The organism is Halobacillus sp. AWH4_228, assembly GCF_056158365.1.
This window is the reverse complement of the sequence record NZ_JBSWTE010000001.1, coordinates 171,282-217,500: the sequence shown is the minus strand read 5'-3', so window position 1 is coordinate 217,500 and position 46,219 is coordinate 171,282. Positions and strand designations below refer to the sequence as shown.

The window sequence follows — 46,219 nt, the reverse complement described above, 5'->3', positions numbered from 1 at the left end:
CTGATTTCACACTGCCAAGAAAAGCCTCTAATGAGGAAAGAGGTGCCCGTACCGCAAACCGACACAGGTAGGCGAGGAGAGTATCCTAAGGTGAGCGGGAGAACTCTCGTTAAGGAACTCGGCAAAATGACCCCGTAACTTCGGGAGAAGGGGTGCTCCTCTGCCGAGGAGCCGCAGTGAAAAGGCCCAAGCGACTGTTTACCAAAAACACAGGTCTCTGCGAAGCCGTAAGGCGAAGTATAGGGGCTGACACCTGCCCGGTGCTGGAAGGTTAAGGGGATGCGTTAGCTTATGCGAAGCGTTGAACCGAAGCCCCAGTAAACGGCGGCCGTAACTATAACGGTCCTAAGGTAGCGAAATTCCTTGTCGGGTAAGTTCCGACCCGCACGAAAGGTGCAACGACTTGGGCACTGTCTCAACGAGAGACCCGGTGAAATTATACTATGTGTGAAGATGCACATTACCCGCGACAGGACGGAAAGACCCCGTGGAGCTTTACTGCAGCCTGATATTGAATGTTGGTACAGCTTGTACAGGATAGGTAGGAGCCTTGGAAACCGGAGCGCCAGCTTCGGTGGAGGCGCTGGTGGGATACTACCCTTGCTGTACGGACATTCTAACCCAGGACCGTAATCCGGTCCGGAGACAGTGTCAGGTGGGCAGTTTGACTGGGGCGGTCGCCTCCTAAAGAGTAACGGAGGCGCCCAAAGGTTCCCTCAGAATGGTTGGAAATCATTCGCAGAGTGTAAAGGCACAAGGGAGCTTGACTGCGAGACCTACAAGTCGAGCAGGGACGAAAGTCGGGCTTAGTGATCCGGCGGTACCGTATGGAAGGGCCGTCGCTCAACGGATAAAAGCTACCCCGGGGATAACAGGCTTATCTCCCCCAAGAGTCCACATCGACGGGGAGGTTTGGCACCTCGATGTCGGCTCATCGCATCCTGGGGCTGTAGTCGGTCCCAAGGGTTGGGCTGTTCGCCCATTAAAGCGGTACGCGAGCTGGGTTCAGAACGTCGTGAGACAGTTCGGTCCCTATCCGTCGTGGGCGTTGGAAATTTGAAAGGAGCTGTCCTTAGTACGAGAGGACCGGGATGGACACACCGCTGGTGTACCAGTTGTTCCGCCAGGAGCATCGCTGGGTAGCTACGTGTGGTCGGGATAAGTGCTGAAAGCATCTAAGCATGAAGCCCCCCTTGAGATGAGATTTCCCTCTGCTTCGAGCAGATAAGATCCCTCAGAGACGATGAGGTTGATAGGTCCGAGGTGGAAGCGTGGTGACACGTGGAGCTGACGGATACTAATGGATCGATGACTTATCTATATATACTTCGTGAATGATGTTTCATCAATAGTTGTTTCCTTATCCAGTTTTGAGGGTTCACCTCAAACTTTATATCGATGTGGTGGTGAAGGCGAAGAGGTCACACCTGTTCCCATGCCGAACACAGCAGTTAAGCTCTTCAGCGCCGATGGTAGTCGGGTTTACCCCCGTGAGAGTAGGACGCTGCCACGTCACACAAAACCTTCAGGATTGTCCTGGAGGTTTTTTTCTATCTTTTTTTGCATGTACATAGACCTTGAAAGTATAAGATTCATAGTTTTGGACATACTAAGGCTGTAGCATTTAAATCGCACGGAAAGAGGGGGATAGCGATGAGTAGGAAAGATCGATGCAGCATTTGTGAGAGGAAAACCGACCAGGGATTATATTTATTGAAAATTTATATCTGCGAAGCCTGTGAATCAGAAATAAAAGACACACCGGCGGATGATCCGAAGTATGTGCATTTTGTGAAGAAAATGGCAGAGGCACAGAAGTCCATGATTCCCTCCTGACGAATGGTGACTTGTACCAACAATGATCTTGAAGTGGTTTGTCTTTACCAGTAGAAAAAGATCGCGGATTCTCAAGCCGTGCGGCCGGTGGATACCAAGGCTTCACTTACCAGACGGGCATCGCTGATGCTTGGAACATTATCAAATGATCATTTGAAAAGGAAGATTTTCTGTTAAACAGAAGGTCTTCTTTTTTTCTGTTTCAAATTTATAGAGGAAAGGGACAGACTTGCTCTTTAAACCCTGCAGGGGTCGGCAAATCTTCGGTGGATTGCCTGAGGAGGCGATCTCCGGTAGTGTGGAGGAAGAAGAAAGGATGGAGTGCGCGTGAATTTAAAATCGACGCCTCTTTATGAGGCGCTGCAGAAAAATAGAGAGAAAGAACCGATTTCTTTTCATGTTCCAGGTCATAAATACGGGCAGATATATAAGGGAGAGGATACCGGCTTTCTTGGACTGGATGCGACAGAAATCAGTGGATTGGACGATCTGCATGCTCCGGAGGGCGTCATACGCCAGGCGCAGGACCACGCGGCTCGTTTTTTTGGAAGTGAAGAGACGTTTTTCCTCGTGAATGGTACGACGGTTGGAAATATGGCGCTCCTCTTAACAGTCTGCGGGCCGGGTGATGAAATCATCGTGCAGCGGAACTGTCATAAATCTGTTCTGAATGGTATAGAACTGGCGGGAGCAAAACCGGTATTCATTGCCCCTGAATATGAGGAGGATACGGGCCGCTACAGCCGGGTCACACCATCGTCTATCCAAAAAGCGCTCGACCAATATCCGGACAGCCGTGCTGTTTTTTTAACCTATCCCGATTATTTCGGCCGGACGTATCCTTTAAGAGAGATCGCTTCCGTTGTCCACAGCCGGGATATTCCTCTGCTGATTGATGAAGCTCATGGTGTTCATTTTCATTTAGGACCTCCATTCCCGGAGCCGGCCTTAAAAGCGGGGGCCGACGCCGTCGTCCAGTCGGCCCATAAAATGGCCCCGGCGATGACGATGGCTTCTTACCTGCATATAAAGGGGTGCCGCGTCTCTTCTGCCCGTCTGCGCCACTACCTGCAGATGCTTCAATCAAGCAGTCCTTCCTATCCATTGATGGCGAGTCTTGATCTGGCAAGGGATTACTTACAGCAGTGGTCTACAGAGGATCGGAAAACGCTTGTTTCTTTCATTAAGGATGTGCGGGCGGTATTTGAAGGTTATCCGGAGCATTGGCGTGTTCTTCCCGTCACTCCTTGGGACGATACAATGAAGATCATTCTTGAGCCTGAGACGAACACAGGCTTTGCTGTAGCTGATGTATTGGAAAAGCAGGGACTGGTCCCCGAGATGGCTTCAACGGACCAGGTGCTGCTCGTGTTAGGGCTGGAGCCTTATTTTTCCTTGGCTAACTTAAAGAAACAACTGGCTTTCGTCGATAACAAATTAAAAAAGACGGAAAACCATGCTACAATAAAGCAAGATCAAATATCGTTTCCACCTATTCAAACATTGGAATGGAGTTATTCGGAGATGAGGGACAAACCGGTCGTTCTTATGGACTGGAACGAAGCGGAAGGACAGGCAGCCGCCGAAGCCATCATCCCTTATCCACCCGGAATCCCTTTGATACTCAAAGGGGAACGCCTTTCCAGTACACATATCCAGGCCGTCCACTCTTTGGTGGAGAAGGGCGCACGTTTTCAGAACTTAGATATGGCAACAGGGGTGCGAGTGTTTAAAGGAGAATGATTGTGAAGGGATTGTTTGTAACATTTGAAGGCGGCGATGGGGCTGGAAAGTCATCCATGCTGAAAGAAATCGCCGCTGAACTTCGGAGTGAGGGATACCCGGTCATGGAAACTAGGGAACCGGGTGGAATCCGTATTGCAGAAAAAATTAGAGAAGTCATCCTGAATCCGGACCATACAGAAATGGATGCACGGACAGAGGCACTGTTGTATGCAGCAGCCCGGAGGCAGCACCTTGTTGAAAAGGTTTTACCCGCTTTAGAGAAAGGGAGCATTGTATTGTGTGACCGTTTCGTCGATTCCAGTCTGGCCTACCAGGGTGCTGCCCGGGGGCTTGGTATGGAAGAGGTCTATCAAATCAATGAGTTTGCGATAGAAGACTGCATGCCGGACCTGACTCTGCTGTTTGATATAAACCCGGAAGAGGGTCTCGACAGGATTGCACAGAACAAAGGACGGGAACAGAACCGTCTCGATTTAGAACATCTTGCTTTTCACAAAAAAGTCCACGAGGCTTATGAGGAACTTGCCGCACGCAGTAAAGACCGTATTCAAATCATTGATGCCGGCCGGTCGTTCGACGAAGTGAAAAAGGACGCCTCAAGAATTCTACGTGCGTCCTTACCCTCATAATCCTTCCGCGATTTGTTATAATAGGAGAAAACACCCAAACAGGAGGGCTGTTCTCATGAAAATGATTATTGCGGTCGTCCAGGATAAGGACAGCAGCCGTTTAAATGATGCGTTATCCAAAAATGACTTTAAAACAACTAAACTTTCGACCACCGGTGGTTTTCTCAGGGAAGGAAATACGACATTCATGATCGGCTGTGAAGATGATCACGTCGATCGTGCCCTCGATATCATCAGGGAAAATTGCAGCCAGCGCGAACAGATGGTGGCACCGATTTCTCCAATGGGGGGGAATGCCGACTCGTACATTCCGAAACCTGTGAAGGTGGAAGTTGGAGGAGCGACGGTGTTCATCTTACCTGTCGATTCCTTTTTCCATTTTTAAGAGGCTCTTATGAAAATCAATCAGGATATAAGAGCAAATGTGGAAGGCCCTGTTAAAAACACAGGAAAGATACCTCAGGGAAACCGGACGTTCGGTACGATCATCCAGACCCAGACTCAGCAGCTGCAGCAGAATCAGCTGGACCGGCTTGTGGAGACGATTACGGCCCAGGGGGAACGCGTTGCGCGCTCCCGTTCCTTCAGGGATCTTGCTAAATATAAACGTCTCATCAAGGATTTCATTAAAGAATCCGTGCAGTACGGCACAAACCTCAAGCAGTCCCAGCAATGGAGTCCTCATGGACAGACGCGCAGGCTTACGCTCATTGAAACCATTGATGAGCAGCTTCTGGAACTTACGGAAATGGTGATGGATCAGGAGAAGCGTTCGGTCGACCTGCTTGGATTGATGGGTGAAATGAAAGGTCTGCTGATTAATCTTTACACATAAGGACGGTATGTACATGCAGACGTGGCAGGATATGAAACAATTACAGCCGTTAGCGGCTCAGATGCTGGTCAACAGCTTCAAGAAAGACCGCATCTCCCACGCCTATCTATTTCAGGGAGATCGCGGCACTGGAAAAAAAGAAATGAGTTTACTATTTGCGAAAAGTATTTTCTGTAAAAATAAAGACGGGGCGGAACCGTGTCAGAACTGCCGCGACTGCCACCGTATCGATTCGGGGAACCACCCCGATCTGCACTGGATAGAACCGGATGGACAGTCTATTAAAAAAGACCAGATCCTTCATCTGCAAAAGGAATTCACATACACAGGACTGGAGTCCAACCGTAAAGTCTATATCATTGTGGATGCAGAAAAAATGACCGTCAACGCGGCGAACCGCCTGTTGAAGTTCCTCGAGGAGCCGAGCCGGCAGACAACCGCGATGCTGTTAACGGAAAACGGCGCCACGATTCTGGATACTATCCGATCCAGATGCCAGCTGCTGGCTTTTCAACCACTCCAGGCGCATATCATGGAGAAAAAATTAATTGAAGAAGGCGTTTCCAACTCAAACGCCCGCCTGCTTGCGGCTTTGACGAATAACATGACGGAAGCACTGGAGATGAATGAGGATGAGTGGTTTGCGAATGCTAGAAAAATAGTGATACAATTAATTGAAGTGCTTCAAAACAAACCAAATGAAGGACTTTTGTTTATCAACCATCAATGGATGCCTCACTTTAAGGAACGCACCCAGCTGCAGCGCGGTCTTGACGTGCTCATACTCTGGTTTCAGGATATGATCCATCAACTTTTGGACCGGGAAGATTCGATCGTTTTCATTTCAGAGAAAGAGAAATTGAACCAGTCGGTCATGAGGTGGTCACGACAGTCGGCAGCCAGAGGTCTTTCCAGCATTCTTGAGGCAAAACGAAAGATAAATCAAAATGTCCATCCTAATTTAGTGATGGAACAACTTACCCTTCAACTACAGAGGTGATGATCGTATGATCGAAGTTGTAGGTGTCCGATTTAAACAAGCCGGTAAGGTCTACTACTTTGATCCAGGTGGACTGCGTATGACGACGGAAGACTACGTCATTGTGGAAACGGTCCGCGGGATTGAATTCGGAAAAGTTGTCATTGCTAATAAATCCATAGATGAAGAAGATGTGGTGTTACCTCTTAAGAAAGTGATCCGCATGGCGGATGACAAGGATAAACTCACCGTGGATGAAAACAAAGACAATGCTCAAAAAGCCTACCAGGTTTGTGTGAAAAAAATCCGTGAACATAAATTGGACATGAATCTTGTCGATGTTGAATATACATTTGATCGCAATAAAGTGATCTTTTATTTTACTGCCGATGGACGCGTCGATTTCCGGACACTCGTCAAGGATCTCGCGTCTGTTTTCAAAACGAGAATCGAGCTTAGACAGATCGGTGTCCGTGACGAAGCCAAGATGCTCGGCGGCATCGGTCCCTGCGGAAGAATGCTCTGCTGTTCTACGTTCCTCGGGGATTTCGAGCCAGTATCTATTAAAATGGCCAAAGACCAGAATCTGTCGCTCAACCCAGCCAAAATTTCAGGCCTCTGCGGCCGCTTGATGTGCTGTCTGAAGTACGAAAATGATGATTATGAAAATGCGAAAAAAGAGCTTCCGGATCTCGGTGAGAATATATCAACTTCTTATGGGAAAGGCAGAGTGGTCGGTCTCAACATGCTTGAACGCATGGTTCAGGTTGAATTCCGCGAGAAGGAACGTGTATTGGAGTATTCCCTTCAGGAACTGATTGATGAAGGCGTCCTTCAAACCGAAGCCTCAGAATAAAAGGGTGAAGTCGACCGTGAATAAGAAAGCCATTTTTGAACAAGTATCCCATTTCGAAAGCCAGATCGGCGAGTTGTATGAACAGCTTGGAGATCTGAAAAAGCAGCTGGCCTATCTATTGGAAGAGAACCAGCATTTATCGCTTGAGAATCATCATCTGCGGCAGCGGTTGGAAAAGGAAAATGAGAAACAGGAGACCCCTTCCTCACCCTCGTCGAAACAGGACAAAGGCACGGTCGTCGGAGAAGGCTATGATAATCTGGCCAGACTCTATGAAGAAGGCTTTCATATTTGTAATCTGCATTTCGGCAGCCCGAGAGACGAGGATTGCTTGTTCTGCCTATCATTTTTGAATAAAAAGAAATAAATCCAGGTCCAGGCCCTTTCCTTGCTCGTTCGAGGAAGGGCTCTCTTTATATCGGAAAGAAAGGAAACAGACGGATGGTACAATTGAAAGATGATGAACGAATCGATGATTTATTAGCCAAGGAAGAACGGAGGATTATCCAAAGCCCGAGCGCTTTTGCCTTTTCGCTCGATGCTGTTCTGCTTGCCGACTTTACTTACGTACCGAAAACAAGAGGAAAGATTCTCGACTTGTGTACGGGAAACGGGGTCATTCCGTTGTTTCTATCCACACGCTCTTCCGTACCCATAACTGGAGTGGAAATCCAGGAGCGTCTGCATGATATGGCGGTTCGGAATGTTGAATTGAATGAACTCGGTGATCAGCTTCAGATGATCCATGGGGATTTGAAGGAGATGCCGGCCTATTACGGTAATAACAAGTTCGATCTGGTCACCTGCAATCCTCCTTATTTTCCAACACCCAAAACAGAGGAACATAACTTGAATGAATACCTGGCTGTCGCCCGCCATGAGATTCACTGTACTCTTGAGGATGTAGTATCTGCATGCAGCCGGCTTGCAAAATCCGGTGGGAAAGTATCCATGGTGCATCGGCCGGACCGGCTTGTGGAGATTATCCAACGTTTCAAAGCCCATAAGCTGGAGCCGAAGCGGATGCGGCTTGTCTACCCGAAAGCAGGGAAGGAAGCGAACATCCTTTTGATTGAAGGGGTGCGGGACGGTCGTCCTGGATTGAAAATCCTTCCGCCATTCTATGCGCTTCAGGAAGATGGCGGTTACACCGATGAACTGAAGGATATTCTAAATGGACGGTAGTCATTATGTCTATATGCTTCGTTGTGGGGACGGGAGCCTTTATACCGGGTATACGAATAACCTCGAGCTCCGTCTGCAGAAGCATCGGGAAGGAAAAGGAGCTAAATATACCAGGGGCCGGGGACCGCTCGTACTGGAAGCGTGGCAGTGTTATGATCATAAAAGAGAAGCCCTCCAGGAGGAATACCGTTTAAAGCGGATGGCCAGAACGAAAAAAGAAATATGGATTGAACAGCGGAAGGAGGAAGCTGGTGAAAATTCAAAAGAGCTTTAATGAACATCCAACAGGTACCCTTTATATTGTACCTACACCAATCGGGAATCTGGAGGATATGACGTACCGGGCTGTATCCACCTTAAAGGGTGCTGATATGATTGCGGCAGAAGATACCCGGAATACAAGAAAGCTGCTGAATCATTTCGATATTCACACATCGTTGGTCAGCTATCATGAGCATAACAAATACACCAAGGGATCTCAGCTGGTCGAACAGCTGCAGGCAGGGCAGACCATTGCTCTTGTCAGCGATGCGGGGATGCCGGGGATTTCAGACCCGGGTACAGATCTTGTGGCTGAAGCGGTGGAGGAGGACGTTCCAGTCGTTGTTCTTCCAGGGGCGAATGCCGCCCTCCCAGCCTTGGCCGGGTCCGGTTTACCGACGGATGAATTTTACTTTTGTGGCTTTCTGCCACGTAAAAAGAAAGACAGGGCAGCTGTATTGGGACGTCTGAAACCTTATGGAGCGACGTTGATCTTTTATGAATCTCCTCATCGTCTGAAGGAAATGCTCGCGCATATGAATGAGGAGTTCGGAGCAAGAAGAGCATCGCTCGTGCGGGAATTGTCCAAGCGTTTTGAAGAATATATACGCGGGACCCTTCCTGAACTCGCCCAGTGGGCTGAGGACGAGGACCTGCGTGGGGAATTCTGCATCATTATAGAAGGCTCTTCAGAAGAGGAAAAGCAGGAGGAGGCATGGTGGGCGGGGATTTCCCTGATTGACCATGTGGACCACTACATCGAGAAAGAACAGATGAAAAGCAAGCAGGCGATTAAACAGACCGCCCTGGACAGAGAACTTCCAAAACGGGATGTTTATCAGGCTTATCACGTCATCCAGGATGAATAGATATAAGAAAATCCCTTACTGTCAGGCCTGTCCAGTAAGGGATTTGTTTTGGAGCATATGTCAGACTGATTATCTCTCTATTCGCTAACCAGTGATTGTCGTCGTCTTTTGTTTATCTCTTTTTTTATTTAAGGTTGTCCTGAAGTTCGTTAAGAAGCATTTGAGCGCCTTCTTTACTTAGAACAAGGTTGCCGTTGGCCAGTTTCATGTTGTCGTCTGAAACTTCACCAGTAATATGACAAGTCATATTCGGCTTATACTTCTTGAGAACGATGCGGTCATCGTCCACGTAAATTTCTAATGCGTCTTTTTCATTGATCCCCAGTGTGCGGCGAAGTTCGATCGGAATCACAACGCGACCAAGCTCGTCCACCTTACGTACAATACCTGTAGATTTCATTTTTCTATCTCCCCTCAATCAAAAGTTTGATCGTCATGTTTCGACATATGTCTCGACATAATAGTACCAACCATTCCCAGACGTGTCAATTACTAAAAAAGGTGCAGAGATTTCCATATCCCTATACGAGGTGAGGTATATAAAATGGGGGAGAGGAGTGATTTCCGCAGGCCTGATTTCCTCTTCTCCATTTATATCGGTTCCAAAAATGGATAGTTTATCCACTTCGGTTATATATGTCCTATTTTACCACGGTATTTACAGATGTGAAGCACTAATGTGTGCTTCTTTTGACAGTTTTACACAACTTTCGGTATATTTTAATGTTAGGAATGGAAATAAAAGAAATAAATCGATAGAATGATACCATGACCTTTCATGGCGTTAGGATGATTTTTTAAGGAGGGAACAGGATGCCAGAGGAAAAGAATACGTTCTATATTACAACACCAATCTATTACCCGAGTGGTAATCTGCATATTGGACATGCCTATACAACGGTGGCCGGCGATGCGATGGCCCGTTATAAGCGCCTGCGGGGGTACGATGTGATGTACCTGACAGGGACGGATGAGCACGGACAGAAGATTCAGCGGAAAGCCGAGGAAAAAGGGGTTTCGCCACAGGAGTACGTCGACGATATCGTCAGCGGAATCAAGCAGCTGTGGGATAAGCTGGATATTACGTATGATGATTTTATCCGTACGACACAGGACCGCCACAAAGTGGTCGTGGAGAAAATTTTCGACTATTTAATGAAAAAAGGGGATATCTACCTCGACGAATATGAAGGATGGTACTGTACATCGTGCGAGTCCTTCTTCACAGAACGCCAGCTTGATGAAGGGCACTGCCCGGACTGCGGCGGTGAAGTGGAGAAAGTTAAAGAGGAGTCCTACTTCTTCAAAATGAGCAACTACGTGGATCAGCTTCTTGACTTTTATGAGAAGAATCCAACGTTCATTCAGCCGGAAAGCCGGAAGAATGAAATGATCAACAACTTCATTAAACCAGGACTTGAAGATCTGGCGGTTTCCCGGACGACCTTCGATTGGGGAATCGGCGTGCCGGGTAATGAAAAACACGTCATTTACGTGTGGATTGATGCCTTGAGTAACTACATTACAGCCCTCGGTTATGGTACGGATGATGATACACGCTATCAGAAATACTGGCCGGCCGATGTCCAGCTGGTAGGGAAGGAAATTGTCCGTTTCCATACGATTTACTGGCCGATCATGCTGATGGCGCTGGATCTTCCGCTTCCGAAAAAAGTGTTCGCCCACGGATGGATTTTGATGAAGGACGGCAAGATGTCCAAATCAAAAGGGAATGTCGTCGACCCGGTTAAGCTCAGTGACCGCTATGGTCTTGACGCCCTGCGTTACTATCTGCTTCGCGAAGTACCGTTCGGATCTGATGGCGTCTTCACTCCGGAAGCGTTCGTAGAGCGGACCAATTATGACCTGGCCAATGATCTTGGCAACCTGTTGAACCGTACAGTGGCCATGATCAGCAAATACTTTGATGGACAGATCCCGGCGCTTACACTGGCTGAGGATACCTTTGATGAAAGCCTGGAAAGTCTTGCCCGTGAAACGCTTGACGGCGTCGAAGATTCGTTGGAAAATATGGAGTTCTCCGTTGCGCTTTCCACGTTGTGGAAGTTCATCAGCCGTACGAACAAGTACATTGATGAAACGCAGCCATGGGTGCTTGCGAAAGATGATACGAAACGGGAGCGTCTCGGAAATGTCATGGCGCACCTGGCCGAAGCCCTCCGTCATACTGCAGTGATGCTGCAGCCATTCCTGACGCAGACACCGGACCGGATTTTCCAACAGCTTGGCTTGAATGAAGAGCGTTTCAAGTCATGGGAAAGCCTTGCAGAGTTCGGATTGATTCCAGCAGGAACGACTGTTCAAAAAGACGAGCCGATTTTCCCGCGTCTTGACGCAGAGGAAGAGACGCAGATCATTAAAGATATGATGAAGCAGCCGGCTCCGAAGGAAGAAGAGAAAAAGGAAGCTCCAGCCGATCTTGCTGATGAAGTGACGATTGAGGACTTCGCCAAACTCGACTTCCGCGTAGCTGAAGTTTTGAAAGTCGACAAAGTGAAAAAAGCGGATAAACTGCTGAAAATCCAGCTCGATCTTGGCTTTGAGCAGCGTCAGGTTGTCTCAGGCATTGCCGAACACTATTCACCAGAGGAACTCGTTGGTAAGAAAGTGATCTGTATTGCCAACCTGAAGCCGGTGAAACTGCGCGGTGAATTGTCCCAGGGGATGATTCTTGCCGGTGAAGACAATGGAAAGCTTGCTCTAGCTTCTGTCGATCAGACCTTGAGCAATGGCACAAAAGTGAAATAACACAGGACTAAAAAGGGAAAGCTCTAATCAGCGCTTTCCCTTTTCCAATGAAAAAAGAAAGGCGGGACAACGATGCTTTTTGATACACACGTTCATTTGAATGCCGATCAATTTGAAGAAGACCTTGAGGAAACGATCCAAAGGGCACGCGAAGCTGGTGTGACGTATATGACTGTCGTCGGTTTTGACAGAAAGACGATTCCGAAGGCACTGGAAATTGCGGAATCGGATGAGAATATCTATGCGGCTGTGGGGTGGCACCCGGTCGATGCGGTCGATATGACTGATGAAGACCTGGCCTGGATTGAAGAGCTGACTTCTCATCCGAAAGTAGTGGCTCTCGGCGAAATGGGACTCGACTACCACTGGGATAAATCGCCGGCTGATGTGCAGAAGGACGTCTTCCGGAAGCAGATCAGGCTGGCGAAAAAAGTCAAGATGCCGATCATCATTCACAACCGGGAGGCAACGGAGGATATTGTGCAGATCCTGAAAGAGGAGAACGCAGCAGAAGTCGGTGGGATTATGCACTGTTACAGCGGACCAGTGGAAACTGCTCAGGAATGCATCGATATGAATTTCCTGATCTCCCTGGGCGGACCTGTGACATTTAAGAATGCCAAGCTTCCGAAAGAAGTCGCCAAAGCCGTTGATTTAAAGCATATGCTTGTGGAGACGGACTGTCCGTTTCTAGCTCCTCATCCAAATCGAGGCAAACGGAACGAACCGGCTTACGTAAAGCTTGTAGCCGAACAGGTCGCTGAATTGAAGGGGATCTCTTATGAAGAGGTCAGCCGTGTCACGACAGAGAATGCCTTGTCCTTCTTTGGTATTTCCCATTCGTAATGGAGGACTTTGGTCATAATATTACAGCTGTTTGAGAATTGTATGGGAATTGTAACATGCCTGTTATGTTATTCATCTGGGCATAAATGCATAATGGAGGAGTCAGTGATTGTCATCTGACTCCTCCATTTTATTTAAAGGGGAGTTAGTTGACATCATTTTGTCACTTGAATACAATGGAACGCGTGCTTAAGAGAGGGGGCCTTTAGGATGAATAGAAAAGAAATTGTAAAAAAAGCTGTCAGTCAAACGACTTTCTGGGCTGTATTATCTGTTATCCTGGCATCCGCCTTTTTAGTGACCGTTACCTATGAAGCGACCAAGGCTTCTGTCCAGGTGACTCAGAACGGAGAAAAAGAATTGATTCGTACTCATGCGGATACGGTAGAGGAATTATTGTCTGATCTGGACGTTTCCATACAATCGCATGATGAATTATCACATAAATTATCTGATTCAGTTGAATACGGAATGGATGTTGAATACATAGCATCAAAATCGGTTCACCTGGCCATCGATGGCGGGGAAAAGAAAGACTATTATACAACGGCAGCTACTGTCGGAGAGTTTTTCAAGGAGAATGATCTGGAATTCAAGGAACACGATCAGCTGTCCCACCAATCCAGTGAGCATCTCGCTGATGGCATGAGTATTGAGGTCGCTGAAGCCTTTCAAGTTACGTTGAATGATGGCGGAGACGAGGAACATATATGGACGACACCTTCCACTGTGGAAGAATTATTGAAAGAACAGGGAATTGAACTCGATGACCTGGATGAATTGAACGTTGATGCGGATGCATGGGTATCTGCGGATACACCGCTGGAAATCACGCGGGTGGAAAAGGTGACCGACATTGTCGAAGAAGAAACGGATTATTCGGTTGAAGTGAAAAAGGACGACTCCCTTCCGAAAGGGGAGCGCAAGGTGCTGGAAGACGGGCAGGAAGGTCTTGTGACGAAGGAGTATGAAGTTACGATTGAAAATGGCGAAGAGGTCAGCCGTGAGCTTGTAGAAGAGACGGTCGATCAGGAAAGCCGAAGGGAAATCGTAGCGCTTGGTACAAAAGTGGATGAACCCACACCACAGCCTGTGTTGGCAGCCTCCACTTCAGATGCTGAAAAAGACACAGACTCTTCCCGCGAAGTTGTGCAGACATCTGCCAACGTTTCAAAAAGCAGTCCGGAAACAAGCCGTGAAAAAGAATCGAGTCAAACGATGCGGATGCACGCTACAGCGTACACGGCGGAGTGTGCCGGATGCTCGGGCGTAACAGCAACGGGAATTGATTTAAATGAAAACCCTGATAAGAAAGTCGTAGCTGTCGATCCGGACGTCATTCCGCTGGGCAGCCGTGTCTGGGTGGAAGGCTATGGAACTGCCATTGCAGGAGATACGGGTGGAGCAATCAATGGGAAACGGATTGACCTTCATGTCTCTTCCAAGAGCGAAGCTTACAACTTTGGTTCAAAAACGGTACAAGTGAAAATACTGGATGAGTGAAGACAGCAGAGGAACCTTTCCTCTGCTTTTTTCCGTGTATAGACTCATGGTATGCTAGGGAGAGGTTTATAAACGGACGTGCAGGGAGGATATACCATTGAAAATTAAAGAGGTCATTGTCGTTGAAGGAAGAGACGACACGGCCAAAATTAAACGGGCCGTGGATGCAGATACCATTGAAACGAACGGATCGGCTATTGATGAAGAGGTGCTGACACGCATCAAGCATGCGCAGGAGAAGCGGGGCATCATTATTTTTACGGACCCCGATTATCCGGGAGAGCGGATCCGTCATATCATTGCGCAGAAGATTCCGGACTGCAAGCACGCCTTCCTTCCGAAGCATCAGGCCAGAGCGAGGCAGGATAAAGGGATCGGAATAGAGCATGCTTCCATTACGGACATTCAAACAGCTTTAAGCGCTGTCTATGAGCTGATGGATGAGAAGGCAGGGGAAATTTCAAAGCAGGATCTGATCGACCTTGGTTTGATCGGAGGCCCGCATTCTGCTGACTTAAGAGAAAAGATAGGCATGGACTTAAACATAGGCAAAACCAATGGAAAGCAGCTGCTCCGCCGGTTGAATATGTTTCATATCACCCGCCGGCAGCTTGCTGAAAGTATAGATAGAATCAATCAGGAGGAAAGCTATGAACAGTAAAGCGGTTGCGACACCATCACGTACAAAGGAAATACTCGGGAAGTATGGATTTTCGTTTAAGAAAAGCCTCGGCCAGAACTTTCTTATCGACGTAAACATTCTGAAGAATATTATTGAAGAGGCTGGTATTCATGAAGAGGCAGGAGCCATTGAAATCGGTCCGGGAATCGGAGCGCTTACAGAACAATTGGCCCGTCATGCCGATCGTGTCGTAGCCTTTGAAATTGATCAGCGTCTGCTTCCGATCTTGGAAGATACACTGAGTCCATATGATAATGTGCATGTCATCAATCAGGATATTCTTCAAGCCGACGTAGAACAGGTCATTCAGGAACAGTTCAAGGAAGGACAGCCGGTCAGGGTTGTCGCCAATCTTCCTTATTACATTACGACGCCTATTCTGATGAAGCTGTTGATGAGTCATCTGCCGATTGACAGCATAACCGTCATGATCCAAAAGGAAGTGGCCGACCGTATGGCCGCCGAACCGAACACGAAGAGTTATGGATCGTTGTCGATTGCTGTCCAGTACTATACAACAGCGGCCGTAGCCCTGACTGTTCCTAAGACCGTCTTTATGCCGCAGCCGAACGTGGATTCTTCTGTCCTGCACCTGGAGATGCGTGATCAGCCTCCGGTCCAGGTGGAAGATGAAGACTTTTTCTTTGATGTGGTCAAAGCCACTTTCGGGCAGCGCAGGAAAACGTTGATGAATAACCTGGCCCGTCATTTCAAGGGCCGCATGGATAAGAGTGAACTGCGGACCCGCCTGGATGAAGCCGGCATTGATCCTTCCCGCCGCGGAGAATCCTTGTCGATGGAAGAGTTTGCAGCTCTTGCGAATGAGTTGTATAAGTAAGACACAAAGCCCATCTTTTCACATACACTAATGTAGTGCTTAGAGTAAGGTGGGGAAGAAATGATATCAAATGGAGACCTCGTTACGAGGAAGTCTTATCAGCACGATGTAATTTTCCGTGTGAAAGAGAAATCCTCTTCCGTCGTCCAGTTGATGGGTGAACATATCCGTCTCGAGGCGGACGCCCCGCTGGATGATGTGGAAGAAGTCACAGGCGCGGAGTACCACCGTAGAAAAAGCCGTGTAGAGGAACAGGAAGCCTTTTCCTACCGCTTATTCAGACAGGATTACCGGCTGTTAAGGGAACAGCGGGAAGCGGATGCAGGAAGTGGATACGGAACCGATGAAGAAACGAGCTATTTTCAAATCCCGCCGCGTATCCTCCATATTGATGGGGACCCGTTGTTTTTAAAAAAATGCATTGCCTTATATGAACAGCTTGGCCTGCAGGTACACGGACAGTATCTCCATGAGAAGGAAATGCCTCACCAAGTCCTGCCTTTAATAGAAAAAGTTCATCCGGAAATCGTCGTATTAACGGGACATGACTCGTATTCGAAAGCGAAAGGTCCGGTCAGGGAACTGGAATCGTACCGCCATTCCAAGTATTTTGTCGAAGCGGTGAGGAACATCAGGCGCAGCTACCCTAATTTCGATCAGCTGGTCGTATTTGCTGGAGCCTGTCAGTCGCACTTTGAATCGATCATCCGTGCCGGGGCCAATTTTGCGAGCTCACCATCCCGGGTGAACATCCACGCCATTGACCCTGTGTATGTAGCAGCCAGAGTGGCATATACGTCGTTCAAGGATCATATTAATATATGGGAGGTTATCCGCAACACCATCAGTGGTCAGGATGGGCTTGGCGGAATAGAGACGAAGGGACTTCTTCGGATCGGCATCCCCTATACGAAAAACCAGGAAGAATTATAGCCGTTGTTTCCAACAAACAACGGCTATTCACTTTTGGGATGGCCCGACGTGTCGTCATCCTTTGTTTCGAATCATCCGGCACTGGATTCCTGCTGATTCAATCCCGCAGAAATGCCGCAAAAAACTACATACTTTTCCTACTTATGGATAACCTAACCAAGAGTAATTATTTATATCATTCTGTTGCAATGTTTTCGATCAGTTGGTATAATTGATAACTTTATTTGACTTTGTCCATAGTCTGTGGTATTCTTATAAACAGTGAGGTGGAGTGCAGTGGCTAAAACGTTAGGTGAAATTAAGCAGTCCCTAGAAGGACAGATTGGTAAACGACTAACTTTGAAAGCAAACGGCGGGCGCCGCAAGACGATTGAGCGTTCCGGTGTTTTAGCAGAAACTTATCCTGCGGTTTTCATTGTCGAGCTTGACCAGGAAGAAAATGCATTTGAACGTGTATCATACAGCTATGCAGATGTACTTACAGAGACAGTCGAACTGACCTTTGATGACCTTAAGACTTTGGCCCTTGAGCAGTGAACCTTCCGTTTGCTGCTTTTTTATTTTGCCTTCATGACGGAAAGCCATTCGTCAGCCTACAGCAGGCGGCTTTATTGTAGAAGTTCCTGCCAGTATTGTATAGAACTACCGGTTTTCCGGTGAGTGGTTTGGCACATACTAACGTTGTCGTAGCTGAGTGAAAGCGAAAGGAGCTGAGAACGATGGGACGTAAGCGCAGCATGATGTCCGATTCGTTTAAAGAAGAGATCGCGAAGGAACTTGGGTTTTACGACAAGGTACAGAAAGATGGCTGGGGCGGCATCTCTGGGCGCGATGCCGGCAACATGGTCAAACGGGCGATACAAATGGCAGAAGAACAAATGGTGAAAAACCAAAACTGAACGTTCCCCTTGATGCCGGGCATCAAGGGGTTTTACAGGTTTGTCTGTTTTACAGGTCCTTCTTCCTCTTCCAGGTGCGAAATATGGTACAATGCTTTCAGATAATCCAGAAGAAGAGGTGCTTATATGCAGATTTTAGAAAAAGCTCCTGCCAAGATAAATTTGTCCTTAGATGTTTTACATAAACGACCGGACGGCTTCCATGAAGTTGAAATGGTGATGACGACCGTTGATTTAGCGGATCGTATCCAGCTGACGCTTCTACGTGAACCTGTCGTAAGAGTGGAATCTGAAAGCCGCTTTGTTCCGAATGATGAACGAAACCTTGCCTACCGGGCGGCAAAGCTGATCCAGGATCGTTTCCGTGTAAAAAAAGGTGTGCATATTCATATTGAAAAAAACATTCCCGTTGCGGCTGGTCTTGCCGGGGGAAGCAGTGACGCAGCGGCTGTCCTGCGCGGAGTGAACCGGATGTGGGGACTCGGCCTGTCTATGGATGAACTGGCCGTCCTTGGTGCTGAAATCGGTTCGGACGTGTCGTTCTGTGTTTACGGAGGAACAGCACTTGCGACCGGTCGTGGTGAAAAAATTCAATCACTGCCGGCTCCGCCGCCATGCTGGGTCGTCCTTTCGAAGCCGACTATCGGCGTATCGACCCAGACGGTTTATCAGAACCTGGATCTTAAAGGGGCGCTTCATCCTGATACCACGGCGATGGTTGAGTCACTGAAGGTTGGAGATTACGACGGGATCTGCTCTCATGTCGGCAATACACTGGAAGGTGTCACTCTCGGTCTTCATCAGGAAGTCGGCCAGATCAAGGAGCAGATGAAGCAGGCAGGAGCGGACGCTGTGCTCATGAGCGGAAGCGGACCGACCGTGTTCTGTCTTGTCGATCAGGATGCCCGTGCCCAGCGGATTTACAACAGCCTGAAAGGGTTCTGTACGGAGGTTTATATGGTAAGGATGCTTGGTTACCGGGAAACCACTTGATAAATTCCGTACATATTTGTTATATTTAACTAAAATATTCGGATTTTGAGGTGTCCTTACTATGAAAAGAAGTGAAAGGCTCGTTGCGATGACGCATTTTATCCTGGACCAGCCGAGAACGTTGATTTCCCTCCCCTATTTCTCAGAAAAGTACGGAGCGGCCAAGTCTTCCATCAGTGAAGACCTTGGCATCATTAATAAAATGTTCCAGCATGAGGGGATCGGGTATTTGGAAACGATATCCGGTGCCGCCGGAGGAGTGAAGTACATTCCTGTATTCTCTGAAGATTACAGCCGCACGTTCGTGAATCAGCTCTGTGATCGTCTGGAGGATCCGGAACGTCTGCTTCCCGGAGGGTATTTGTTTATGAGTGATATACTCGGGGACCCGGAGACGACGAGGAATATCGGCCGGATGTTCGCCTCCGCCTTCCGTGATAAAGGCGTTGACGTCGTCATGACGGTGGCAACCAAAGGGATTCCTTTAGCCTATGCCGTCGCTTCGTATTTGAACGTCCCAGTCGTCATTGCCCGCCGTGATCCTAAAATATCAGAAGGTTCCACCGTGAGCATCAACTATGTATCAGGCTCCACCCGTAAAATCCAGACCATGGTGCTGACGAAGCGTTCTCTCCAGGAAGGATCCAGAGTCTGCATCATCGATGACTTTATGAAAGCGGGCGGAACCATCAACGGCATGCGGAACCTGTTAAAAGAATTCAACGCAGAACTTGCCGGCATCGGCGTCCTCGCAGAAGCGGAAGATGAAGAGGAGGACCGGGTGGTGGAAGAATATTTATCCCTCGTCCAGATCGTCAATGCGGACGACCGCCGTTCAACCATCGAAGTCCGTCCGGGCAATCTGCTTGAAAATATCTAACCTTTTCCAAAGCTCTCATTCTTTCGTATGAGGGCTTTTTTTATGGCCGGAAAACCATCGGAGAGCCTGGAGTTCATCGAATATAAAAATTTTTTAGAAAACAGGCAGGAATTTTTCCCGTTTTGTGGAATTTGTGTTACATAAGTTCTTTTGGATAAAAAAGGTGGTGAAATTAATGGAAGTAACTGACGTAAGACTGCGACGCGTGAATACCGATGGAAGAATGCGAGCAATTGCTTCTATTACCTTGGACCAGGAATTTGTTGTCCATGACATACGGGTGATTGATGGCAACAACGGATTGTTTGTGGCGATGCCGAGCAAACGGACTCCGGATGGAGAGTTCCGTGATATTGCACACCCGATCAATTCAGGTACACGTGGAAAGATCCAGGACGCTGTACTTGAAGCCTATCACCAGGCTGGTGAAGAAGAAGGAGCAGAGGTGGAATTCGAAGAAGCCGGGGCCTCCTGATACTTAGGGAACAACAAGAGTCTAACCGATGCGGTTAGGCTCTTTTTTCTGTTCTGGTAAAACCTTCATGCATTGTCCTATATTGTTGAAAATACCCTTGGATTAAGATATGATTCAAAGTGGATAATTAGGATGGAGGTTCTTTCATGACGAATCGATATGCCGTCGTACTGGCAGCTGGACAAGGGACACGTATGAAATCGAAACTGTACAAGGTTCTGCACCCTGTATGTGGGAAACCGATGGTTCAGCATGTCGTCGACCAGTTGAATACATTAGATCTAAGTGAATTGATTACAGTTGTAGGATTTGGAGCGGAAAAAGTTCAGGAACAGCTTGGTTCGGACAGTCATTATGTCGTCCAGAAAGAACAGCTGGGCACAGGCCACGCCGTTCAACAGGCCGATGACATCCTTGCTGATAAAGAAGGAACGACTGTTGTCGTCTGTGGTGATACGCCTCTATTGACAGCTGAAACCCTTCAGAAACTTCTCGATCATCACGAAGCGCAGAACGCAAAAGCCACCATTTTAACGGCTCACGCGGATGACCCTCATGGATATGGACGGGTCATCCGTGGCGGAAACGGCCAGGTGGAACGTATTGTTGAGCAGAAGGATGCATCAGAAGATGAACAGGCGATTCAGGAAATCAATACAGGAACGTACTGCTTTGATAATGCTCTGCTTTTTGACGCACTGAAAAATGTTTCCAATGACAACGTCCAGGGAGAGTATTACCTTCCGGATGTAGTTGAAATTCTTAAAGACCGCGGAGAAACAATCAGTGCCTATCAGACACCGGAATTCTCTGAATCACTCGGAGTCAACGACCGTGTAGCTCTGGCAAAAGCAGAAAAATTAATGAAAGCACGCATTAACGAGAAACATATGAGAAATGGTGTCAGCTTGATCGATCCGGATCAGACGTATATCGGTCCGGATGTCACCATCGGACAGGATGTCACCATCTATCCGGGGACCGTCATTGAAGGAACGACAACGATTGAAAATGATGCTGTCGTCGGTCCTCATACGACAATCAGCAGCTGTCACGTCGGAGCGGAAACGACGATCAAGCAGAGTGCGGCTTCGGACAGCCGGATTGGAAACCGTGTGCAGATCGGGCCGTTCGCCCATATCCGACCGCAGTCTGATCTCGGCAATGATGTAAAAGTCGGTAATTTTGTTGAAGTGAAAAAAGCCTCCTTCGGAGATGGAAGCAAAGCCTCCCACCTCAGCTACATCGGAGATGCAGAAGTGGGAAGCGGTGTGAACATCGGCTGCGGTACAATTACTGTCAACTACGATGGTCAGAACAAGCATTTGACGACAATCGAAGATGATGCCTTCATCGGATGCAACTCCAATCTGATTGCACCGGTGACGGTCGGCCGTGGATCCTACGTGGCGGCCGGATCCACCATCAATCAGGACGTCCCGTCAGAGGCACTGTCTATTGCCCGTTCAAGACAGACGAACAAAGAGGGCTATGCTAATAAAATGAAATCGATCAAAAAAGATTAACGGAGGGTAACATCCATGCCAACTGGATATAAAGATTCAAAACTGAAAGTATTCTCGCTTAACTCGAACCCGGGCCTTGCGAAGGAAATAGCGGACAACATTGGAGTGGAACTTGGGAAATGTACAGTTACAAGCTTCAGTGACGGAGAGATTCAAATCAATATCGAAGAAAGTATCCGCGGCTGCGATGTCTATATCGTCCAATCGACCTGCGAGCCTGTCAACCAGCACATCATGGAACTGTTGATTATGATCGATGCTCTGAAGCGTGCATCTGCCCGTACTATCAATGTCGTTATGCCTTACTACGGTTATGCCCGTCAGGATCGTAAGGCCCGTGCCCGTGAGCCGATTACGGCCAAATTGATTGCCGATCTGCTTGAAACAGCCGGAGCTTCCCGTGTCCTGATGCTGGATCTGCACGCACCGCAGATCCAAGGGTTCTTCAACCTGCCGATCGATCACCTTGTCGGAGTCCCTATTCTTTCTGATTACTTTGAAGAGAAGAATTTTGATGATGTCGTCATCGTATCCCCGGACCACGGTGGTGTAACCCGTGCCCGTAAAATGGCCGACCGTCTGAAGGCTCCGATTGCGATTATCGATAAACGCCGTCCAAGACCGAACGTCGCGGAAGTGATGAACATTGTCGGAAACATCGAAGGAAAGACGGCCATTCTGATCGATGACATCATCGATACAGCGGGGACCATCACCCTCGCTGCCAATGCGCTCGTGGAAAACGGAGCGACAGAGGTTTACGCGTGCTGTACGCACCCTGTCCTATCCGGACCTGCGATTGACCGGATTGAGAACTCTAAAATTAAAGAATTGGTCGTGACCAATACCATCCCGCTCGGCGAAGAAAAAGCGAGCGAAAAGATTACGGAACTTTCCGTAGCCGGCTTGATCAGTGAAGCGATCATCCGTGTCCACGAACGCCAGTCCATCAGCATACTATTCGATTAATTTACGAAAATACGTTTAGCTCTTTGTTTTAATGGGAAACTTTTATTAATGATTGGTAAATTAATGGAGGTTGATTATTTTGGCTATTACGTTGAAAGCGAAACAAAGACAAAATCTCAAACAATCCGTCACGCGTGAACTGCGTCAGGAGGGAAGTATCCCAAGTGTTGTTTACGGAAATGACAAAGAACCGATCACGGTTGCTGTTAACAGCATAGAGTTACTTAAAACTGTTCGTGATGAAGGGAAGAACGCAATCATTTCCCTGAATATCGAAGGTAAAGATACAGTTGATGTGATGCTGCATGACTATCAGGTGGATCCTTTGAAAGATGAATTGATCCATGCCGACTTTTATGTCGTGAACATGTCCCAGGAGATGGATGTGGAAGTACCGGTTCGTCTGGAAGGAGAAGCCGCCGGCAGCAAAGAGGGCGGTGTCGTTCAGCAGCCGCTTTATGACCTTGCCGTTCGTGCAAAACCTGCGGATATTCCGGAAGAAATCGTCGTGGATATCTCTGAATTGAACATCGGTGACAGCGTGATGGTGAGTGATCTGAAATCTTCCCGTAATTATGAAATTACAGAAGATGACAATACGACCATTGTTTCCGTAACACCACCGGAAGAAATGCCGGAGGAAGAACCGGAACCATTGGATGTTGATGCGGATCCAGAAGCGTCCGAAGAGAAATTCGAGGACGAAAAAGCTGGAACGGATGAAGCGAAACAGTAAAACAGGATCCCATGGATCAAGGGGCGCGGCCATAGAGGCCCGCCCCTTTTCTGTGTTTAGGAACGATGGAAAAGGGGATGGTAGGAATACATCGGCCTTTCCAGCGTGTTTTGACATTATTTTTGATTCAGCTTTGCTATAATAGATGGTAATAGAGAAAAAGGGAGTTCATTATGAAATGTATTGTTGGTCTCGGCAACCCGGGAAAGAAGTATGACCGGACCCGTCACAATGCCGGGTTTATGGTGCTTGATGAATGGGCGGAACGCAACAACTGGTCATTCAGTCAAAAGAAATTCAATGGCTTATATACAATGGAGCGTATGGATGGCGAAAAAGTGGTGCTTCTGAAGCCACAGACTTATATGAATTTGTCAGGAGAGTCGCTGAGACCGCTGATGGATTATTATAATCTGGATGTGGAGGATATCCTTGTCGTCTACGATGACCTTGATCTTCCCCCTGGCAAAATCCGCCTGCGCAAAAAAGGCGGCCACGGAGGTCACAACGGCATCCGCAGTATCATCGACCATCTCGGAACGAAGGAGTTCAAACGGCTTCGTGTCGGCGTAGGACGTCCGGAAGGCTCCAAAACCGTCATCGATCATGTGCTCGGAACGTTCACAAAAGAAGAGGTCCCTCACGTTGAAGACAGTATCGATTACGCTGTGAAGGCGTGTGAGGCATGGGTCGGTCAGACCTTTGACGAAGTGATGAATACGTACAATATGAAATGACACCTGTTTACTTCTGAGTTCGTATAACGGACCACAAGGACGGTAACACTATCTACCATCACCCCTTCAAGGAGGATGGACATGAAAATACGATACTTCTGCCGTCATTGTGAGAATCAGGTTGGAGAATTAGATGCAGCACACGTGGATGTTTCTCAACTAGGGTTTGATCTGTTGAATGATCAGGATCAGGAACAGATGGTTCATATGACCGCTGATGGCGGTATGAATATACGGACGATCTGTGACTCGTGTAAAGAATCATTGGACGAACATCCACATTACCATGAACTGGACCATTTTATTCAGTAAATCCCGACCCCCAGCTTTTGCTGGGGGAAAAGGTGGTGGAGGAATTCGTTATGCAAGGGATAAAGGATTATTTACATCCAAAGGAAGATGTACAGTCCGTGATTGAAGGCTTTCAATCCGGAATGAAAGAACAAATGGTGGCCGGTCTTTCCGGAGCCTCCAGGAGCCTGATGATTTCTCTTCTTCAGCAATCCCTGGATCGTCCGGTTATTCTTGTCACCCATCAACTGATACAAGCACAGCAGCTGTATGACGACATGCAGGAGCTTGCAGATCCTGATCAGGTTCATCTGTATCCAGTCAATGAACTGATTGCATCGGAAATCGCTGTGGCGAGTCCTGAACTCCGCAGTCAGAGGATCGAAGCGCTCAGCCAGTGGCTGAATCAGGAAAAAGGTGTATTGATCGCACCTGTAGCTGCTTTGAAACGTATGATGCCGCCGCAATCCTATTGGGAGCGTAACCTGCTCCCTTTTCGTGTTGGGGAAGAAATCAACCTGGAGGATTACCTGGAACGGTTTATCAGCATGGGGTATGAGCGTACGGAAATGGTGGCGACCCCGGGGGAGTTCTCGCTTCGTGGGGGAATTCTGGATGTGTATCCGTTAACGGCAGAGTTTCCGTACCGGATCGAATTGTTTGATACAGAGGTGGATTCTATTCGTACCTTTGATTCAGAAACCCAGCGCTCCCATCAAAAGGTGGAGGCTGTCACCATCGGCCCGGCAACAGAACTGCTGTTGACGTCCGAGGACTTTACAAGAGCCCACCATCGTCTGGAAAACGCGCTGGCTCATTCATTGAAGAAGCTGACGAAGACCGAATCCAAGGAGACGCTGAGCCGGGTCATTGATCATGATCTGGAGCGTCTGAAACACCACGAACGATTCCAGGAAATGTATAAATACATTGAGATGTTCTATGAGGAGCCTGTCAGTCTACTAGACTACTTGTCTAAGGACGGACTTATCGTTTTAGATGAGATGAGTCGGATCCAGGAAACCGCCCACCGTCTTGATCAGGAAGAGGGTGAATGGCTGCAGAGCATGCTCGAGGCGAATCAGTCGGTCCGCGATCTTCACTTATCCTTTGACTGGCAGGATACGTGGAATAAAATGGAGCACCCCCGTCTTTATTTATCTGTTTTTATGCGTCATATTGCCAATACCCAGCCTCAGAACATCGTCAATATTTCCAGTCGGCAGATGCAGCAGTTCCACGGCCAGATGAATTTATTGAAAAATGAGATGGACCGCTGGGAGAAGCAGGATTACTCTGTCGTGATTCTCGCACCGGATGAGAACCGTCAGGAGAAGATCCAGGGCGTCCTGGCTGATTATGACATTGAAGCTGTTCCTGCTAAAGGGGAACCGGAACTCCCACTTGTGAAACCGACGATTGTCATCGGCAACATCAGCAGCGGTTTTGAATGGCCGATGCACAAGGTGGCCGTACTGACAGAAAAGGAATTGTTCAAAAAGCGGACGGCCAAGCCGAAACGCAGACAGAAAATGTCCAACGCCGAACGGATCAAAAACTATCAGGAGCTTAAAGTCGGCGATTATATTGTGCACGCCAGTCACGGGATCGGGAAGTACCTCGGAATTGAAACGCTGAAAATGGGAGGAAGTCATAAGGACTTCCTGATGGTGAATTATTCGGGGAATGACAAACTGTATGTCCCGATCGATCAGATCGATATGATCCAGAAATATGTCGGTTCTGAAGGCAAGGAACCGAAAGTGTATAAACTGGGCGGCAGTGAATGGAAAAAAGTCAAAAGCCGTGTACAGTCCTCTATTGAAGATATTGCTGATGACTTGATCGAACTGTATGCCGAGCGTGAAGCATCCAAAGGGCATGCCTTTCAGGAAGACGGCGAAATGCAGCGTGAATTTGAAGCAGCTTTCCCGTATGAGGAAACCGAGGATCAGCTCCGCTGTATCGAAGAGATCAAGGCAGACATGGAACAGATCCGTCCGATGGACCGCCTGCTCTGCGGGGACGTCGGCTACGGGAAAACCGAAGTGGCGATCCGCGCCGCCTTCAAAGCGATTGCAGAAGGCAAACAGGTGGCTCTGCTCGTTCCGACGACGATTCTTGCGCAGCAGCATTATGAGACGCTTCAGGAGCGCTTTCAGGGCTTCGGAGTCAATGTAGGCCTTATGAGCCGCTTCCGTACGAAAAAGCAGCAGAAGGAGACGACAGACCGGTTGAGAAAAGGACTGGTTGACGTCATCGTCGGTACCCACCGGGTTCTTTCCAAGGACGTCGAGTTCAAGGACCTTGGTCTCTTAATTGTGGATGAAGAGCAGCGTTTCGGAGTGAAGCATAAAGAGAAAATCAAACAGTTGAAGAACAATGTCGACGTTTTGACCCTTACAGCGACGCCGATCCCACGAACCCTGCACATGTCGATGCTCGGCGTTCGTGATTTGTCCGTAATTGAAACGCCGCCGGCCAACCGATTCCCGATCCAGACGTACGTACTGGAATACAACCCGATCTTCCTGAGGGAAGCAGTGGAACGGGAGATGGCAAGGGACGGTCAGGTGTTCTTCCTGTTCAACCGGGTGGAGAATATTGAACGGATGGCGCAGGAGATTGCTGAACTTGTCCCGGAAGCACGGGTGAGCTTTGCTCATGGGCAGATGAATGAAACTGAGCTTGAGAACGTTATGTTCTCCTTCCTCGGCGGAGAGTCCGACGTGCTTGTCAGTACGACAATCATTGAAACAGGGGTGGACATTCCAAACGTGAACACCTTGATTGTCTATGATGCGGACCGGATGGGTCTCAGCCAGCTGTATCAGCTGCGTGGACGTGTCGGACGTTCCAACCGTGTAGCCTACGCGTACTTTACGTATCAGAAGGACAAAGTGCTCACAGAAGTAGCGGAGAAAAGGCTCCAGGCGATCAAGGAATTCACCGAGCTTGGATCCGGGTTCAAGATTGCCATGCGTGACTTGTCCATCCGTGGAGCCGGTAACCTGCTCGGCTCCCAGCAGCACGGGTATATCGATTCGGTCGGGTTTGATATGTATTCCCAAATGCTGAAAGATGCGATCGAGGCGAAGCGTCAAGGCAAAAAGCCGGAAGAAGTCCAGCCTTTCCAGCCGGAGCTTGACTTGAGCGTGGATGCCTATATTCCGGATGATTACATCGCTGATGAAAAACAGAAAATCGACATGTACAAATTGTTCCAGGCGGTGGAGTCTGTCGAGGATATTCAGGATCTCAGGGATGAGCTGATCGACAGGTTCGGGGACTACCCGGGAGAAGTGGAAAATCTCTTCCGCGTCTCCAGCATCAAGCTGCAGGCGAAGCGGGCCAGGATTGAATCCGTCGCAGAGAAGAAGAAGAAAATCGAAATGGTGATGGAAGCGGAACAGAGCCGTGACATCGATGGTTCCAAATTGTTCGACTTTGCCAACTCTTATGGAAGGATGGTTCAGCTCGGCACCGAGGACAGCCAGCTGAAGGTGACCTTCACGTGGGACCGCAAACAGGAATTCGACCGCTACAGGCTTGTGGAAGAATTCATCGGCCGTCTCCCGGAGATGATGAGAGAAACGACAACAGCCTGATAATAATCACCCTGTGGCTGCAGGGTGATCCGGCCTGGAGAGAAACCCCGTGTTTTTCTCCAGGCTTTTTTCATGCCTCCAGATGTATAGATCATTCCTTATCCGCGGACGAGCGTCCATGTTTGAAGCTGACTCCTGCCAAGTTGAAAAACAGAGGGGTTCTATCCTGCTTGAGGATAGGTTTACATTATTTATGAAAAAAACCAGACCAAGGGTGTATAGGTTTTTATTGCTGACCCATACTATCGTTAATCACCCGCTTGTTCTGCTTGCTCTTCAACAGGAGAAGGAAAGGTAGTCATCACAGAAAAGGAGGCAGCATAAAAGAATGAAAGCAACTGGTATTGTACGTCGTATTGATGATCTAGGCCGTGTTGTTATTCCGAAAGAAATCCGCCGCACCCTCAGAATCCGTGAAGGAGATCCTCTGGAAATATTCGTGGACAGAGAAGGGGAAGTCATTCTGAAGAAATATTCCCCGATCAGTGAACTGGGTGATTTTGCGAAGGAATATGCGGAAGCCTTAAGTGAGTCCCTGGAATCCCCTGTTCTTATATGTGACCGGGACGAGTATATTGCTGTGGCTGGTGGAGGCAAAAAAGAATACATGAACCGGTCGATCGGGTCAAAAGTGGAGGAAGTCATGGACTCGCGGTCCATGGCTTCTGAAAAGCATCCGGATCCAGTGGAATTCGTCCGCGGGCAGGAAGAAGACGTCATTTCCTATCTTATTCATCCTATCATCGCCCAGGGAGATCCTATTGGCTGTGTGATTGCGTTCAATAAAGAAGGAGCACCTCTTGAAAGCGACGCAGATAAGGCGGTCCAGACGGCAGCAAGTTTTCTCGCCAAACAGATGGAATAACACGAAGGTCAGGCCGATGGTCTGGCCTTTTCCTATGATATAATGGAAGTTCTGAACACATACATATGAGGAGAACGTTCCAAAATGACTCGAACATCTACACCATCTATTTTAAAAGGCGCCTTCATTCTTTCTATGGCTGGTTTGATCAGCAAAATCATTAGTGCCGGCTACCGGGTGCCTCTGCAGAATCTGACCGGGGATCTTGGTTTTTACGTATATCAGCAGGTCTATCCGATTCTCGGAATGGCCCTGGTGCTGGCCTTGTACGGTTTCCCCGGTGCGATTTCAAAATTCATATCCGACCGGGACCACAACAGCAGTCCGGCGTCCCTTCCATCTTTTTACCTGCCTGTATTCCTTCTGCTTACCGCCTTTAGTTTGGTCATCGTGGCTGCGGGCTGGATGCAGGCTCCCCGGCTGGCCCGGTGGATGGACGATCCACATCTGACCCAGGCCGTCCGCACATCTTTTTGTGTCTTTTTGTTTATTCCTGTGATTTCTGTTCTCCGAGGCGTTTTTCAGGGGAAAAATGATATGACTCCGACCGCTGTATCCCAGATCGTGGAGCAGGTCTTCCGAGTAGCTGTTATTATCACCACGGCTCTTGTGGTTTCCCGAAGCGGGGATTTGTACCACATCGGAACCGGAGCGGCCTATGGAAGTATGGCAGGAGCGGCAGCAGCTTCTCTTGTACTTTTCCTTTGGATGGTTAAAAAACGGGGGATATGGACTTTTCAGCGCTCTCCTGTCCGGGCTTCCTTCAGCAGACACATCCTGCTTTACGGAGTATTGATTTCCTTTAACTATATGCTGCTGTTGTCCCTGCAGCTCGTCGATGCCTTTACTCTTGTTCCGCAGTTGGTCCAGAACGGGTACCATCCGGAAGAGGCGAAGGTTGTCAAAGGGATTTATGACCGGGGGCAGCCATTGATTCAATTGGGAACGATCCTGGCTTCTTCCCTTGCTCTTGCTTTGATTCCTTCTGTGACACGTCGGCGGATGGACGAGACTCCGGAGCTGGTCCGGTCTTCGATTACGAGTGCCGGAAAAATCACACTTTACATAGCCACCGGAGCCGCCGCCGGGTTGATCTTCCTTTTTCCTGACGTGAACGAGGTATTTTTCCAGGATGCTGCCGGGAGCGGTTATTTACGTATCCTGATGCTCGTTATCATTGCCAGTTCACTGTCCATTACGACCGCTTCTGTCCTGCAGGGACTCGGCCGGATTCGTCACACAGCTGTTCTTGTCATAGCCGGGATCGGTGTGAAGGGGGCAGCTAATTTTCTATGGATCTCATCAGCCGGTATCTACGGAGCTTCTCTTGCTTCGTTAACCGCTGTTACTTTTGTTTTGTTTGGAAATATCGTAATCTTAAGGAAAGATCTTTCATTATGGAGATGGCGGTGTCTTCCGTGGGGCTCTCTGGTCTCTGCCGTGGCAGGAATGTCTGCAGCATTGTACATAAGCAGAGGAGTAATCAAAGCTTTATTCGCCCTGGATGACCGGCTGCCTCTTCTTCTTTATATTCTGACTCTTTCAGTCGGGGGAGCTGTAGTCTTCGGACTGATTCTGATCAGGACCGGCGGTTTTACAAGACAGGAGATAGAAGCTCTTCCCTCGAGTAACCGGCTGATTCCATTATTACCGAAAGGATGAAAACGATGCAGACGATTAAAATTTTCGGACTGGGCGCCTCCGGGCTGGACCAGCTTCCGCTTGGTGTTTACAGGCAGCTGACGCAGGCCGGTGCCCGGCTCACTGCAAGGACACTGGATCATCCTGTCGTAAAAGAGCTCCTTCAGGAAGGGCTCTCGATCGAAAGCTTTGATGAAGTGTATGAGGAGCACGAAAGCTTCGGCAGCGTATATGAAGAAATCACCAGCCGTCTTCTGGAGCGTCCGGAAGACGAGATTTTCTATCTTGTGCCCGGCCACCCGATGATGGCGGAAAAAACGGTGCAGCTTCTTTTAGAAAAGGAAAAAGAAGGGGAAATAAACGTAGAGATTGAGGGAGGGCAGAGCTTCCTGGATGCCACCTTCACCACCCTCGGCATCGACCCGATTGAAGGTTTCCAGCTCGTCGATGCGACCGATATCAAGCGCGAGCAGCTGATGTATACAAGCCATCTGATTTTATGTCAGGTCTATGATGCGATGACCGCATCTGAAGTGAAGCTGACGCTGCTTGAGGATCTTCCAGCTGCGCATCCGGTAACCATTGTCACAGCAGCAGGGGGAAGCGGCGAGCTTGTCCGTACGGTTCCTTTAGAAGAGCTCGACAGGAGTGTGGAGGTCGACAACCTGACAAGTGTCTATGTCCCTCCTTTGCAAAAGTCCCTTCTCAATCACCAGTTTTTCCGGCTGAGGGAAGTGATCCGGATTCTCCGGAGCCCGGAAGGATGTCCATGGGACAGGAAGCAGACCCACGAGTCCCTGCGGAAGTATCTGATCGAGGAAACCTACGAGTTCATCGACGCCGTCAACCAGGAGGACGATGATCAAATGGTGGAAGAGCTCGGGGATGTGCTTCTGCAGGTGATGCTGCACAGTCAAATCGGTGAAGATGAAGGATATTTTACCATTGATGACGTAATAGTATCGATAACGGATAAAATGATCCGCCGCCATCCGCACGTCTTCGGGGAAGTTCAGGCAGACACGACGGATGAAGTGCTGACGAACTGGGACGCGATCAAACAGCAGGAAAAGGGAAACAAATCCCCCCGCCTTTTGGACTCCGTACCGGAAAGTTTCCCAGCTCTCCTGCAGGCGGAGGAACTGCAGAATAAGGCGGCCAAGGTCGGCTTTGACTGGGAGGATGTTGCCCCTGTTTTAGAGAAAGTGGAGGAAGAGTGGCAGGAGTTTCAAGAAGCGCTAACCTCCGGGGACCGGGAGGAAATGGAGAAGGAGTTCGGGGATTGGTTGTTTGCCATTGCCAACCTCGCCCGCCATTACCGCCTGAACAGTGAAAATGCCCTGCAGCGGACCAACCGTAAGTTCCGGATGAGGTTGTCGTCCATGGAAGAATCGGTGGAGCGCAGCGGCAGGAAACTGGAGGATTACGAGTTGGATGCTTTGGAAGAGTTATGGGTACAAGCGAAAGCCAAACATAAAGGAGCGGAATAAAGCATGCGTTTAGATAAATTTCTAAAAATCTCGCGGTTAATTAAGCGTCGGACGCTGGCCAAGGAAGTAGCCGATCAGGGACGGATCAGCATCAACGGCGCGCAGAGCAAGGCGGCCAGTAACGTAGCCGTCGGCGATGAGCTGACGATTCAGTTCGGCCAGAAGGTACTGACCATTGAAATTAAGGATTTGAGAGAGAACGTCAACAAAAATGAAGCAGCTTCCTTATATGAAATCAAAAAGGAAGAACCTGTGAATCAAGATTAATCTGATGAACCACCTCCCCGGGGGAGGCAGGCGGACTGTCGAGGGCATTCTCGACAGTCTTTTTTACGTGTGAGCCCTTTCGATCAGAGAGGCAGGCTCCAAGTCATAATCCTTCTCTTTTTTTCATAGTTTGTACAAGAGAAGGAGGCTGTTAAGATGGAGAGCTATGAGAAAAACCACGGGAGTAGGACTCAGCAGCAGGTCGATCATCATGTAAAGGTTATGAACCGGAGAAATATTGAAATATCAGGCGTCAAAGAAGTGGACAGCTTCGATAGTGAAGAGTTTCTACTGCAGACGAATATGGGGTATCTCGTCATCCGCGGCCAGAACCTGCAGATGAAAAACCTGGACCTTGATTCCGGGGTGGTTTCCATAAAAGGAAAAATGCATGAAATGACTTATTTGGACGAGCACCAGGGGGAGAAAGCTAAAGGTTTGTTTAGCAAGCTGTTCAAATGACCCTCACGACGCAGTTTATGACGATCCTGTCCATGATCGGGGGAGGGATGTTCGTGGGAGCATCCCTGGACACATTCGAACGTTTTTTTCATAAGCGCAATAAACAAAGCTGGCTTGAGCTCCTGTATCAGCTTGGTTTCTGGCTGGTTCAGGCGGCCTTTCTTTTTTACCTGCTTTATCTTGTGAATTACGGTGAGCTCCGGGTGTATGTATTTGTAGCGGTCGTATGTGGGTTCGCCGCTTATCGTGCATTATTTCAGAGCCTCTACTTACGTTCGCTTGAGCTTTGGATAAAGATCTGCACGGCTGTTCTCACCTTTTTGAAAAAAACGGTGTATTATCTTGTATACATCCCTGCGAAATCCATCATTTTCCTTATTATTTCTTTACTTCTTGGCGTTTATAAGATACTTTTAAAGGGTATCATTATATTGTTTATTGTCGCTTTTTATCCAATCAAACTGCTTTTTCGATTGATTTGGCGTTTCCTGCCGAAAAACATGAAAATTTACTTAAGTGAATCAGCAGGGTTTTTGGAAAAGATGAAGAATATAATGGTCAGTTGGGTAAAACGATTCAAAAAGTAAAGGAGGACGAACTTACATGGCAAAGAGACAGCAGGAGTCGGTGGCACGTCTGGATTCTACATACATGCAGCATTATGATGCCTATATGGACAGACATCAGCGGAAGAAAAAGCGCCTGATACGCCGTCTCGCAATGTTTGCCCTGTTAGTGTCGATCGTAGCTGGATCCATGGTGTTTTACCATGTGAAACAGCAGTCACTTTATGCACAGAAACATGAGGAATTCGAACAGTTGAAACAGGATATGAGTGTTTTGGAAAAAGAGGAGAAGGATTTGAAGGAGGAAATTGACCTTCTGAATGATGAGGAGTACGTTCTCCAAATCGCCAGGACCAATTATTTCTTCTCTAAAGAAGGCGAAATTATCTTTAAAATGCCTGATGAGGATCCATCTTATTGACACTCTTTTCAAAGCTTATATATAATATATAAGAAGATATATTCTTATCGAAATTTTAAGGAGGAGCATTTTTTTTATGTCAATTGAAGTAGGCAGCAAGCTGCAGGGTAAAGTAACGGGAATCACTAATTTCGGAGCGTTCGTCGAGCTTCCGGATGGCAAGACGGGTCTGGTTCACATTAGCGAAGTTGCCGACAACTACGTAAAAGACATTAATGAGCACCTGAGTCAGGGAGACCAGGTGGAAGTAAAGGTTATTAATGTCGGAGATGATGGAAAGATCGGTCTTTCCATTAAGAAAGCGAAAGAGAACCAAAACCGTCGTCCGCCAAAACCTCGTAAGCCGGCTGAATCATTCGAACAGAAGATGAACCGTTTTATCAAGGATAGCGACGAACGTTTAGCATCACTGAAGAAGCACACGGAGTCCAAACGTGGAGGTCGAGGTGCTAAAAGAGGATAGCTTGCTGTCTAGGACAATGAGTAAAAGGTGCGCATCTTTTATATAAAAGGAACCCATCCAAATGTGGATGGGTTCCTTTTTTTATTTTTCTAGGGCAGGAGCCGTTTACAGGGTTGAAATGATGGAATCAGTATGAATATATTATTTCATAGTAATTTGTATATGAAATAATAATCTCAAAATGTGGAGGGTTTTGTTTTGAATAACCAGAAAGAGCAGCCGGACCATAAAAGGATGCGGCAGTCAGCCGAAGCCTATGCAAGAGCTGAAAAGGTCATCCCAGGCGGTGTGACCGCGAATATCAAATATTTCGAACCACACCCCATATTTATGAAAAAGGCCTCAGGCAGCCATCTGTATGATGCTGACGGCAATCATTATGTGGATTACCTTCTTTCCTATGGGGCGCTGATTCACGGGCATGGCCATCCTTCCATCAAAAAGGCTGTCATCCGGCAGATGGAGGAGGATGGAACGACGATTTACGGGACACCTCACGAACGGGAGGTTGAGATGGCGGAACGGCTTTGTTCGTTATATCCAGGCATGGAACGGGTCCGGTATACCAACTCAGGACTGGAAGCCACGCTGCTCGCACTGAGAGTCGCTAAAGCCTATACGGGCCGGCCGAAAATAGCAAAGTTTGAAGGGCATTATCATGGAGGATATGATCAAGTATTATGGAGTATCCATCCGGAGGAGAAGGAAGCAGGAGATGCGGAAGAGCCGAATCCGGTTCCCGAATCGAGTGGTCTTCCAGAGTATTATCAGGATCATACCATCATTCTTCCGTTTAATGACTTGGAATCGACAGAACGAATCCTGCGCCGGCATGCCGGGGAGATTTCTGCGCTTATGATGGAGCCTGTTCAGGGTGGGTACATACCGGCGGATCCGTCATTCATGGACGGCGTGCGCCGCGTGACGAAAGAGCTTGGCATTCTGCTGATTATGGACGAAGTGAAAACAGGCTTCCGCTTATCTCTCGGAGGGGCTCAGGAAACATATGGCATCACCCCTGACTTGACGGCACTCGGAAAAGTGCTGGGCGGAGGTTTCCCTGTCGGGGCCCTCGGAGGAGCAGAGCACGTCATGGAGTTCCTGAATCCGAAGCTGAGTTATGATGTAATGTCCGGCAGTTCGTCCGATCAGCCGCGTGCTCTGTTCCACAGTGGCACCTACAATGGTCATCCGACCGTGCTGGCTGCCGGGATGGCGACGATCGATCTGCTTCAGCAAAGGGACGTCATGGAAAACCTGATGACCAAGACGCACAAACTGCGCAAGCACCTGGAAGACTTGTATAAGACTATGGGAATACCAATGAAAACGGTAGGGACAGGGAGTATTTTTAATGTGATGATGACAGACGGGGATATCCGTAACTACCGTGATCTTCAACACGTGGACATGACGTACAGGAAGCGCGTAGATGAGAGGCTGCTTCAGCTCGGTGTGTATACGAAACCGCTCAACCGTTACTCGATGTCAACAGTGCATACGGAAGCAGACCTACAGTTTACTGTAGATGCGCATGAAAAAGCGGTGAAGAATGTGAAAGGGTGACAGCTGCTGTGAAGAATGAACCGAATGTATATGAAACGATCCGCCGATCTCTTCCGGAGATGAGCCGCTCCCACAAAAAAGTGGCGGCCATTCTGCTGGACCGGCCGGATGAAGTTGTTTTCCTGAATGTCAGCCGGCTGGCTGCTATGGCCGGGGTGAGTGACGCGACAATCACACGGTTCGCCGTTTCTCTTGGCTTCCGGGGGTTTGCAGAATTCCAGGAGGCCATCCAATCATCCTTAAAACAGCAATGGAAGACGAGTGAACGGCTGATAAAGACAACGAATCCTTCTCCTTCATTTGAATCTGTGCTCAAAGAAGACATCAGGGAAATGGAAGAGACGATGAACAGGCTGGATGAAAAGGAGCTGATGAAAGCGGTCCATGCTTTATGGCAGGCTGATAAAATATGGATTGCTGCGAACCGGAGTGCAGAAGCATTAGGGGGATTCCTTCATTACTATTTGGAAAAGGTGGTGGATGATGTCCGCATGATTCACTCTGTGGAGAGGGATGCGGACCTTCTGGCACGTCTGGGAAAACAGGATGTGGTGATTGGGATCAGTTTTCCACGGTACAGCAAAAGTACCGTCGACATCCTTGCCTACGCTTATGAGGAGGGTGTGGAAACAGTGGCACTTACAGACACCCTTTCCTCCCCTCTTTCCGCTTATTCGGATACGGTTCTCACAGCAAAGAGCCGGATGCATTCTTATATTGATACGTTTACAGCACCGCTCAGCGTCATTCAGGCACTGCTCGTACAGATCGGTAGGGAAAAAGAAGAAGAAACAGAAAAGCGTCTCGAGCATCTGGAATCGATCTGGGAGAAATTCGATGTGTTTTATTGAGGACCTGCATAGAAAAAGGACATAGAAAAAACGCCTTCCAATTTGGAAGGCGTTTTTCTGGACAAGAATGTTTCCGATGACCCGTACGGGATTCGAACCCGTGATACCGCCGTGAAAGGGCGGTGTCTTAACCACTTGACCAACGGGCCAATATATCGTTTTTGAAAAAATAGTAGCGGCGGAGGGGATCGAACCCCCGACCTCACGGGTATGAACCGTACGCTCTAGCCAGCTGAGCTACACCGCCATGTGTTTGAAGTGATGTTGTCTCGCAACGTCACAAAAAATATAGTACACCATGATAGAAAAAGAGTCAACAACCAATAAAAAAATCAGACAACTCTGTTTATTTCGCTAGGGAAAGAAGGGGGTTTTTGGGAGGGGATGGAAGTGCCCGGCATACATTTTGTAGAATCTGATGCGGCTTCTGAGAAAAGCATCGAAGTTTTTGTTTCTGCTCTCTTGTTGTTTTGACAAAATGCTTCTTCTTCATGTGGTTTAATAGGTTTCACAAAGAAGGAGTGATAAACATGTTAGAAACAGTTTCGAAGCAGGAAAATCGTCCATCAGCCGTCCGAGGTTCAAGAATGGTTCAAGGCTTCCAAAGAGCTTCTTTCCGCACAGTTTCGTTTATGGCCGACAAAGGAGTCTTCCACATGGTCCTCGCCCTGCTGCTTGGACGAGCTATCATTCTATCATCCATGGCCCCTTTCGGTGTCGCTTTCCTGTCGGTGATCTGGTGGATGAAACGTCCGCTCGTCATCCCCGTAACGATCATGATGGCAGCAGGGGCATCTACATACAGCTACGCACATGCGGGGTTTATTGTAGGGGCGTCGACGGCTTTTTTGCTCTTAAGCCTGGGGCTGCGCAAAACAAGTCACCCCCAGAAGTGGCTCCCGGCTTTGGCATTAATGGCAAGCTTGATCCCCCGCACCGTCAGCCTCGCTTTACTGGACCGCTGGCAGCTCTATGAAATTACATTGATGGCTGCCGAAGGAATACTGAGTTTCATCCTTGTCCTTATCTTTATGCAGAGCATCCCGATTTTAACACCTCAGAGGTTTCAGCCTACGTTGAAAAATGAAGAGATTGTCTGCCTCATTATATTACTCGCTTCCGTTTTGACAGGATTGATCGGGTGGCAGATCCAGGGCGTAGCCGTCGTGGATGTATTTGCCCGGTACCTTGTCATTCTGCTCGCCTATATTGCCGGCGCTGCCATCGGTTCAACCGTTGGAGTCGTCACAGGACTGGTACTGAGCTTATCGAATATGGATCATATCTATCAAATGAGTCTGCTGGCTTTTTCCGGCCTGCTTGGCGGGCTCTTGAAGGAGGGGAAAAAAGCAGGAGTCAGTGCCGGTCTGGTGGTCGGCACCCTTTTAATCGGTTTTTATATGGGCAGTGACACAGAACTGCCGGCTTCCTTATGGGCAACGGCCTGGGCCGTGGCGTTGTTTGTTCTCACGCCGAACTCCTGGGTGAAACAATTGTCCAAGTATGTTCCGGGCACAGATGAACATTTTTCGGAACAGCAGAAATACTTACAAAAAGTCCGGGATGTCACGGCTGTGAGGGTCGGGAAGTTCTCGGACGTTTTTCAGGCTTTATCAAGAAGTTTCACATATTTAGAGTCTCCAAAGGAGGAAAGCGGTGAAGCGGAGGAGATCGATTACTTCTTGAGCCATGTCACAGAAAAGACCTGTCAGTCCTGTTTCATGAAGGAAAAGTGCTGGGTGCGGAACTTTGATGACACCCATAATTTGATGACGGATTTGATGCATGAACTGGATGAGAAAGGAGAGGCGGGCAGAGGCCTGCGGAAAAGTGTGGACCAGCACTGCGTGAAGCCGCAGAAGCTGATTGATACGATGAATCACGAGTTGTCTTTTTATCATGCCAACCGGCAGTTGAAACGGCAGGTGCTGGAGAGCCGGCGCTTTGTGGCGGAACAGCTGCAGGGGGTTTCGGAGGTGATGGATAATTTCGCTCAGGAGATTGTGAAAGAACGAGAGCACCACGAAAAAAAGGAGCATGTCATTTATCGTGCTCTTGAACGAATGGGGATGGTGATCCAGAAACTCGAAATCTATTCATTGGATGAAGGGAACATGGACCTTGAACTGATTGTAGAAATTGATAATTACCGCGGAGAAGGAGCGAAAATTATTGCACCGGTATTGTCCGACATTCTGGGGGAGACGATTGTCGTAACGATGGAGGAAATCTCTCCTTATCCGCAGGGCAGGTGTTACCTTTCGTTCGGCTCTGCCAAACATTACGCCATCGAATCCGGAGTGGCGCATGCAGCCAAAGGGGGCGGGTTTGTATCCGGAGACAGTTTTACGATGATGGAACTGGGCAGAGGGAAATATGCCCTGGCGATCAGTGATGGAATGGGTAACGGGGAACGTGCTCATGAAGAAAGTATGGAAACGCTGCGTCTGCTCAAGCAGATTTTACAGTCCGGCATCCAGGAATCAGCAGCGATCCAATCGATTAACTCCATCCTGTCGCTTCGTACGAATGATGAAATTTTTTCAACGTTGGATTTAGCTGTGATTGATCTGCATCAGGCGACATCTAAGTTCATTAAAGTCGGGAGCACCCCGAGTTTTATAAAAAGAGGAGATAAAATCCACACCGTTGAAGCCGGGAATCTGCCGATGGGCATTATCCCGGACGTGGATGTAGACGTAAGGAGTGAACAGCTGAAAGCCGGGGACTTCCTCATCATGATGAGCGACGGCATACTGGAAGCGCCGCGTCAGATTGAAAACGTGGAAATGTGGATCAAACGGAAGATCCGCGAAATATCGAGTCAGGATCCACAGGTGATGGCTGATCTGCTCCTGGAAGAAGTGATCCGTACCCATTCGGGTGACATTGTCGATGATATGACGATCATCGTCGCGAGAATCGATCATTATCTGCCGGAGTGGGCGTCCATTCCCTCAGAGAAAAAAGAGGCCTGACCGCGTATAGAACCCCTCCTTTTCGGCGAAGATGGAAGCAACGAAACAGGAGGGAGCATCATTATGAAAACAGGGCGACTGAAGCAGATACTTTTGTTAACCGATGGATGTTCAAATCACGGGGAGGACCCTGCCACAGTGGCGGCACTGGCAAGAAGCCAGGGGATAACGGTGAACGTGATTGGTGTTCTCGACGACCGGCAGAACAGCAGGCCGCAGGGGCTTGATGAAGTAGAGGCGATTGCCGAGGCAGGCGGGGGCATCAGTCAAATCGTGTATCAAAAAAGTCTGTCCCAGACCGTGCAGATGGTGACAAAACAGGCGATGACCCAGACGATACAGGGAATCGTCAATAAAGAGCTGCAGGAGATTCTGGGAAAAAATCAATCGCTGGAGGAACTTCCTCCTGAGCAGCGGGGAGAAGTTGTGGAAGTCGTTGATGAGCTTGGGGAAAGCAGTGCTCTGGAGGTGCTTGTGCTCGTGGACGTGAGTGCAAGCATGCATCATAAGCTTCCTACAGTGAAAGATGCTCTTTTTGATTTGTCCTTAAGCCTCAATGCACGATCAGGATCCAATCAGTTCAGTGTCTACACCTTCCCGGATCCGAAACATACGATCCTGCAGATGGTGGACTGGACGCCCGAACTGGGAGCGGTCAACCGTTTGTTTTCTAAATTGAACAGCGGCGGCTATACACCGACAGGACCTGCACTTCGAGAGGCGCTGTATGCTTTTGCTGCCAAATCAGCCCCTTCCCGCCTGGAAGATGGAGAAGATCCTTATGAAGAAACAGGCTGGTAACTTCTCACCGGGCCATCAGGTCCTCGGCAGGTGGAACAAGAACCCTTACATCATCATGGAAAAACTCGGTTCAGGAGCGTGCGGCACCGTTTATAAATGCCGCTCGACACGGGGGGAGACGTATGCGCTCAAAATGGGAACCGACAGCTCCAGGATGATGCTTGAGGTGAACATGCTAAAGAAATTCAGCAAGGTCCAAGGGGAAAAACTTGGGCCTTCTTTTGTTGATGTGGATGACTACCGGATGTCCGGGGGGCATCAGCTGCCTTTTTATGTGATGGAATACATAGAAGGAAAGCCCCTGCCTCAGTTTTTGGCGGGGAAGTCGAAAGAATGGATCGGTATTTGCGCAGCTCAAATTCTGGGTGATATCGCCAAACTTCACAAAGCCGGCTACGTGTTCGGCGATTTGAAAACAGACAACCTGCTCGTGTCCGGTTCGCGGGTCCGGCTTATTGACGTCGGAGGTGTGACAGCAGCGGGCAGGGCGATAAAGGAATACACGGAGTTCTATGACCGCGGGTACTGGGGGATGGGTTCCAGGAAGGCCGAACCTTCCTATGATCTATTCGCGCTTACGATGATTATGCTGGAAACCGCAGGGGCGGGGCGTTTTGAAAGGGGGCCTTCCCCGAGAAAGATGCTCGAACAGAAACTGGCAGCTTCTTCTGTACTCAAACCATACCGGACAATCATCCAAAACGGCTGGAAGGGAAAGTACAAGGATGCGTCGGAAATGGAAAAAGATATGGCAGGTGTACTGCTGCACAAAACACCGCCTCCAACACGGGTCCATTTCCGCGCAGATCAGAAGAAAAAGACCACCGATTCCGGGGAGTTAACGGCCATCACCTTATTTTCCGTTCTGCTTATGGGAGGGTCCCTCCTTACTTTTTTCTTGTAACAGCTATTCTTTTGCAGATGGTGAGAAGAGTGATACGATAGGGGAAGATAGAGATAGACAGGAGGAACGTCTGATGGATCACGTTGTCCATTCGTTCATCTCAAAACATCAGTTAATTCAGCCGGGACAGACTGTCCTTGCTGCTGTATCCGGAGGGCCGGATTCAACAGCTCTTCTCCATATGCTGACCCAGCTGAGAGAAAAGGTTCCGTTTCACCTCACAGCTGTGTCCGTGGATCACGGCCTGCGGGGAGAAGAAGCGCGGGAGGATCTGACCTTTGTTCAGATGCTGGCGGATCAGTGGGGTGTCGAATTTTATGGAACCTCTGTCGATACAGGTTCGTATAAGGAATCATCGGGAAAAGGGACGCAGGAAGCGGCCCGCGATCTCCGTTATCGTTTCTTTGAAGAGCAGATGTATGCCCGGCAGGCGGATGTCCTCGTCATGGGGCATCACGGAGACGATCAGGCAGAAACACTCATGATGCAGATGGTCCGTTCCGCCAGGCCCGAAGCGGTCCGGGGAATCCCTTTGCGTCGGCCGTTTGCCTGCGGTGAAATCGTACGGCCGCTGCTATGTGTCTCCAAGGAACAGCTTCTCCATTATATGAATGACCGTTCTCTTCCAAGCCGCCATGATCCCTCTAATGACCGGACGGATTACACGCGCAACGCATTCCGTCACAGGGTGATGCCTTTTTTGAAGGAGCAGAATCCCCGGCTTCATGAGCATGTGCAGGCATTCAGTGAAAGGGCAGCGGAAGAGCGTTCCTACATAAACGAACAGGCTCAGAAGGTGTTGGAATGTGTTCATTTTTCGGAGGATGTTGAGAAATTCGTACAATTTTCCAAACAAACTTTCAAAACATTTCCGCTTGCTTTACAAAGGACGGCCTTTCATCTAATATTGAACTATCTGTATGTGAAGCAAAACGAAGACATTTCCTATCTTCATGAAGAAATGTTCATGGACCTGTTAAGGGACGAGAAACCGAACCGTTCCCTTGATTTTCCCGGAGGGTTGAAAGTGGTCCGCGCTTACGATGAGATCACCTTCACATTTGCGGATGAAGACGAGGATCCGTCCTTTCGTTTCATGCTGCACCCCGGGTCTTCTGTCTCCCTTCCGGATGGTTCGTCCATGGAAGCGGAATGGAGCTGGTCGCCGGAAGAGCCTGATGCCTTCACCTATGTATGTGAGGACTATCACGTAAACCTTCCGCTCATCGTCCGCTCCAGACAGCCTGGAGACCGTATGGAAGTCAGAGGGATGAAGGGGTCAAAAAAAGTAAAAGATATTTTTATTGATCAGAAAATCCCTGCCCGCACCCGCGGGACACTGCCGGTCGTTACCGATCAGACAGGGGAAATCCTCTGGCTTGGCGGACTGAAGAAAGGCGGCAGGCAGGGAGGCAGGTCCTCAACAGGTCCATGGCTTCGGTTACATTATAAAAACAAAGCAGACGCGTAGGAGGAGCAATCATGCACAACGAAATTGAAAAGGTCTTGATTTCCGAAGAGGAGATCCAGCAGAAATGCAAAGAGATGGGAGCCCGTTTATCCGAGGAGTATAAGGATCGATTTCCTTTGGCTATCGGAGTGCTGAAAGGGGCAACTCCTTTTATGACAGACCTTTTGAAACGGATGGAGACGCATTTGGAAATGGACTTTATGGATGTGTCCAGCTATCACGGTGGAATGGAATCCTCCGGTGAGGTCAAGATTGTCAAGGACCTTGATACAAAAGTAGAGGGCCGGGATATCCTGATCATTGAAGACATTATTGACAGTGGCCGCACGCTTGCCTATCTTGTCGACTTGTTTAAATATAGAAAGGCGAATTCGATTAAGATCGTCACTCTTCTTGATAAACCGACGGGACGCAACGCTGATGTAATAGCAGACGTTGTCGGCTTTGAAGTACCGGATGAGTTCGTTGTCGGGTATGGTCTGGATTATCAGGAGAAGTATCGGAATCTTCCTTATGTAGGGGTGTTGAAACCTGAAGTATATGGCGGATAGTCCCAGATACTCCGTAAGTGGTTTCAAACGGTTCGTTTCAAGGGTAATTAGTTGTGTCGTCCGATTTTGTTATGGTAGTATTTACTATAGTTTTTCTCGTTTGGGAGGAGGTAGGCAATGAACCGGATCTTTCGTAATACCATATTTTACTTACTTATCTTCCTCGTTGTTATCGGCGTGGTCGGTTTATTCCGAGGTCAAGGTGATCCGCAGCAAGAGTTAAATGTAAATCAGTTTTACGATAAATTAAACAGCGGTGCCATCGAAGAGATGACAATTCAGCCTGTTAATGGAGTGATTCGAATCACTGGTCAGCTGGAGGGTGCAGAAGAAGGGGAGGAAGCCTTCACCGCACAGATTACAGCGAACGACCAGACACTATCCAACATTACAGAAACGGCTCAGGAGCAGTCGATTTTAAATGTTGAACAGGAAGAGCAGCCGAGCGCATGGGTGACATTCCTGACATCCATTATTCCGTTTGTCATTATCTTCATTCTCTTCTTCTTCCTGCTTAACCAGGCTCAGGGCGGCGGAAGCCGTGTCATGAACTTCGGTAAGAGCAAGGCGAAGATGTACACCGAAGAGAAGAAAAAAGTACGTTTTAAAGACGTCGCTGGTGCAGATGAAGAGAAGCAGGAGCTTGTGGAAGTAGTTGACTTCCTTAAAGACCCGCGCAAATTCTCTGCTGTTGGTGCACGTATTCCAAAAGGTGTCCTGCTGGTAGGGCCGCCGGGTACAGGTAAAACATTGCTGGCCCGTGCCGTTGCCGGAGAAGCGGGAGTTCCGTTCTTCTCCATCAGTGGTTCGGACTTCGTTGAAATGTTTGTCGGTGTCGGGGCTTCCCGTGTCCGCGACCTGTTTGAAAATGCGAAGAAGAATGCCCCTGGTATCATCTTTATCGATGAGATCGATGCTGTTGGACGTCAGCGTGGCGCAGGCCTTGGTGGCGGTCACGATGAGCGTGAGCAGACATTGAACCAGCTTCTTGTTGAGATGGACGGTTTCGGAGTCAATGAAGGAATCATCATCATTGCTGCGACCAACAGACCGGACATTCTTGACCCGGCCCTTCTTCGTCCCGGCCGTTTTGACAGACAGATTACTGTCGATCGCCCGGATGTTAAAGGCCGTGAAGCTGTTCTCGCCGTTCATGCGAAGAACAAGCCGCTGTCTGAAAATGTCGATTTGAAGACGATTGCTCTTCGTACACCAGGATTCTCCGGCGCAGACTTGGAGAACCTGTTGAACGAATCCGCACTTGTAGCTGCCCGTGGAGACAAGAAAAATGTCGACATGGATGATGTTGATGAAGCCATCGACCGGGTTATTGCAGGACCGGCTAAGAAGAGCCGTGTCATTTCCAAGAAAGAGCGCGACATCGTGGCCAACCACGAGAGTGGACATACGGTTATCGGTATGGTGCTTGATGATGCGGACATGGTTCATAAAGTAACGATCGTCCCACGAGGTCAGGCCGGCGGTTATGCGGTCATGCTTCCGAAAGAAGACCGCTACTTTATGACAAAACCTGAACTGTTCGACAAAATTACAGGTCTTCTGGGCGGCCGTGTAGCTGAAGAAATCATCTTCGGTGAAGTAAGTACCGGCGCCCACAACGACTTCCAGCGTGCGACAAGCATTGCACGCAAGATGGTTACCGAGTACGGCATGAGTGAAAAACTTGGACCGCTTCAGTTCGGTTCCAATTCCGGAGGTCAGGTCTTCCTGGGCCGTGACATCCAGAACGAACAGAACTACAGTGACCAGATCGCTTACGAAATCGATCAGGAAGTGAAGAACTTTATCCAGTACTGTTATGATCGCGCGAAGACGATTCTGACAGAAAACAGAGATAAATTAGAGCTGATTGCCAAAACATTGCTGGAAGTAGAAACTCTGGATGCTACTCAAATCCGTTCCTTGTTTGATAAAGGACGTCTTCCAACAGATGAAGAGCTTGAAGCCCTTGCTAGAGAACACAACGCTAAAATCAAGAACAATACTTCTTCCGGAAGTGACGAAGATGTACGCGTAAACATCCAATCCAAAGATGAAGAAGTCTCTGAAGAGGAACAGGAAACTGAAGATTCCTCAACAAATAAAGAAGAAGAAGAGAGCGGATCAGATTCCGAAGATCGTCGTTCTTAATTCAACGAAAAAACCACACCAGCTCCGGCGGTGTGGTTTTTCGTGTTTCATTACAGCAGACGGTTCGGCTCTTGTGGTATGATGGTAGCCGAAGGAAATGACACAGGAGGCTTTTTGTATGAATTTTGTCCTTGATGTGGGAAATACCAATACTGTCTTAGGTGTGTTTGAAAATGGTGCGTTAAAGTATCAATGGCGTATTAAGACAGATCGACATAAAACAGAAGATGAGTTCGGAATGCTGATCAAATCCCTTTTTGATCATGAAGGTCTGGCCTTTGAAGATATGGACGGGGTCATCATCTCTTCCGTAGTTCCGCCCATAATGTTTGCACTTGACCGTATGTCTCGTTATTATTTTAAAAAGCAGCCCATGATTATCGGAGAGAATAATGTCGACCATGGTCTGCCCATGAAATATCCGAACCCTGACGAAATAGGGGCGGACAGGGTAGTGAATGCTGTCGGAGCCATTGATGAGTACCCGCTTCCTTTGGTCATTATTGATTTCGGAACAGCCACAACCTACTGCTACATCAATGCAGAAGGCGAGTATCTGGGAGGTGCCATTGCGCCTGGAGTCAACATATCCATGGAAGCCCTCTATGCCAAAGCAGCTAAACTGCCGAAGATTGAAATTAAAAGTCCGGAACATGTCATCGGACAAAGTACTGTAGAAGCGATGCAGTCCGGAGCGTTTTACGGATACGTCGGACAAGTGGATGAAGTCGTACGAAGGATGAAGGAAACTTCCGACCGTACGCCGACGGTCATTGCTACCGGAGGCTTAGCGAACTTAATTGCCGGCCAGTCCAGGACCATTGATCATGTAGATCCCTATCTTACATTGAAGGGGCTGCATAAGATATATCAGCGCAACAAAGAGAAAA

Annotated in this window: 46 protein-coding genes, 2 tRNA genes and 2 rRNA genes (2 of these 50 only partly in view); 47 read left to right on the top strand and 3 right to left on the bottom strand. The window is 48.5% G+C overall.

Annotated elements, in window-relative coordinates:
• The 13 genes from ACXADP_RS01220 to rsmI form a co-directional block, all read left to right on the top strand.
• Positions 1-1,321, top strand: a 23S ribosomal RNA gene (locus tag ACXADP_RS01220); it begins 1,596 nt to the left of the window's first position.
• 78 nt (positions 1,322-1,399) lie between these two features.
• Positions 1,400-1,513, top strand: a 5S ribosomal RNA gene (rrf, locus tag ACXADP_RS01215).
• A gap of 140 nt (positions 1,514-1,653) precedes the next feature.
• Positions 1,654-1,836 (top strand): sigma factor G inhibitor Gin, encoded by a 183-nt coding sequence (locus tag ACXADP_RS01210; RefSeq protein ID WP_474970183.1) that lies wholly within the window; start codon positions 1,654-1,656, stop codon positions 1,834-1,836.
• Between the two features lie 327 nt (positions 1,837-2,163).
• Positions 2,164-3,579, top strand: coding sequence for an aminotransferase class I/II-fold pyridoxal phosphate-dependent enzyme (locus tag ACXADP_RS01205; RefSeq protein WP_474970620.1), 1,416 nt, complete (start codon positions 2,164-2,166; stop codon positions 3,577-3,579).
• A 2-nt stretch (positions 3,580-3,581) separates the two neighbouring features.
• Positions 3,582-4,211 carry a dTMP kinase gene (tmk, locus tag ACXADP_RS01200; protein WP_474970185.1) on the top strand — a complete coding sequence of 210 codons (630 nt, stop codon included), beginning with the start codon at positions 3,582-3,584 and terminating at the stop codon, positions 4,209-4,211.
• Between the two features lie 55 nt (positions 4,212-4,266).
• Positions 4,267-4,596 carry a cyclic-di-AMP receptor gene (locus tag ACXADP_RS01195; protein ID WP_474970186.1) on the top strand — a complete coding sequence of 110 codons (330 nt, stop codon included), beginning with the start codon at positions 4,267-4,269 and terminating at the stop codon, positions 4,594-4,596.
• Between the two features lie 9 nt (positions 4,597-4,605).
• The gene (locus tag ACXADP_RS01190; protein ID WP_474970187.1) at positions 4,606-5,046 is read left to right on the top strand and encodes a YaaR family protein; all 441 of its coding nucleotides are present in this window, start codon (positions 4,606-4,608) and stop codon (positions 5,044-5,046) included.
• Positions 5,047-5,059: 13 nt separating this feature from the next.
• The gene (holB, locus tag ACXADP_RS01185) at positions 5,060-6,046 is read left to right on the top strand and encodes a DNA polymerase III subunit delta' (protein ID WP_474970188.1); all 987 of its coding nucleotides are present in this window, start codon (positions 5,060-5,062) and stop codon (positions 6,044-6,046) included.
• A gap of 7 nt (positions 6,047-6,053) precedes the next feature.
• Positions 6,054-6,881 (top strand): PSP1 domain-containing protein, encoded by an 828-nt coding sequence (locus tag ACXADP_RS01180; protein ID WP_027953500.1) that lies wholly within the window; start codon positions 6,054-6,056, stop codon positions 6,879-6,881.
• A gap of 16 nt (positions 6,882-6,897) precedes the next feature.
• A complete protein-coding gene (yabA, locus tag ACXADP_RS01175; RefSeq protein WP_474970189.1) occupies positions 6,898-7,248 on the top strand; it encodes a DNA replication initiation control protein YabA in 351 nt (116 codons plus the stop codon).
• Between the two features lie 74 nt (positions 7,249-7,322).
• Positions 7,323-8,066 carry a tRNA1(Val) (adenine(37)-N6)-methyltransferase gene (locus ACXADP_RS01170; protein ID WP_474970190.1) on the top strand — a complete coding sequence of 248 codons (744 nt, stop codon included), beginning with the start codon at positions 7,323-7,325 and terminating at the stop codon, positions 8,064-8,066.
• A complete protein-coding gene (locus ACXADP_RS01165) occupies positions 8,056-8,340 on the top strand; it encodes a GIY-YIG nuclease family protein (RefSeq protein WP_474970191.1) in 285 nt (94 codons plus the stop codon). Before ACXADP_RS01170 ends, ACXADP_RS01165 begins: the two co-directional genes overlap by 11 nt.
• A complete protein-coding gene (gene rsmI / locus ACXADP_RS01160) occupies positions 8,318-9,196 on the top strand; it encodes a 16S rRNA (cytidine(1402)-2'-O)-methyltransferase (protein ID WP_474970619.1) in 879 nt (292 codons plus the stop codon). Before ACXADP_RS01165 ends, rsmI begins: the two co-directional genes overlap by 23 nt.
• Before the next feature lie 124 nt (positions 9,197-9,320).
• On the opposite strand, the gene ACXADP_RS01155 is transcribed toward rsmI, so the two are convergent.
• Positions 9,321-9,596, bottom strand: coding sequence for an AbrB/MazE/SpoVT family DNA-binding domain-containing protein (locus ACXADP_RS01155; RefSeq protein WP_027953495.1), 276 nt, complete (start codon positions 9,594-9,596; stop codon positions 9,321-9,323).
• A 413-nt stretch (positions 9,597-10,009) separates the two neighbouring features.
• Here ACXADP_RS01155 and metG point away from each other — a divergent pair, with 413 nt between their 5' ends.
• The 27 genes from metG to ACXADP_RS01020 all read left to right on the top strand — a co-directional run bounded on the left by metG (position 10,010) and on the right by ACXADP_RS01020 (position 36,473).
• On the top strand, positions 10,010-11,965 hold the full coding sequence (gene metG, locus ACXADP_RS01150) for a methionine--tRNA ligase (protein ID WP_474970618.1): 1,956 nt from the start codon (positions 10,010-10,012) through the stop codon (positions 11,963-11,965).
• Between the two features lie 72 nt (positions 11,966-12,037).
• Positions 12,038-12,811, top strand: a complete 774-nt coding sequence (locus tag ACXADP_RS01145; RefSeq protein ID WP_474970194.1) for a TatD family hydrolase — start codon at positions 12,038-12,040, stop codon at positions 12,809-12,811.
• A 210-nt stretch (positions 12,812-13,021) separates the two neighbouring features.
• Positions 13,022-14,314 carry a ubiquitin-like domain-containing protein gene (locus ACXADP_RS01140; protein WP_474970195.1) on the top strand — a complete coding sequence of 431 codons (1,293 nt, stop codon included), beginning with the start codon at positions 13,022-13,024 and terminating at the stop codon, positions 14,312-14,314.
• Between the two features lie 97 nt (positions 14,315-14,411).
• Complete coding sequence (gene rnmV / locus ACXADP_RS01135; protein WP_474970196.1) at positions 14,412-14,975, top strand: ribonuclease M5; 564 nt, start codon at positions 14,412-14,414, stop codon at positions 14,973-14,975.
• Positions 14,965-15,834, top strand: coding sequence for a 16S rRNA (adenine(1518)-N(6)/adenine(1519)-N(6))-dimethyltransferase RsmA (gene rsmA, locus ACXADP_RS01130; protein ID WP_474970197.1), 870 nt, complete (start codon positions 14,965-14,967; stop codon positions 15,832-15,834). Before rnmV ends, rsmA begins: the two co-directional genes overlap by 11 nt.
• Positions 15,835-15,894: 60 nt before the next feature.
• Entirely contained in the window at positions 15,895-16,767 is an 873-nt protein-coding gene (gene yabG, locus ACXADP_RS01125; protein WP_027953489.1) for a sporulation peptidase YabG, read from the top strand.
• A 276-nt stretch (positions 16,768-17,043) separates the two neighbouring features.
• Positions 17,044-17,304 carry a biofilm formation stimulator Veg gene (gene veg, locus ACXADP_RS01120; RefSeq protein WP_027953488.1) on the top strand — a complete coding sequence of 87 codons (261 nt, stop codon included), beginning with the start codon at positions 17,044-17,046 and terminating at the stop codon, positions 17,302-17,304.
• 182 nt (positions 17,305-17,486) lie between these two features.
• Positions 17,487-17,666 carry a small, acid-soluble spore protein, alpha/beta type gene (locus ACXADP_RS01115; RefSeq protein ID WP_474970198.1) on the top strand — a complete coding sequence of 60 codons (180 nt, stop codon included), beginning with the start codon at positions 17,487-17,489 and terminating at the stop codon, positions 17,664-17,666.
• Between the two features lie 126 nt (positions 17,667-17,792).
• Positions 17,793-18,659, top strand: coding sequence for a 4-(cytidine 5'-diphospho)-2-C-methyl-D-erythritol kinase (gene ispE / locus ACXADP_RS01110; RefSeq protein ID WP_474970199.1), 867 nt, complete (start codon positions 17,793-17,795; stop codon positions 18,657-18,659).
• Between the two features lie 61 nt (positions 18,660-18,720).
• Positions 18,721-19,539, top strand: coding sequence for a pur operon repressor (purR, locus tag ACXADP_RS01105; RefSeq protein WP_027953485.1), 819 nt, complete (start codon positions 18,721-18,723; stop codon positions 19,537-19,539).
• Between the two features lie 175 nt (positions 19,540-19,714).
• On the top strand, positions 19,715-20,014 hold the full coding sequence (gene spoVG / locus ACXADP_RS01100) for a septation regulator SpoVG (protein ID WP_027953484.1): 300 nt from the start codon (positions 19,715-19,717) through the stop codon (positions 20,012-20,014).
• Positions 20,015-20,160: 146 nt separating this feature from the next.
• Positions 20,161-21,540, top strand: a complete 1,380-nt coding sequence (glmU, locus tag ACXADP_RS01095; protein ID WP_474970617.1) for a bifunctional UDP-N-acetylglucosamine diphosphorylase/glucosamine-1-phosphate N-acetyltransferase GlmU — start codon at positions 20,161-20,163, stop codon at positions 21,538-21,540.
• Between the two features lie 15 nt (positions 21,541-21,555).
• Positions 21,556-22,509 (top strand): ribose-phosphate diphosphokinase, encoded by a 954-nt coding sequence (locus ACXADP_RS01090; protein ID WP_474970616.1) that lies wholly within the window; start codon positions 21,556-21,558, stop codon positions 22,507-22,509.
• A gap of 79 nt (positions 22,510-22,588) precedes the next feature.
• Positions 22,589-23,245, top strand: a complete 657-nt coding sequence (locus ACXADP_RS01085; protein WP_474970202.1) for a 50S ribosomal protein L25/general stress protein Ctc — start codon at positions 22,589-22,591, stop codon at positions 23,243-23,245.
• A gap of 173 nt (positions 23,246-23,418) precedes the next feature.
• Entirely contained in the window at positions 23,419-23,982 is a 564-nt protein-coding gene (gene pth / locus ACXADP_RS01080) for an aminoacyl-tRNA hydrolase (RefSeq protein WP_474970203.1), read from the top strand.
• Between the two features lie 81 nt (positions 23,983-24,063).
• Complete coding sequence (locus ACXADP_RS01075) at positions 24,064-24,294, top strand: anti-sigma-F factor Fin family protein (protein ID WP_027953479.1); 231 nt, start codon at positions 24,064-24,066, stop codon at positions 24,292-24,294.
• 50 nt (positions 24,295-24,344) lie between these two features.
• Positions 24,345-27,881 (top strand): transcription-repair coupling factor, encoded by a 3,537-nt coding sequence (mfd, locus tag ACXADP_RS01070; protein WP_474970615.1) that lies wholly within the window; start codon positions 24,345-24,347, stop codon positions 27,879-27,881.
• A gap of 328 nt (positions 27,882-28,209) precedes the next feature.
• A complete protein-coding gene (gene spoVT, locus ACXADP_RS01065; RefSeq protein WP_474970205.1) occupies positions 28,210-28,746 on the top strand; it encodes a stage V sporulation protein T in 537 nt (178 codons plus the stop codon).
• 84 nt (positions 28,747-28,830) lie between these two features.
• Positions 28,831-30,408: a putative polysaccharide biosynthesis protein gene (locus ACXADP_RS01060; protein WP_474970614.1), complete on the top strand. Its 1,578-nt coding sequence runs from the start codon at positions 28,831-28,833 to the stop codon at positions 30,406-30,408.
• Positions 30,409-30,413: 5 nt separating this feature from the next.
• Entirely contained in the window at positions 30,414-31,877 is a 1,464-nt protein-coding gene (yabN, locus tag ACXADP_RS01055; protein WP_474970613.1) for a bifunctional methyltransferase/pyrophosphohydrolase YabN, read from the top strand.
• A 3-nt stretch (positions 31,878-31,880) separates the two neighbouring features.
• Complete coding sequence (locus ACXADP_RS01050) at positions 31,881-32,144, top strand: RNA-binding S4 domain-containing protein (protein WP_027953474.1); 264 nt, start codon at positions 31,881-31,883, stop codon at positions 32,142-32,144.
• 156 nt (positions 32,145-32,300) lie between these two features.
• Positions 32,301-32,606, top strand: a complete 306-nt coding sequence (gene yabP, locus ACXADP_RS01045) for a sporulation protein YabP (RefSeq protein WP_474970207.1) — start codon at positions 32,301-32,303, stop codon at positions 32,604-32,606.
• Positions 32,603-33,193 carry a spore cortex biosynthesis protein YabQ gene (gene yabQ / locus ACXADP_RS01040; protein ID WP_474970208.1) on the top strand — a complete coding sequence of 197 codons (591 nt, stop codon included), beginning with the start codon at positions 32,603-32,605 and terminating at the stop codon, positions 33,191-33,193. Before yabP ends, yabQ begins: the two co-directional genes overlap by 4 nt.
• Before the next feature lie 16 nt (positions 33,194-33,209).
• Entirely contained in the window at positions 33,210-33,593 is a 384-nt protein-coding gene (locus ACXADP_RS01035; RefSeq protein ID WP_281659560.1) for an FtsB family cell division protein, read from the top strand.
• Positions 33,594-33,669: 76 nt separating this feature from the next.
• Complete coding sequence (locus ACXADP_RS01030) at positions 33,670-34,056, top strand: S1 domain-containing RNA-binding protein (RefSeq protein ID WP_027953470.1); 387 nt, start codon at positions 33,670-33,672, stop codon at positions 34,054-34,056.
• Between the two features lie 198 nt (positions 34,057-34,254).
• On the top strand, positions 34,255-35,622 hold the full coding sequence (locus tag ACXADP_RS01025; RefSeq protein ID WP_474970612.1) for an aspartate aminotransferase family protein: 1,368 nt from the start codon (positions 34,255-34,257) through the stop codon (positions 35,620-35,622).
• A gap of 8 nt (positions 35,623-35,630) precedes the next feature.
• Complete coding sequence (locus ACXADP_RS01020; RefSeq protein ID WP_474970611.1) at positions 35,631-36,473, top strand: MurR/RpiR family transcriptional regulator; 843 nt, start codon at positions 35,631-35,633, stop codon at positions 36,471-36,473.
• 77 nt (positions 36,474-36,550) lie between these two features.
• Here the strand turns inward: ACXADP_RS01020 and ACXADP_RS01015 are convergent.
• Positions 36,551-36,622 (bottom strand) — tRNA-Glu (locus ACXADP_RS01015).
• 24 nt (positions 36,623-36,646) lie between these two features.
• Positions 36,647-36,720, bottom strand: a tRNA-Met gene (locus ACXADP_RS01010).
• A gap of 283 nt (positions 36,721-37,003) precedes the next feature.
• Between ACXADP_RS01010 and spoIIE the strand changes: the two genes are divergently transcribed.
• The 7 genes from spoIIE to ACXADP_RS00975 all read left to right on the top strand — a co-directional run.
• Positions 37,004-39,451 carry a stage II sporulation protein E gene (spoIIE, locus tag ACXADP_RS01005; protein WP_474970211.1) on the top strand — a complete coding sequence of 816 codons (2,448 nt, stop codon included), beginning with the start codon at positions 37,004-37,006 and terminating at the stop codon, positions 39,449-39,451.
• A gap of 63 nt (positions 39,452-39,514) precedes the next feature.
• Positions 39,515-40,252 carry a VWA domain-containing protein gene (locus ACXADP_RS01000; RefSeq protein ID WP_474970212.1) on the top strand — a complete coding sequence of 246 codons (738 nt, stop codon included), beginning with the start codon at positions 39,515-39,517 and terminating at the stop codon, positions 40,250-40,252.
• Positions 40,233-41,156 carry a serine/threonine protein kinase gene (locus ACXADP_RS00995; RefSeq protein WP_474970610.1) on the top strand — a complete coding sequence of 308 codons (924 nt, stop codon included), beginning with the start codon at positions 40,233-40,235 and terminating at the stop codon, positions 41,154-41,156. Before ACXADP_RS01000 ends, ACXADP_RS00995 begins: the two co-directional genes overlap by 20 nt.
• Before the next feature lie 73 nt (positions 41,157-41,229).
• On the top strand, positions 41,230-42,627 hold the full coding sequence (gene tilS / locus ACXADP_RS00990; protein ID WP_474970214.1) for a tRNA lysidine(34) synthetase TilS: 1,398 nt from the start codon (positions 41,230-41,232) through the stop codon (positions 42,625-42,627).
• 11 nt (positions 42,628-42,638) lie between these two features.
• Positions 42,639-43,178, top strand: a complete 540-nt coding sequence (gene hpt, locus ACXADP_RS00985; protein WP_027953463.1) for a hypoxanthine phosphoribosyltransferase — start codon at positions 42,639-42,641, stop codon at positions 43,176-43,178.
• 117 nt (positions 43,179-43,295) lie between these two features.
• Positions 43,296-45,329 carry an ATP-dependent zinc metalloprotease FtsH gene (gene ftsH / locus ACXADP_RS00980; protein ID WP_474970215.1) on the top strand — a complete coding sequence of 678 codons (2,034 nt, stop codon included), beginning with the start codon at positions 43,296-43,298 and terminating at the stop codon, positions 45,327-45,329.
• A gap of 118 nt (positions 45,330-45,447) precedes the next feature.
• Positions 45,448-46,219, top strand: the 5' portion of a protein-coding gene (locus ACXADP_RS00975; RefSeq protein ID WP_474970216.1) for a type III pantothenate kinase. 20 nt of this gene lie beyond the right edge of the window; the window shows 772 of its 792 coding nt (coding positions 1-772); it begins with the start codon at positions 45,448-45,450; its stop codon lies beyond the right edge, outside the window.

Excerpts from the sequence above, each read along its gene's own strand:
- tilS (WP_474970214.1), top strand. The coding sequence starts at position 41,230 with ATGGATCACGTTGTCCATTCGTTCATCTCAAAACATCAGTTAATTCAG.
- pth (WP_474970203.1), top strand. The coding sequence starts at position 23,419 with ATGAAATGTATTGTTGGTCTCGGCAACCCGGGAAAGAAGTATGACCGG.
- ACXADP_RS01060 (WP_474970614.1), top strand. The coding sequence starts at position 28,831 with ATGACTCGAACATCTACACCATCTATTTTAAAAGGCGCCTTCATTCTT.
- mfd (WP_474970615.1), top strand. The coding sequence starts at position 24,345 with ATGCAAGGGATAAAGGATTATTTACATCCAAAGGAAGATGTACAGTCC.
- spoVG (WP_027953484.1), top strand. The coding sequence starts at position 19,715 with ATGGAAGTAACTGACGTAAGACTGCGACGCGTGAATACCGATGGAAGA.
- ACXADP_RS01195 (WP_474970186.1), top strand. The coding sequence starts at position 4,267 with ATGAAAATGATTATTGCGGTCGTCCAGGATAAGGACAGCAGCCGTTTA.
- metG (WP_474970618.1), top strand. The coding sequence starts at position 10,010 with ATGCCAGAGGAAAAGAATACGTTCTATATTACAACACCAATCTATTAC.
- ACXADP_RS01210 (WP_474970183.1), top strand. The coding sequence starts at position 1,654 with ATGAGTAGGAAAGATCGATGCAGCATTTGTGAGAGGAAAACCGACCAG.
- rsmA (WP_474970197.1), top strand. The coding sequence starts at position 14,965 with ATGAACAGTAAAGCGGTTGCGACACCATCACGTACAAAGGAAATACTC.
- yabG (WP_027953489.1), top strand. The coding sequence starts at position 15,895 with ATGATATCAAATGGAGACCTCGTTACGAGGAAGTCTTATCAGCACGAT.
- ACXADP_RS00995 (WP_474970610.1), top strand. The coding sequence starts at position 40,233 with ATGAAGAAACAGGCTGGTAACTTCTCACCGGGCCATCAGGTCCTCGGC.
- ispE (WP_474970199.1), top strand. The coding sequence starts at position 17,793 with ATGCAGATTTTAGAAAAAGCTCCTGCCAAGATAAATTTGTCCTTAGAT.
- ACXADP_RS01165 (WP_474970191.1), top strand. The coding sequence starts at position 8,056 with ATGGACGGTAGTCATTATGTCTATATGCTTCGTTGTGGGGACGGGAGC.
- ACXADP_RS01000 (WP_474970212.1), top strand. The coding sequence starts at position 39,515 with ATGAAAACAGGGCGACTGAAGCAGATACTTTTGTTAACCGATGGATGT.
- ACXADP_RS01190 (WP_474970187.1), top strand. The coding sequence starts at position 4,606 with ATGAAAATCAATCAGGATATAAGAGCAAATGTGGAAGGCCCTGTTAAA.
- yabN (WP_474970613.1), top strand. The coding sequence starts at position 30,414 with ATGCAGACGATTAAAATTTTCGGACTGGGCGCCTCCGGGCTGGACCAG.
- ACXADP_RS01090 (WP_474970616.1), top strand. The coding sequence starts at position 21,556 with ATGCCAACTGGATATAAAGATTCAAAACTGAAAGTATTCTCGCTTAAC.
- ftsH (WP_474970215.1), top strand. The coding sequence starts at position 43,296 with ATGAACCGGATCTTTCGTAATACCATATTTTACTTACTTATCTTCCTC.
- yabP (WP_474970207.1), top strand. The coding sequence starts at position 32,301 with ATGGAGAGCTATGAGAAAAACCACGGGAGTAGGACTCAGCAGCAGGTC.
- glmU (WP_474970617.1), top strand. The coding sequence starts at position 20,161 with ATGACGAATCGATATGCCGTCGTACTGGCAGCTGGACAAGGGACACGT.
- ACXADP_RS01030 (WP_027953470.1), top strand. The coding sequence starts at position 33,670 with ATGTCAATTGAAGTAGGCAGCAAGCTGCAGGGTAAAGTAACGGGAATC.
- ACXADP_RS01140 (WP_474970195.1), top strand. The coding sequence starts at position 13,022 with ATGAATAGAAAAGAAATTGTAAAAAAAGCTGTCAGTCAAACGACTTTC.
- holB (WP_474970188.1), top strand. The coding sequence starts at position 5,060 with ATGCAGACGTGGCAGGATATGAAACAATTACAGCCGTTAGCGGCTCAG.
- purR (WP_027953485.1), top strand. The coding sequence starts at position 18,721 with ATGAAAAGAAGTGAAAGGCTCGTTGCGATGACGCATTTTATCCTGGAC.
- spoVT (WP_474970205.1), top strand. The coding sequence starts at position 28,210 with ATGAAAGCAACTGGTATTGTACGTCGTATTGATGATCTAGGCCGTGTT.
- ACXADP_RS01180 (WP_027953500.1), top strand. The coding sequence starts at position 6,054 with ATGATCGAAGTTGTAGGTGTCCGATTTAAACAAGCCGGTAAGGTCTAC.
- ACXADP_RS01145 (WP_474970194.1), top strand. The coding sequence starts at position 12,038 with ATGCTTTTTGATACACACGTTCATTTGAATGCCGATCAATTTGAAGAA.
- ACXADP_RS01075 (WP_027953479.1), top strand. The coding sequence starts at position 24,064 with ATGAAAATACGATACTTCTGCCGTCATTGTGAGAATCAGGTTGGAGAA.
- ACXADP_RS01115 (WP_474970198.1), top strand. The coding sequence starts at position 17,487 with ATGGGACGTAAGCGCAGCATGATGTCCGATTCGTTTAAAGAAGAGATC.
- ACXADP_RS01050 (WP_027953474.1), top strand. The coding sequence starts at position 31,881 with ATGCGTTTAGATAAATTTCTAAAAATCTCGCGGTTAATTAAGCGTCGG.
- yabQ (WP_474970208.1), top strand. The coding sequence starts at position 32,603 with ATGACCCTCACGACGCAGTTTATGACGATCCTGTCCATGATCGGGGGA.
- spoIIE (WP_474970211.1), top strand. The coding sequence starts at position 37,004 with ATGTTAGAAACAGTTTCGAAGCAGGAAAATCGTCCATCAGCCGTCCGA.
- ACXADP_RS01035 (WP_281659560.1), top strand. The coding sequence starts at position 33,210 with ATGGCAAAGAGACAGCAGGAGTCGGTGGCACGTCTGGATTCTACATAC.
- hpt (WP_027953463.1), top strand. The coding sequence starts at position 42,639 with ATGCACAACGAAATTGAAAAGGTCTTGATTTCCGAAGAGGAGATCCAG.
- ACXADP_RS01170 (WP_474970190.1), top strand. The coding sequence starts at position 7,323 with ATGGTACAATTGAAAGATGATGAACGAATCGATGATTTATTAGCCAAG.
- ACXADP_RS01155 (WP_027953495.1), bottom strand. The coding sequence starts at position 9,596 with ATGAAATCTACAGGTATTGTACGTAAGGTGGACGAGCTTGGTCGCGTT.